63 protein-coding genes and 2 riboswitches (2 of these 65 cut by a window edge) are annotated in these 55,338 nt (G+C 52.7%); of the genes, 48 read left to right on the top strand and 15 right to left on the bottom strand.

Going from position 1 to position 55,338, the window contains the following annotated elements; translation table 11 throughout:
• A protein-coding gene (locus EDM54_RS15605; protein ID WP_122958431.1) for a YlbF/YmcA family competence regulator crosses the window boundary here: on the top strand, nt 1-132 show its 3' end. Its footprint begins 324 nt before the window's first position; only the last 132 of its 456 coding nucleotides appear in the window; its start codon lies beyond the left edge, outside the window; its stop codon occupies nt 130-132.
• Here the strand turns inward: EDM54_RS15605 and EDM54_RS15600 are convergent.
• Nucleotides 127-474 (bottom strand): hypothetical protein, encoded by a 348-nt coding sequence (locus tag EDM54_RS15600; protein ID WP_003387317.1) that lies wholly within the window; start codon nt 472-474, stop codon nt 127-129. The two genes, EDM54_RS15605 and EDM54_RS15600, sit on opposite strands and share 6 nt — an antisense overlap.
• A 52-nt stretch (nt 475-526) precedes the next feature.
• Between EDM54_RS15600 and EDM54_RS15595 the strand changes: the two genes are divergently transcribed.
• Complete coding sequence (locus EDM54_RS15595) at nt 527-883, top strand: YlbG family protein (protein ID WP_003387315.1); 357 nt, start codon at nt 527-529, stop codon at nt 881-883.
• Nucleotides 884-1,025: 142 nt separating this feature from the next.
• On the top strand, nt 1,026-1,790 hold the full coding sequence (locus EDM54_RS15590) for a 5-oxoprolinase subunit PxpA (protein WP_024984885.1): 765 nt from the start codon (nt 1,026-1,028) through the stop codon (nt 1,788-1,790).
• An 82-nt stretch (nt 1,791-1,872) separates the two neighbouring features.
• Here the strand turns inward: EDM54_RS15590 and EDM54_RS15585 are convergent, their stop codons facing one another.
• Genes EDM54_RS15585 through modA form a run of 3 tightly spaced genes read right to left on the bottom strand, consistent with a single transcriptional unit; the run spans nt 1,873 to nt 4,069 of the window.
• Nucleotides 1,873-2,502, bottom strand: a complete 630-nt coding sequence (locus tag EDM54_RS15585; protein WP_024984886.1) for an ATP-binding cassette domain-containing protein — start codon at nt 2,500-2,502, stop codon at nt 1,873-1,875.
• 17 nt (nt 2,503-2,519) lie between these two features.
• Nucleotides 2,520-3,203 carry a molybdate ABC transporter permease subunit gene (gene modB, locus EDM54_RS15580; protein ID WP_003387312.1) on the bottom strand — a complete coding sequence of 228 codons (684 nt, stop codon included), beginning with the start codon at nt 3,201-3,203 and terminating at the stop codon, nt 2,520-2,522.
• Nucleotides 3,204-3,241: 38 nt separating this feature from the next.
• Entirely contained in the window at nt 3,242-4,069 is an 828-nt protein-coding gene (gene modA / locus EDM54_RS15575) for a molybdate ABC transporter substrate-binding protein (RefSeq protein ID WP_122958430.1), read from the bottom strand.
• A 170-nt stretch (nt 4,070-4,239) separates the two neighbouring features.
• Between modA and EDM54_RS15570 the strand changes: the two genes are divergently transcribed.
• The 5 genes from EDM54_RS15570 to EDM54_RS15550 all read left to right on the top strand — a co-directional run bounded on the left by EDM54_RS15570 (nt 4,240) and on the right by EDM54_RS15550 (nt 8,237).
• Nucleotides 4,240-5,208 (top strand): substrate-binding domain-containing protein, encoded by a 969-nt coding sequence (locus EDM54_RS15570; RefSeq protein ID WP_003387310.1) that lies wholly within the window; start codon nt 4,240-4,242, stop codon nt 5,206-5,208.
• Between the two features lie 135 nt (nt 5,209-5,343).
• Nucleotides 5,344-7,209, top strand: a complete 1,866-nt coding sequence (locus tag EDM54_RS15565) for a stalk domain-containing protein (RefSeq protein WP_003387309.1) — start codon at nt 5,344-5,346, stop codon at nt 7,207-7,209.
• Between the two features lie 3 nt (nt 7,210-7,212).
• Complete coding sequence (locus EDM54_RS15560) at nt 7,213-7,737, top strand: shikimate kinase (RefSeq protein WP_122958429.1); 525 nt, start codon at nt 7,213-7,215, stop codon at nt 7,735-7,737.
• A gap of 61 nt (nt 7,738-7,798) precedes the next feature.
• Nucleotides 7,799-7,960 (top strand): YqzE family protein, encoded by a 162-nt coding sequence (locus EDM54_RS15555; protein ID WP_003387307.1) that lies wholly within the window; start codon nt 7,799-7,801, stop codon nt 7,958-7,960.
• Between the two features lie 22 nt (nt 7,961-7,982).
• Nucleotides 7,983-8,237: a YkuS family protein gene (locus tag EDM54_RS15550; RefSeq protein ID WP_003387306.1), complete on the top strand. Its 255-nt coding sequence runs from the start codon at nt 7,983-7,985 to the stop codon at nt 8,235-8,237.
• 103 nt (nt 8,238-8,340) lie between these two features.
• Here EDM54_RS15550 and EDM54_RS15545 read toward each other — a convergent pair whose 3' ends face one another.
• The 3 genes from EDM54_RS15545 to EDM54_RS15535 form a co-directional block, all read right to left on the bottom strand.
• On the bottom strand, nt 8,341-9,201 hold the full coding sequence (locus EDM54_RS15545) for a hypothetical protein (RefSeq protein WP_003387305.1): 861 nt from the start codon (nt 9,199-9,201) through the stop codon (nt 8,341-8,343).
• 112 nt (nt 9,202-9,313) lie between these two features.
• On the bottom strand, nt 9,314-10,489 hold the full coding sequence (locus EDM54_RS15540; RefSeq protein WP_003387303.1) for a YqhG family protein: 1,176 nt from the start codon (nt 10,487-10,489) through the stop codon (nt 9,314-9,316).
• Between the two features lie 39 nt (nt 10,490-10,528).
• Nucleotides 10,529-12,232, bottom strand: coding sequence for a DEAD/DEAH box helicase (locus EDM54_RS15535; protein ID WP_024984888.1), 1,704 nt, complete (start codon nt 12,230-12,232; stop codon nt 10,529-10,531).
• A 222-nt stretch (nt 12,233-12,454) separates the two neighbouring features.
• Nucleotides 12,455-12,548, top strand: a riboswitch (glycine riboswitch).
• Nucleotides 12,549-12,664, top strand: a riboswitch (glycine riboswitch). It abuts the riboswitch before it with no gap.
• Nucleotides 12,665-12,738: 74 nt separating this feature from the next.
• On the opposite strand from EDM54_RS15535, the gene gcvT reads away from it, so the two are divergent.
• The 4 genes from gcvT to lipM all read left to right on the top strand — a co-directional run bounded on the left by gcvT (nt 12,739) and on the right by lipM (nt 17,636).
• A complete protein-coding gene (gcvT, locus tag EDM54_RS15530) occupies nt 12,739-13,842 on the top strand; it encodes a glycine cleavage system aminomethyltransferase GcvT (RefSeq protein WP_024984889.1) in 1,104 nt (367 codons plus the stop codon).
• A gap of 42 nt (nt 13,843-13,884) precedes the next feature.
• Nucleotides 13,885-15,234: an aminomethyl-transferring glycine dehydrogenase subunit GcvPA gene (gene gcvPA, locus EDM54_RS15525; RefSeq protein WP_003387300.1), complete on the top strand. Its 1,350-nt coding sequence runs from the start codon at nt 13,885-13,887 to the stop codon at nt 15,232-15,234.
• Nucleotides 15,227-16,693 carry an aminomethyl-transferring glycine dehydrogenase subunit GcvPB gene (gene gcvPB / locus EDM54_RS15520; RefSeq protein ID WP_003387299.1) on the top strand — a complete coding sequence of 489 codons (1,467 nt, stop codon included), beginning with the start codon at nt 15,227-15,229 and terminating at the stop codon, nt 16,691-16,693. The genes gcvPA and gcvPB overlap by 8 nt, the downstream gene beginning before the upstream one ends.
• Nucleotides 16,694-16,805: 112 nt before the next feature.
• Entirely contained in the window at nt 16,806-17,636 is an 831-nt protein-coding gene (lipM, locus tag EDM54_RS15515; protein ID WP_003387298.1) for an octanoyltransferase LipM, read from the top strand.
• A gap of 78 nt (nt 17,637-17,714) precedes the next feature.
• On the opposite strand, the gene dat is transcribed toward lipM, so the two are convergent.
• A complete protein-coding gene (dat, locus tag EDM54_RS15510; RefSeq protein ID WP_003387297.1) occupies nt 17,715-18,566 on the bottom strand; it encodes a D-amino-acid transaminase in 852 nt (283 codons plus the stop codon).
• Nucleotides 18,567-18,881: 315 nt separating this feature from the next.
• On the opposite strand from dat, the gene EDM54_RS15505 reads away from it, so the two are divergent.
• Both EDM54_RS15505 and EDM54_RS15500 read left to right on the top strand, forming a co-directional pair.
• Nucleotides 18,882-20,156 carry a PA domain-containing protein gene (locus EDM54_RS15505; protein ID WP_003387296.1) on the top strand — a complete coding sequence of 425 codons (1,275 nt, stop codon included), beginning with the start codon at nt 18,882-18,884 and terminating at the stop codon, nt 20,154-20,156.
• Between the two features lie 231 nt (nt 20,157-20,387).
• Nucleotides 20,388-22,121 (top strand): PAS domain-containing sensor histidine kinase, encoded by a 1,734-nt coding sequence (locus EDM54_RS15500; protein ID WP_170208338.1) that lies wholly within the window; start codon nt 20,388-20,390, stop codon nt 22,119-22,121.
• A gap of 9 nt (nt 22,122-22,130) precedes the next feature.
• Here EDM54_RS15500 and EDM54_RS15495 read toward each other — a convergent pair whose 3' ends face one another.
• Nucleotides 22,131-23,144 (bottom strand): YkvI family membrane protein, encoded by a 1,014-nt coding sequence (locus tag EDM54_RS15495; RefSeq protein ID WP_003387294.1) that lies wholly within the window; start codon nt 23,142-23,144, stop codon nt 22,131-22,133.
• Nucleotides 23,145-23,299: 155 nt separating this feature from the next.
• Between EDM54_RS15495 and EDM54_RS15490 the strand changes: the two genes are divergently transcribed.
• From EDM54_RS15490 to EDM54_RS15480, 3 genes are all read left to right on the top strand, one after another.
• The gene (locus tag EDM54_RS15490) at nt 23,300-23,857 is read left to right on the top strand and encodes an NADPH-dependent FMN reductase (protein WP_003387293.1); all 558 of its coding nucleotides are present in this window, start codon (nt 23,300-23,302) and stop codon (nt 23,855-23,857) included.
• 95 nt (nt 23,858-23,952) lie between these two features.
• On the top strand, nt 23,953-24,390 hold the full coding sequence (gene mntR / locus EDM54_RS15485) for a transcriptional regulator MntR (RefSeq protein ID WP_003387291.1): 438 nt from the start codon (nt 23,953-23,955) through the stop codon (nt 24,388-24,390).
• Between the two features lie 185 nt (nt 24,391-24,575).
• A complete protein-coding gene (locus EDM54_RS15480) occupies nt 24,576-25,520 on the top strand; it encodes a patatin-like phospholipase family protein (protein WP_003387290.1) in 945 nt (314 codons plus the stop codon).
• Between the two features lie 14 nt (nt 25,521-25,534).
• Here the strand turns inward: EDM54_RS15480 and EDM54_RS15475 are convergent, their stop codons facing one another.
• Both EDM54_RS15475 and EDM54_RS15470 read right to left on the bottom strand, forming a co-directional pair.
• Nucleotides 25,535-25,879, bottom strand: a complete 345-nt coding sequence (locus EDM54_RS15475) for a hypothetical protein (RefSeq protein WP_122958427.1) — start codon at nt 25,877-25,879, stop codon at nt 25,535-25,537.
• 29 nt (nt 25,880-25,908) lie between these two features.
• Nucleotides 25,909-26,856 (bottom strand): DUF1385 domain-containing protein, encoded by a 948-nt coding sequence (locus EDM54_RS15470; RefSeq protein WP_122958426.1) that lies wholly within the window; start codon nt 26,854-26,856, stop codon nt 25,909-25,911.
• 122 nt (nt 26,857-26,978) lie between these two features.
• Between EDM54_RS15470 and EDM54_RS15465 the strand changes: the two genes are divergently transcribed.
• The 4 genes from EDM54_RS15465 to efp all read left to right on the top strand — a co-directional run bounded on the left by EDM54_RS15465 (nt 26,979) and on the right by efp (nt 29,765).
• A complete protein-coding gene (locus EDM54_RS15465; RefSeq protein WP_024984896.1) occupies nt 26,979-27,479 on the top strand; it encodes a YqhR family membrane protein in 501 nt (166 codons plus the stop codon).
• Nucleotides 27,480-27,576: 97 nt separating this feature from the next.
• Nucleotides 27,577-28,017: a type II 3-dehydroquinate dehydratase gene (aroQ, locus tag EDM54_RS15460; RefSeq protein WP_003387286.1), complete on the top strand. Its 441-nt coding sequence runs from the start codon at nt 27,577-27,579 to the stop codon at nt 28,015-28,017.
• Between the two features lie 78 nt (nt 28,018-28,095).
• Nucleotides 28,096-29,166: a M24 family metallopeptidase gene (locus tag EDM54_RS15455; protein ID WP_024984897.1), complete on the top strand. Its 1,071-nt coding sequence runs from the start codon at nt 28,096-28,098 to the stop codon at nt 29,164-29,166.
• A 41-nt stretch (nt 29,167-29,207) separates the two neighbouring features.
• Nucleotides 29,208-29,765 carry an elongation factor P gene (efp, locus tag EDM54_RS15450; protein ID WP_003387284.1) on the top strand — a complete coding sequence of 186 codons (558 nt, stop codon included), beginning with the start codon at nt 29,208-29,210 and terminating at the stop codon, nt 29,763-29,765.
• A 106-nt stretch (nt 29,766-29,871) separates the two neighbouring features.
• On the opposite strand, the gene EDM54_RS15445 is transcribed toward efp, so the two are convergent.
• Genes EDM54_RS15445 through comA form a run of 3 tightly spaced genes read right to left on the bottom strand, consistent with a single transcriptional unit; the run spans nt 29,872 to nt 31,904 of the window.
• Nucleotides 29,872-30,333 carry a DUF441 domain-containing protein gene (locus tag EDM54_RS15445; protein WP_003387283.1) on the bottom strand — a complete coding sequence of 154 codons (462 nt, stop codon included), beginning with the start codon at nt 30,331-30,333 and terminating at the stop codon, nt 29,872-29,874.
• A 42-nt stretch (nt 30,334-30,375) separates the two neighbouring features.
• Nucleotides 30,376-31,092 carry a 2-phosphosulfolactate phosphatase gene (locus EDM54_RS15440; protein WP_024984898.1) on the bottom strand — a complete coding sequence of 239 codons (717 nt, stop codon included), beginning with the start codon at nt 31,090-31,092 and terminating at the stop codon, nt 30,376-30,378.
• A complete protein-coding gene (comA, locus tag EDM54_RS15435) occupies nt 31,083-31,904 on the bottom strand; it encodes a phosphosulfolactate synthase (protein ID WP_122958425.1) in 822 nt (273 codons plus the stop codon). Before comA ends, EDM54_RS15440 begins: the two co-directional genes overlap by 10 nt.
• A gap of 152 nt (nt 31,905-32,056) precedes the next feature.
• Between comA and EDM54_RS15430 the strand changes: the two genes are divergently transcribed.
• The 21 genes from EDM54_RS15430 (at nt 32,057) to EDM54_RS15330 (ending at nt 46,845) form a co-directional block, all read left to right on the top strand.
• Entirely contained in the window at nt 32,057-32,320 is a 264-nt protein-coding gene (locus tag EDM54_RS15430; protein ID WP_003387278.1) for a YqhV family protein, read from the top strand.
• A 78-nt stretch (nt 32,321-32,398) separates the two neighbouring features.
• Nucleotides 32,399-32,893, top strand: a complete 495-nt coding sequence (locus tag EDM54_RS15425) for a CD1247 N-terminal domain-containing protein (RefSeq protein WP_031931800.1) — start codon at nt 32,399-32,401, stop codon at nt 32,891-32,893.
• A gap of 244 nt (nt 32,894-33,137) precedes the next feature.
• Nucleotides 33,138-34,100: a stage III sporulation protein AA gene (spoIIIAA, locus tag EDM54_RS15420; RefSeq protein ID WP_003387276.1), complete on the top strand. Its 963-nt coding sequence runs from the start codon at nt 33,138-33,140 to the stop codon at nt 34,098-34,100.
• A complete protein-coding gene (gene spoIIIAB / locus EDM54_RS15415) occupies nt 34,088-34,606 on the top strand; it encodes a stage III sporulation protein SpoIIIAB (RefSeq protein ID WP_003387275.1) in 519 nt (172 codons plus the stop codon). Before spoIIIAA ends, spoIIIAB begins: the two co-directional genes overlap by 13 nt.
• Nucleotides 34,607-34,622: 16 nt before the next feature.
• A complete protein-coding gene (gene spoIIIAC / locus EDM54_RS15410; protein ID WP_003387274.1) occupies nt 34,623-34,826 on the top strand; it encodes a stage III sporulation protein AC in 204 nt (67 codons plus the stop codon).
• 13 nt (nt 34,827-34,839) lie between these two features.
• On the top strand, nt 34,840-35,229 hold the full coding sequence (spoIIIAD, locus tag EDM54_RS15405) for a stage III sporulation protein AD (RefSeq protein WP_003387273.1): 390 nt from the start codon (nt 34,840-34,842) through the stop codon (nt 35,227-35,229).
• Nucleotides 35,230-35,246: 17 nt separating this feature from the next.
• Nucleotides 35,247-36,431, top strand: a complete 1,185-nt coding sequence (spoIIIAE, locus tag EDM54_RS15400; RefSeq protein WP_003387272.1) for a stage III sporulation protein AE — start codon at nt 35,247-35,249, stop codon at nt 36,429-36,431.
• A gap of 9 nt (nt 36,432-36,440) precedes the next feature.
• A complete protein-coding gene (gene spoIIIAF / locus EDM54_RS15395; protein ID WP_039070854.1) occupies nt 36,441-37,109 on the top strand; it encodes a stage III sporulation protein AF in 669 nt (222 codons plus the stop codon).
• Nucleotides 37,110-37,140: 31 nt separating this feature from the next.
• Nucleotides 37,141-37,779 carry a stage III sporulation protein AG gene (spoIIIAG, locus tag EDM54_RS15390; RefSeq protein ID WP_003387269.1) on the top strand — a complete coding sequence of 213 codons (639 nt, stop codon included), beginning with the start codon at nt 37,141-37,143 and terminating at the stop codon, nt 37,777-37,779.
• Between the two features lie 13 nt (nt 37,780-37,792).
• Nucleotides 37,793-38,458, top strand: coding sequence for a SpoIIIAH-like family protein (locus EDM54_RS15385; RefSeq protein ID WP_003387268.1), 666 nt, complete (start codon nt 37,793-37,795; stop codon nt 38,456-38,458).
• A 177-nt stretch (nt 38,459-38,635) separates the two neighbouring features.
• Nucleotides 38,636-39,145 carry an acetyl-CoA carboxylase biotin carboxyl carrier protein gene (accB, locus tag EDM54_RS15380; protein ID WP_170208337.1) on the top strand — a complete coding sequence of 170 codons (510 nt, stop codon included), beginning with the start codon at nt 38,636-38,638 and terminating at the stop codon, nt 39,143-39,145.
• Nucleotides 39,146-39,161: 16 nt separating this feature from the next.
• On the top strand, nt 39,162-40,517 hold the full coding sequence (gene accC / locus EDM54_RS15375) for an acetyl-CoA carboxylase biotin carboxylase subunit (RefSeq protein WP_024984902.1): 1,356 nt from the start codon (nt 39,162-39,164) through the stop codon (nt 40,515-40,517).
• 60 nt (nt 40,518-40,577) lie between these two features.
• Nucleotides 40,578-40,988: an Asp23/Gls24 family envelope stress response protein gene (locus EDM54_RS15370; protein WP_003387265.1), complete on the top strand. Its 411-nt coding sequence runs from the start codon at nt 40,578-40,580 to the stop codon at nt 40,986-40,988.
• Nucleotides 40,989-41,089: 101 nt separating this feature from the next.
• The gene (gene amaP, locus EDM54_RS15365; protein WP_003387264.1) at nt 41,090-41,650 is read left to right on the top strand and encodes an alkaline shock response membrane anchor protein AmaP; all 561 of its coding nucleotides are present in this window, start codon (nt 41,090-41,092) and stop codon (nt 41,648-41,650) included.
• Nucleotides 41,651-41,662: 12 nt separating this feature from the next.
• Nucleotides 41,663-41,875, top strand: a complete 213-nt coding sequence (locus EDM54_RS15360) for a DUF2273 domain-containing protein (RefSeq protein WP_003387263.1) — start codon at nt 41,663-41,665, stop codon at nt 41,873-41,875.
• Nucleotides 41,876-41,914: 39 nt separating this feature from the next.
• On the top strand, nt 41,915-42,319 hold the full coding sequence (gene nusB, locus EDM54_RS15355; protein ID WP_003387262.1) for a transcription antitermination factor NusB: 405 nt from the start codon (nt 41,915-41,917) through the stop codon (nt 42,317-42,319).
• 16 nt (nt 42,320-42,335) lie between these two features.
• Nucleotides 42,336-43,295, top strand: a complete 960-nt coding sequence (locus EDM54_RS15350; protein WP_122958423.1) for a tRNA (adenosine(37)-N6)-threonylcarbamoyltransferase complex transferase subunit TsaD — start codon at nt 42,336-42,338, stop codon at nt 43,293-43,295.
• Nucleotides 43,296-43,387: 92 nt separating this feature from the next.
• Nucleotides 43,388-44,239 (top strand): bifunctional methylenetetrahydrofolate dehydrogenase/methenyltetrahydrofolate cyclohydrolase FolD, encoded by an 852-nt coding sequence (folD, locus tag EDM54_RS15345; protein WP_003387260.1) that lies wholly within the window; start codon nt 43,388-43,390, stop codon nt 44,237-44,239.
• Between the two features lie 107 nt (nt 44,240-44,346).
• Complete coding sequence (xseA, locus tag EDM54_RS15340; protein WP_003387259.1) at nt 44,347-45,726, top strand: exodeoxyribonuclease VII large subunit; 1,380 nt, start codon at nt 44,347-44,349, stop codon at nt 45,724-45,726.
• Nucleotides 45,695-45,949 carry an exodeoxyribonuclease VII small subunit gene (locus EDM54_RS15335; protein ID WP_003387257.1) on the top strand — a complete coding sequence of 85 codons (255 nt, stop codon included), beginning with the start codon at nt 45,695-45,697 and terminating at the stop codon, nt 45,947-45,949. Before xseA ends, EDM54_RS15335 begins: the two co-directional genes overlap by 32 nt.
• Nucleotides 45,949-46,845, top strand: coding sequence for a polyprenyl synthetase family protein (locus tag EDM54_RS15330; RefSeq protein ID WP_003387255.1), 897 nt, complete (start codon nt 45,949-45,951; stop codon nt 46,843-46,845). Before EDM54_RS15335 ends, EDM54_RS15330 begins: the two co-directional genes overlap by 1 nt.
• Before the next feature lie 62 nt (nt 46,846-46,907).
• Here EDM54_RS15330 and EDM54_RS15325 read toward each other — a convergent pair whose 3' ends face one another.
• Nucleotides 46,908-48,614 carry a M3 family oligoendopeptidase gene (locus EDM54_RS15325; RefSeq protein WP_122958422.1) on the bottom strand — a complete coding sequence of 569 codons (1,707 nt, stop codon included), beginning with the start codon at nt 48,612-48,614 and terminating at the stop codon, nt 46,908-46,910.
• 206 nt (nt 48,615-48,820) lie between these two features.
• Here EDM54_RS15325 and dxs point away from each other — a divergent pair, with 206 nt between their 5' ends.
• The 6 genes from dxs to spoIVB all read left to right on the top strand — a co-directional run.
• Nucleotides 48,821-50,707, top strand: coding sequence for a 1-deoxy-D-xylulose-5-phosphate synthase (gene dxs / locus EDM54_RS15320; protein ID WP_122958421.1), 1,887 nt, complete (start codon nt 48,821-48,823; stop codon nt 50,705-50,707).
• A complete protein-coding gene (locus tag EDM54_RS15315; protein ID WP_003387252.1) occupies nt 50,704-51,516 on the top strand; it encodes a TlyA family RNA methyltransferase in 813 nt (270 codons plus the stop codon). The genes dxs and EDM54_RS15315 overlap by 4 nt, the downstream gene beginning before the upstream one ends.
• Before the next feature lie 110 nt (nt 51,517-51,626).
• Nucleotides 51,627-52,484 (top strand): NAD(+)/NADH kinase, encoded by an 858-nt coding sequence (locus EDM54_RS15310; protein ID WP_024984906.1) that lies wholly within the window; start codon nt 51,627-51,629, stop codon nt 52,482-52,484.
• A 4-nt stretch (nt 52,485-52,488) separates the two neighbouring features.
• Nucleotides 52,489-52,938: a transcriptional regulator AhrC/ArgR gene (gene ahrC / locus EDM54_RS15305; RefSeq protein ID WP_003387250.1), complete on the top strand. Its 450-nt coding sequence runs from the start codon at nt 52,489-52,491 to the stop codon at nt 52,936-52,938.
• Between the two features lie 16 nt (nt 52,939-52,954).
• Nucleotides 52,955-54,679: a DNA repair protein RecN gene (gene recN, locus EDM54_RS15300; RefSeq protein ID WP_003387245.1), complete on the top strand. Its 1,725-nt coding sequence runs from the start codon at nt 52,955-52,957 to the stop codon at nt 54,677-54,679.
• A 244-nt stretch (nt 54,680-54,923) separates the two neighbouring features.
• A protein-coding gene (gene spoIVB / locus EDM54_RS15295) for a SpoIVB peptidase (RefSeq protein WP_003387243.1) crosses the window boundary here: on the top strand, nt 54,924-55,338 show its 5' end (the start). It continues 917 nt past the right edge of the window; only the first 415 of its 1,332 coding nucleotides appear in the window; the start codon lies at nt 54,924-54,926; the stop codon falls past the right edge of the window.

Below are 55,338 nucleotides of genomic sequence, written 5' to 3'. Positions count from 1 at the left end.
GTCAGCCGAACCATCGCGGATTCCGTGTCGAGCTCGATTAAAGTGCCCAGCAATAATCCGTTTCTGGAAGCGAAGAGCAGCGGTTGCGGCGGCGGCGGAAGCTGCGGCTGCAGCATCAAGAAACATTCATGACCATTTAGAGCGCAAGAGGTAGCAATCGTCACACAAATTTCCGCAGCAAAATTTCTTGTCCTCGGGAATGAGAAAACGAAATCGGAAGACCCGCTCCATACCCGCCGTCCGGACATACGTACATTCTGGGTGTATGATTGTCCCGGATGCAATTCGCTCCCCCGCCTCCGTCAAATAATCGCCAAGCTGCGGAGGAGGGAGCGGACTGGTTACATACAAAAAGCGGTTGCCGGCGTATTCGCGAAAGTAGGCATGAAGGACGACACCCTCATCTCGAAGCAAGCAAACAAGTTGAGCATAAAGCTGATCGATAAGCATGTGATGATCTACCTCCGTTTTCATGGAGCCGATACATCCTATTCTACCTTGCAAGGAAAGGAGCACGACGACCGTTATGAGAGAAAGACGTCTGGGAGTTGCGGTATGGGTAAAAAACCCGCGTGCTGCCAAGAATTTACGCAAATTTGGAACCATTCATTACATCTCCAAGCGGTTAAATTACGTCTCGATGTATGTGGATGCCGACCAAATCGACGACATCATCCGCACGATGGAACGGCTTCATTTTGTGACGAAGATCGAGCGTTCCCATCGTCACGAGATTCCGATTGAATACAACAATGCCAAGCCAGACAAGGCGAAGGAATACGATTATAAGCAAGAGAAGCATCAGTTGATGGCCCTGGCCGATACCCTTCTGGGGGAAGACAGTTTGCAGCCGGCAGGAGCCTCGACAGAATCAGTGCACTAAGCTGCCACATTTCGGCAGCTTTTTTGCTTTTGCTGGACCCCCGTACGTGATATGCTAAACAATAGATACAACCCTGTAATGATGCGAATGTTTGCGCTTTCATTGGCATCAAATAGAGAGAAAAGGGAAGGGCGGGTGCGTGATGATACGTTTGGATATTAACTGCGACCTGGCAGAAGGATACGGTCGGGGACGCCAAGCTGAAGATTTGGGGATCATGAAGTGGATAACGTCCGTGAACATTGCATGCGGACTTCATGCCGGAGATCCTCATATTATTGCCAGGACCGTAGAGGCGGCGATTCGGAACGGAGTCAAGATCGGTGCCCATCCAGGCTATCCGGATGTTCAGGGCTTTGGCCGCCGTTCGATGAATCTGTCTGTACGAGAAGTATACGAGCTGGTTCTGTATCAAGTGTCTGCGCTCGACGGAGTCAGCCGCGCGCTTGGCGGGGAGCTTCACCACGTAAAACTTCACGGGGCGCTCTACAACGAAGCGGCGGAAAGCCCGGAGCTGGCCGAGGCGGTGGCTCGTGCTGTTTCTGATATTAATGAAGAACTGATTTTGTACGCCCTGTCGGGAAGTGCTCTGGTCGAAGCTGGTCTGGAATACGGCCTCCAGGTGGCAGAAGAAGTATTTGCTGATCGAGCGTATTTGCCAAATGGACGACTGGCGCCGCGTGAATTGGAAGGCAGTGTGCTGATCAGCAAAGAAGAGCAGATGGAGCAGACCAGGCAACTGGTTCTGAATCAAAAGGTGCAGACGGTCGATGGAACGAGCATCGCATTGGCCGCGGATACGCTGTGTGTGCACTGCGAGAGTCCGGACGTGCTCCAATTTTTGATCGAACTGCATCGTTGGGCCAAACAAAACGATGTGAAGCTGGAAGCGATCACCCCACGCTAACATAAAGAAGCTCAGAATTGGAAAAAGCAAAGCCATGCCTGCTCTGTGCCGTCTTAGGACGGCTGGGGCTGGCAAGGCTTTTTTAATCGAGGCTCCAGTGGCCGTCTCTATTGGTCAGGATGAGATCACCCAGCCGTTCCGCTTCGTCCCGGTCGTGGGTCACCAAAAGAAAGGGGATGCGCCACTTTTCGTGAATGCGCAGCAATTCTGCCTGACACTGGCGTCTCGTATCCGCGTCCAGGGCTGATAGCGGCTCATCCAACAACAAAATATCGGGCTTGGTCGCGAGCGCTCTGACCAAGGCCACTCTTTGCTTCTGTCCGCCCGACAATTGATGGGGATATTTTTGCAGGAGATGGTCAATCCCTACCGACTGCAGCAGCTCCTCTACTTGCCCCTGAGCATCCCGCTGCATGCCGTAGCGGATATTTTTTTCCACCGTCATATGCGGAAAGAGGGCGTAATCCTGAAACAGGTAGCCGACATTCCGCTTCTGTACAGGCAGCTTGATGTTGTCTTTGTGATCGAAAAAAAGACGGTCAGCCAGCCGGATCGTTCCATACTCGGGGTGAGCAAGCCCGGCTATGCAATTCAGGATCGTTGTTTTTCCCGAGCCCGACGGTCCGAACAAGACGATAATCTCATCCTTTACCGCAAACCGGGCGGACAACTGAAATTCCGGCAGACTTTTTTGAAAGTCGACTTGCAGCATGTTCCATCCCTCTCTCCTCACTTCGTGTTGGCAAAACGGCGCATGCTTCGGCGGCTCCACCAATTCAGCCAGACGGTTGTCCCCATACCAAGCGCGACGATGACGATCACCCAGAACATGGCCTTGTCCATCTGTCCGGCTTCAACCGCAAAGTAAATCGCTACCGGGATCGTGTCTGTTTTTCCCGGGATGTAGCCGGCCAGCATCAGCGTCGCTCCGAATTCACCCAAGCCTCTGGCAAAAGAAAGGACAAGCCCCGCCAGCAGACCGGGCCAGGCGAGGGGGAAGGAGATGGTCCAAAAGACGCGCCATTCCGAGGAGCCCATCGTCCGTGCTGCATCCTCAAACCGGCGATCAATTCCTGTAAAGGCAGCCTGGGCACTCTGATACATCAACGGAAACGAAACTACAATAGATGCGATCACAGCTCCGGTGAGGGTAAACACAATCTGTATCCCGAACATGTCGTAGAGCAGCTGGCCGAGAAAGCCGTTTTTTCCAAAAGCGAGCAAGAGTCCAAAACCGACAACGGTCGGCGGGAGGACGATCGGCAGCAAAATGAGCGATTCCAGAAAATGTTTTCCCCAGAACTCCTTTTGCGTCAGAAGCCGTGCCATCAACAAACCAACAACAAACACAACAGAAGTGGAGATGGCGGCCACTTTTAGGGAGAGAAGCAAGGGTGTCAGATTGGAATCCACGTACCGTCCATCTCCTTTAGCTGAATCCGCATGATCTATTATTGAAACCCGTATTTCTGCAAAATCTCTTTTCCTTTTTCACTGCTCAGGTAAGCGATGAATGCTTTGGCAAGATCAGCATGCTCCGTAGAGGAAGTGATTGCACCCGGGTAGACAATCGGCTTGTGCCATTCCTCATTTGCTTTGGCCGCAACCTTGACTTTTTCCGAGATGGCGGCGTCGCTGGCATACACGATACCGGCTTCGGCGTTCCCCGACTCGACGAAGGTCAGCACCTGGCGGACGTCGCTTCCGAATACGAGCCGGTCTGCAAGAGGCTCCCAGAGCTTCAGATGCTCCAGCGATTCCTTTGCATAGCGTCCGGCTGGTACGCTATCCGGCTGTCCGACTGCCAGATGTTTGATCTCGTCCTTGGTCAGGTCCTCGAAGGAGCCCACAGAAAGCGTACTTTCTTTTCCAACCACGAGAACCAACGCATTTTTGGCGAAATCGGTGCGGCTGTCTTTCTGTATCAATTGTTTCTCTTCCAGCTTGTCCATGTCCTTCTTGCTGGCGGAAAGAAAGACATCGGTCGGGGCTCCTTGTTCGATCTGGGTAGCCAGCTTGCCAGAGCTGCCCAGCACGTATGTAAGGGTTACACCGGGATGCTCCTGCTCAAACAGCGGCTTGATCTCGTTTAAGGCGTCCGTCAAGCTAGCGGCTGCAGAGACCATCAACTCGATTTGGAGCGGTTTTTCTGCCGACTGGGAAGCGGTATCCGGCTGTTGACTTTGCGGCTGAGCGGTCTGTGTCGAACAGCCGACCGCCATAAGCAAGAGAATAGCAAATAGCAGAGTCGAGAGATATTTCCTAAATTGCGGGTACATAAAAGAACCTCCAATTCATATTTGGTTATAATTAAATATAACTAGTTATAACTAGATTATATGGAATTGAACTGGATAATCAATTGCGAATTTCAAAAAGTTAAAGGAAAATAGAAAGAACGACGATAGGAATAAGAGGGAGTTCGAGCGATGAAATACGGGAGGCAAGCATGACTCACGATAATTCATATACGACAGAAGAAATAGCCAAGCTGCTGCGGATATCCAAATTGACCGTCTATGATTTGATCAAAAAAGGAGAGCTTCCGGCCTACCGGGTAGGCAGACAAATGCGCGTGGACGCGTCTGATCTGGAAGCCTACAAGCAACGGGCCAAAGGGGAATACCGGAGTGTACATCCATACCCGCACCAGTCGGCAAGCACTCCGGCAGGCACGACCTCCCACGTTCCGACTCAGCACGGGCAGGCGACACGTTCTGTCATTATCAGCGGGCAGGACGTCAGTCTGGACATGCTGGCCAATCATTTGGAAAGGAATGGAGACAGCATTAGGCCGCTCCGCTCCTACGTGGGAAGCATCAACAGCTTGTGGGCCATGTACAGAGGAGAGGCGGACATCGTCAGCACCCACCTGTTCGATGGAGACACGGGAGAATACAACATCCCGTATGTACGGAGAATGCTGATCGGTCACAGGTACCTCGTTATCAATTTGCTTTCGCGCTGGGCCGGTTTTTACGTCCAGCCAGGCAACCCGAAAAAGCTGTCTGTCTGGGAGGATTTCCGCCGAGCCGGGGTTCGCATGGTCAATCGGGAGAAGGGCTCGGGGATTCGGACCTTGATCGAAGAACAATTCCGTCTCCACGGCATCGCCGGTCATGAGGTAGCAGGGTATGAACGGGAGGAAGGGAATCATCTTGCTGTAGCCGGGGCTGTCGCAAGGGGAGAAGCGGACATTGGCGTTGGCATTGAAAAAGCCGGGCAGCTCGTCGGGGTCGATTTTTTGCCTGTCATTCAGGAACGATATGATCTGGTCATGCTAAAGACAGATGAAAACAAAGCGCTGATTCGACAGGTGCGTGAAACCCTGCTCTCCGAAGAATTTCAAAATGAATTGGCTGCGATTGGAGGCTATGATCTGGCTTCCACCGGAAAGATTATGTACGAGACTTGGTGAGAAGCGGGCGCGCTAGCTGGAATCGATTGTCTACGATTTCTGCACAGTTCTGCAAATTTCTACTCAGTTGAATTGTTATTTGATACAATAGCAGGATAAAAATAGACGCTTGTCGCTCAAAAGTTGGGGGCTGGCATGAAACCTTTGCATAAAACAAGCTTGTTGATTTGTTTAGCCATATTGATCCCGTTTGCCTCGGCAGCAGTGGTTCTCAATTGGCAGACGATTGCCACCTGGATCTCCGCTCTGGAAAAACCGGAGGTAAGGCCGGAGACCGGTGTAGACCCGTTTTCCTATGATCCTCCGATTCCGTCACTCGTGAAGGATTTGAAGCCTCATTACCGGATACGAGCCGAGCTTCATACATCGGAAGCGAAAATCAAGGGGACCGTTACTCTTGATTTTGACAACCCGGGAACGAAGGATCTCCGATTATTCATCTACGATTATAAGTGGAGCCCGATGTCGATAACCTCGATTCGATACAAGGACAAGTCCTTGCCATTTAACAGGCGCCAGGCGGTTGTCCAATTCGCAAATCCGCTGGGGCAGGAGAAGAGAGGCACGCTCACCATCCAGTTTGAAAACTCTGTTCCGCGCCGCGGTACAAGATTTGGGGTAAAGGACGACATTTGGACGCTGACCACCTGGTATCCGATGCTGGGTGCTCAGAATCAAAGCGGGCAGTGGTACGAGCCTCCGCAGCGTATCGACTTCGGAGATCCGTTTGTCTATCATTACGGCGATTACGACATTTCATTCATATCTCCGCAAGGCTACAAGTGGGTAAGCACGGTCGGGATCGGCGAATCCAAGCCGCTGGAAGGAAACAGGCAGGAAGTGCATTACAACGGGAAAAAGCTGCTTAACTTTGCCTTGGTAGGCAGCCCGCTGTACCAGATCGAGACAGTCACGTTTGCGCCGAATCTCACCGTCGATATTGCCTCGATCGACAAACGCAACATCGCTCGGATCAAGAATATCGCGGAAACGGTCATTCCGACCTATACGGAATGGTACGGTCCGCTGCCGTACCAGCGCGTCTCGATCGCCGAGACGAGTACGGGAACGACCTACGCCATGGAATACGCCAACATGGCAATCTTTAAAAGGGACCTGCAAAGAAACAGCTTGATCGAGCACTGGCTGCCCCATGAGATTGCCCATCTCTGGTGGTACAACAGTGTAGCAACATTGGAGGCCCGCTACGGCTGGCTTGACGAAGGACTCGTCGAACGCAGTGTTGTCCACTATCAGCAGGCGCGGTACGGCGATTCGCAAGCGGAATCCTTGCTTGCTGATTACAGAAAAGACGTCGAGAGGCTCTCTCAGCGCTTTCCATACGGCAAGCTGGGGAAAGAGCTTCATCAATTTACGACTCAGGACGAATTTCATTGGACCTGGTATTCCAGAGGAGCGCTCCTGTATGAAAACCTTCGTCAGCAAGTGGGGGATGACGCGTACAAACGCTTCTTGCAGCGGGTACAGCGCTCCTATCACGGCAGCGTGATCGGTCCTGAGCATCTGGATCAGGCTTTGGGACAGGTTCTGCAAGGGGAAGCCCGCTATTTCGTTCCCAATATTGAAAAGCACAACAACGAGCCGTTTGCGCCCGTAACCTTGGTTCCTTATGTGACCACGGTCGTAAATGGCGTGAGCTTCTACCCGCAGGTCCCTTCGCGCATAACGGACCAAACTGCGTACTTGCCGCTCCGCGATGTTGCCGAAGAGCTCGGTTACAAAGTCAACTGGTCGGAGGAAAAGGCAGCGATTGAAGTAAAGGGGTACGGACGAACCATCTGGATCAAGGAAAAAAGTACATACGCCGAGCTGGACGGAAGAAAAGTGGAGTTCGGGAAACGGATGATCGAAATCGAAGGACGAACATTGGCGCCGCTTGCCTTTTTTGATCAGGTACTGGGCAGCGAAGCCGAATTGGACGAAAAGTCCAGGACGGTAAAATTGCGGTTTCCATCCGGAAAAACAGGTGGAGGGAGGTAGGCCATGCGAAACAATCTGATTCTTGTCGGTTTTATGGGGACGGGCAAGACGACTGTAGGAGCCGCTCTGTCGGAGGAGCTGGGCATGATTCATCGGGATCTGGACGAGGCGATTGTAGAGCGCGCGGGTTGTACGATTCCGCAGCTCTTTGAACAAAAGGGAGAGGCATTTTTTCGCGACATGGAGGCGGCTGTGCTCGCCGATCTCCTGAAGCAGCATGGTTTGGTGCTGACGACCGGAGGAGGGGCCGTTCTGCGGGCGGAAAATGTGCAGCGAATGCTCGAGGGAGGGCTGGTCGTCGCCCTGTCCGCGACAGAAGAAGAGCTGGTGCGGAGACTGGAGCGGGATCAAAACCGACCGCTTTTGGCCGGGGGAGTAGCACAGCGGGTAAAAGCATTGCTTGAGCAGCGCAAGGACTCATACACATTCGCACCGGTTCAGATCGATACGACTGGAAAAGAGGTAGCTGAGATTGTAGCTGAAATCCGCCTGGCGATGGTTGAAAAGGGTCTCATCGGGAAAGACTAGGGAAAGGAAGCGCTCTTCTGTTAGTACGGGGCGATCCGCGCGTACGAAGGAGGCACGTGCGATGTCGTTTCAAGAATACCTGAAATTTTTGACCCGCCTGTTTGTCCAGTACGTGGAAACGCCGAAAACGGAGCGGAAGATGAAAAAGGCTCCGCGCGAGTCTTGGTCTGCCCGCTGGTTTGGGGCGATTCCGATGTCCATCAAGCTTCTGTGGCGCAAGTAACCATCCAAACGGAGGTAGCAAAATGGCGAGAGTTGCTGTGGAAGGTTCCCTTACCCAAATTTCCAAGATGCTTCGTGACAATGGGTATCAGGTCGTCGAACTGGGTAACTGGCAAAATACAGTGGATGCCGTCGTCATTACAGGTCAGGATGTCAATGTGCTGAATGACCAGAGCAAGACGATTACTGGCGCCCCTGTGATCAATGCGTCGGGCATGACCCCGCAGGAAGTATTTCATGCGGTACACGTCAGATTGTCTCCTACCGAACATCACTGATGATCGGGGCGGGTCTGCGATTTTTCCAAACAGGCCTCCTCGGGAAAAATGTTGAAAGCTCTCTGCGAATGATTCGACAGAGAGCTTTTTCGTTTGCAGACATTTACTTTTGAATATGAAATTTTCCCACCTTGCTCGCATAGGCGTATGGGAGAAAACGCAATCCCTCGTCCCAGACGCCGATGTACGGTTTTTGCCCATTCCACACATGCAAAGACCCGACAGAGAAAGGGGAGAGCACCTCGGAGTGGTACAAGCTGACTGCCAACGTAATGTCCTTCGCGTTCTTTTGCCACAAATCTTCCCATGTTACGGTCTTGCCGGGAGTGGGAGCATAGACAAGGGGAGTAAACCAGCTGATATTGTCAAACGGATTCACTGCTTCAGCGTGAATGACACGGGTAGCCACGAGTTTCTGTCCAGGAGCAGCCAAATCCTGCTCCTGCAAGCTTTGAATGACGGATTCCTCAGTACGAGTCGTGCTTAGATACCGCTCACCCGTCTTGGCATCGACAACTTGCTTTTCTTTTGGCAGCGAGACCAGCCAGTGCGAGGCAAAGCCGTCGTACACCGGCTCGGCGGCAACTTCACGCGGGGCAAATGTATCGTCGAATAAAATGTACTCGCCTAGCCCGTACTCGAGCAGGACGAACGTTGGATTGCCTTCCGTCGAAGGAACTTCTCCCACGACCATGTACCCCACCTGCTTGCTGCCTTGCGTCAAGCTGACCAGCCACTGATGTTGATTGGCACCGAGCGTTTGGACGTCGATGCGGGCATTCCTCCAGTCGGCAAACTGGGGATCTTGTCCGACTATGCTATTTTTCCATTCTCCGATTTGTGTTTGAAAACGTTGATCCCATTGCCCTTCTTCCGCCAAGACGGTTGTCTGTCCGGGCAAGCAAAGGGCCAGTGCGACAAGCAATGCGCACAGAGAGCGGGAAACGGAGGTTTTTCCAGTCACAGTCAAGCACCACCTTTGTGGAAAGGCTTTCTATGGTACCTATTGTAACCAGAATGGGCGAAAAGATTTGTTGGTTATTGTCTCTTGCCGTTCGTATTTTCTCGCTGTCCTTTTACATTTTTCGCCCGTTGCCGTGCGGAGGGGCTGAGGGCGGAGCGGATTGCAGATAAAAAAGGCCGCCATTGATGAACTGAACCGATATTCTCGGCTCGTATTGCCAGCGCATCTCTTCCATGCGACGCCGCTTTTCCTCCTCGGGTGTACTGGCCACCCATTCGGTCTGGTCGATCTTCTCGCGGGGCGTCTCTTGAAAGCTGTTGGCCCGCAAAAAGTCGAGAATTCTTCCGCCTGCCGAGCGATGCTCCTCCAATGACGGGCTGACCGCTTGAATCGCAGTCGTTTGGCGTTCGGTTTCCTGTTCCAGGAGAAGGTTCAGGGAGCCATTTGGCTCGGCTGCAGCACTCTCAACATTGTCTGCTGCGCTGCTTGCTGAACCTGTTGATTTCCCGGAGTGCCCGTCTTGCAGCTCGTCCCCGCCCTTATCAGCTTCGTTGGCAGCCTCATTCCCATCATCAGCCGTTCGGCGTTGCCTCTCCTCCAGCTCCCGGTAATACGCCTCCAGGATTTGCAGCTCTTCTTCCAGTCGCTGTTTCGCTGCTGCCGCCCATGTCTGGTCTTCCTGAGCCAGAATGCGGCGGATCTCTGCTTCCATCATCGCAAACGCCTGGCTGATCGTAATGCGGCGGTCAAGCGTATAGTGATAATCCGGGATGGAGGGGGCAAGTTGACGCTGCAGCAGGAACGGATAAAAGTCCCGTACGATGTGCGGCTGGTGTAAATTCACCCCGAAATGCAGGATGAGATCACGCTTTTTGTCGCAAATAAATGAGACCTTCCAATTCACCCCAAGCCAGGGGACCAGCGGCACCGATTGGCGGGAAGAGGCTTGAGCGCGGGTTTGCGGCAGCGTTTCGTACATGCAGACAAAGCTGCCGTGTTTGCGCGTCGACTGAAAAATCTGCTGCAGACGAGCTGCGCCCAAATGCAAATGCTCCGCCCGCCTGTCGTCCGGCATGCGGTCTGGATCGAAGCAAAAAGTCAGCACCAGCGGCTGGTAGGGCAGGTTCATCTTTTCGACCCAGCTCCAGTAGAAAGGGCGGTTTCCGATATCCTTGTCTACCTCGACCGGCAGTTTGACAGTCAGAAAATCTGGATGTGTCTCCATGATGTGTGAAGAAAAGGCGGACAAGTACTGCTCCACATACTTGCGGACTCGCTGCTGGTTCATCGTTCTATCCCTCCCGAGACTGCAGGTTGCAAGATGAGCTTACTGTTCGGCTGTTTCCGGCAGCGGCTCCTTGGTTTTCCTGGCCAACCGCATGGCACGGATGGCTTGGCCCATGTTGTCCAGCTTGAGAGCCATCTCTTTCTCCGACGAAGAGTCCATGATGATGCTGATCAGATTTTCCTCCAGGGATTGCTTGAGGTTCAGCCGTTCGACGATGTCATCGAGCTCGCCGATCACCATTTCAAACAGGTCGATTTTTTCATAGAGGAGCTGGAGGATATGCTCTTCGATGGTGCCTACTGTAGACAAATTGTAGATGTGTACGTCCCGCTGCTGGCCCAAGCGATGGACCCGGCCGATCCGCTGCTCGACCCGCATCGGATTCCAGGGCATGTCATAATTGATGACCTGATTGCAGAACTGCAGGTTGATCCCCTCGCCGCCGGCTTCCGTGGCGATCAATACCTGTGCGCGATTTTGAAACAGCTCGGTCATCCAGTCCTTTTTGCTCCGTTTGAATCCTCCGCGAAACGGAACAGAGGTGATGCCGTGATCGTGCAAGTATTTTTGCAAGTAGTTTTGCGTGGCCCGGTACTCGGTAAAGATGATGACCTTGTCGTTGATTTGCTGAATGAGCTCGACTGCCTTGGCAGCTTTGGAATGTGACTCGATTTTCTTGATCATCTCGACGAGCTCCATGATTTCCGCGCGGACAGGGGAGTCTTCTGCTGCCCGTTGATGCATGTTGTAGAGCGTGAGAAAGGCGGCTTCCCGGCTGGAGCAAACCTCGCGCTGCAGCGTGATCAACGCAAGCGAGTTATAGCCGCCCGATCCGGTGTGATACTGTTCTTTGACGAAGCGCGTCACGCCCTGATACAACGCGGCTTCCTCGGGGGAAAGCTCGATCGGAATGGACTGGACGCGTCTGCTGGTGAAATGCACGCCTCCGTCGCTGCGTCTGTTCCGGATCATCACTTTGTCCAGTTCGGTCTTGAGCTGCTCATTGTTTTTTGCCTGCCGCTTGCCTTCCACATAGGTTGTGGAGAAGCTGGACGTGTGTCCGAGATGGCCGGGCTTTAAGAGGTTGATCAGATTGTAGAGCTCATCCATCTCGTTCTGGATCGGAGTAGCGGTCAGCAGCAGGCAGTATTTTTTGCGAATCTCCTTGACGAACTGGTAGTTGCGCGTTTTTTTGTTTTTCAGCTTATGGGCTTCGTCAATGATCAGCATGTCGTAATCGATGTCCAGGACGTGACGGCGGTGGGGATCGCGTTTGGCTGTATCGATCGAGGCTACCACGACGTCGTATTGCCGCCACATATACTCCTTCTTTTGGGCGACAGCGGGTATGCCGAATTTTTGATTCAATTCTTTCGTCCACTGGATTACGAGCGATGCCGGCACGAGGATAAGTATTTTTTTCGCCAGCCCGCGGATCATGTACTCTTTCATGATCAGCCCGGCTTCGATTGTTTTGCCCAGGCCCACCTCGTCAGCGAGAATGGCCCTGCCGCGCATTTCGTTCAAAACGCGCTCCGCCGTCTGCAGCTGATGGGGAAACGGTTGGAGCGTAGGCAGGTATTGCAAGCACTGAAGCTGGTCAAACTCGCGGATAGCCATCGCCTCTTCGGCTTCCAAAGTAAGCTGGAACAGCTCCCATTTGTCCCAGGGGCCGTCCTGCTTCATTCGTTCATTTAGCAAATCCATCCAATCGGCATCGAAGGAAACGGGAACGTTCGGCATATGACTACCTCCGCTTTGGGGTTTTGTCATGAAAATGCTATATCGTAAATCAAAGGTGAACGTTATTCTTTTTGATCAAAAAATTTGTTAGTGATTTTCCAAGTTAATTCGCAATTTGCATATTTTCAAGAATGCGCTCACGTGGTAGGATAAAGAAGGAGTTCATTCAACTAGTATGGAATGTATTTGGAACATTTATGTATCACCCAGTATCCACCGCGAATGAAAGTAGCAGGGAGAGACTGCTTGTAAGGCAGCGCCGAAGGAGCAAGCCGGGTATGGTGAATCTCTCAGGCAAAAGTACCTCTACTGGACGCATCTCTGGAGAGAGCTTCTTCGGGAGCCACCAAAGGGGAAACTTGCAAGCGATGCCAAAGGAACGGCTCGCATCAAGCGAGGCAACTCTCAGGTACCAAGGACAGAGGAGGAGAAATGGGCGCCTTATTTGGCGTATTCATTTCTCTTGTTCTGTCCTTTTTTGCATGAAAAAACAGGAGGTGCCCGAAATGACGACACTGAAACGCACGCCGCTGTTCCCTGTCTATGAAAAATACGGGGCCAAAACGATTGATTTCGGCGGATGGGATTTGCCCGTGCAATTTTCCAGTATCACGCAGGAGCATGAAGCAGTGCGGACGAAAGCAGGCTTGTTTGACGTCTCTCATATGGGAGAGGTTGAGGTAAAAGGGGAGGGAGCCTATCTCTACCTGCAACGCCTTACAACCAACGATCTTTCCAAGCTGGAAGCAGGGCAAGCGCAATACAGCGTGTTCTGCTATCCGGACGGGGGCACGGTGGACGACCTTCTTGTCTACAAATACGCCGACGATCACTACCTCTTGGTGATTAACGCGGGAAATATCGACAAGGACTACGCATGGATGCAGGAGCATCTGAGCGAGGGTGTACAGATCGAGAATATCTCACCGCAAACAGCACAGCTGGCGATCCAGGGGCCGCTTGCCGAATCGATCCTGCAAAAGCTGACCGACACGAACCTGACGGAAATCGGTGTTTTCCGTTTCAAGCGGAATGTCGTGATCGACGGCATTGCGACTCTCGTTTCGCGCACCGGCTATACCGGAGAAGACGGATTTGAGATCTACCTGGACAGCGACAAAGCGATTCAGCTATGGGACCGCCTCCTCGAGGTCGGCAAGCCGGAAGGGCTGGTACCATGCGGCCTCGGCGCCAGGGACACGCTTCGTTTTGAAGCGAAGCTGCCGCTCTACGGTCAAGAGCTCGGCAAAGACATCTCGCCGATCGAAGCGGGTATCGGCTTTGCAGTAAAGGTAGACAAAGAAGTGCCGTTCATCGGACAGGAAGCCCTCAAGGCGCAAAAGGAAAACGGCGCTCCCCGCAAGCTCGTTGGGATTGAAATGATCGACCGCGGCATCCCGCGTACGCATTACCCTGTTTTTGTCGGGGAAGAGCAGATCGGCGAGGTTACGACGGGCACTCAGTCTCCGACGTTGAAAAAGAATGTGGGACTCGCGCTGATCAAATCCGAGTATGCAGCTGTAGGCACCGAACTGGAAGTAGAAATTCGCGGCAAGCGGCTGAAGGCTGTCGTGGCAGCCACACCGTTCTACAAACGTCCCAAAAAGTAAACCAACCAATCCAAGATCCGATAAACAAGGAGGACAACGTTCGTGAAATACCGTTACCTGCCTCAAACCGATCAGGATAAACGCGAGATGTTGGACACCCTGGGCATTTCCCGGGTGGAAGAGCTGTTCGCGGATATTCCGGAAGAAGTTCGTTTCAAAGGTTCCCTGCAAATTCCCGAGGCTCTGTCCGAACCGGAGCTGGTCAAATATTTTTCCGGTCTTGCTAATAAAAACGCCAACTTCAGTACGCATGCAAACTTCCTGGGAGCGGGTGTGTACCAGCATCATATCCCGAGTGTCGTCAACCACATGCTGCTGCGGGGCGAATTTTTTACCGCATACACCCCGTATCAGCCGGAAATCAGCCAAGGGGAGCTGCAGGCTATTTTTGAGTTTCAGACGATGGTATGCGAAATGACGGGCATGGAAGTGGCCAACTCCTCGATGTACGACGGCGCTACTTCTTTGGCAGAGGCAGCAATGATGGCGGCAGGCCACACGAACAAGAGCAAGGTCGTGGTTTCCCGTTCCGTCCATCCGGAAGCGCGGAGCGTGCTGAAAACATACGCGTACGGCCAAGGCGTAGAGGTCGTGGAAGCAGACCTGAAGGACAATGGAACCGACACGGCAGCACTGGACGCGCTTGTTGACGACCAGACGGCAGCTGTCATCGTTCAATACCCGAACTTTTTCGGTCAAGTAGAAGACCTGTCCTCCATTGAGCCGATTGCACATGGAAAAGGAGCGCTTCTGATCGTTTCCTCCAATCCGCTCTCGCTCGGCGTGCTGGAAGCGCCGGGACGTTTGGGCGCAGACATCGTTGTTGGCGATATGCAGCCATTCGGAATTTTCGCTTCATTCGGTGGACCGCACTGCGGGTATTTGGCCACCACCTCCAAGCTGATGCGCAAAATGCCCGGCCGGATCGTCGGACAGACGAAAGACGAAAACGGCAAGCGCGGATTCGTTTTGACCCTGCAAGCGCGCGAGCAGCACATTCGCCGCGAAAAAGCGACATCCAACATCTGTTCCAACCAGGCTCTCCTGGCTCTCGCGGCCTCTATCGCGATGAGCGCGTACGGAAAGCAGGGCGTACAGGAAATCGCCATGCTCAACCTGCAAAAAGCTCATTACGCCAAGCAAGCATTGGCAGCAAAAGGACTTGAGATCGTAGGCAGCGCACCTACCTTCAATGAATTTGTAGTGAAATTGAATAAACCGGTAGCGGAAGTAAACAAGAAGCTGCTGAAAAAAGGGATTATCGGCGGCTACGACCTTGGAATCGATTATCCCGAGCTTTCCGGCCATATGCTGCTTGCCGTAACGGAACTCCGAACAAAAGCAGAAATCGACGATCTCGCGCAGGAATTGGAGGCGATCACCCGTGCATAACGACAAAGAAAAAGCGTTGATCTTTGAATTGAGCAAGCCTGGTCGCGTAGGGTACAATCTCCCGGCGCTTGATGTGCCAGAGGTAGAGGTAACCGATTTGCTGCCGAAGCACTTGATTCGCGAAACCCCAGCAGAACTGCCGGAAGTGTCCGAACTGCAGCTAGTTCGTCACTACACGGAGCTGTCCCGCAGAAATCACGGGATTGACAACGGCTTTTATCCGCTCGGCTCCTGCACCATGAAATACAATCCGAAAATCAATGAAGACGTTGCCCGTTACGCGGGCTTTGCCCAAACCCATCCGTACCAGCCGGAAGAATCTGTGCAAGGCGCGCTGGAACTGATGTATAACCTGCAAAACGAACTGGCGGAGATCACGGGCATGGATGCCGTCACTTTGCAGCCGGCAGCAGGGGCAGCAGGCGAATGGACGGGACTATTGATGATCCGCGCTTACCATGAAAGCCGCGGCGAAAAAGGGCGGACCAAGGTAATCGTACCGAACTCCGCACACGGAACGAATCCGGCTTCCGCTGCTGTAGCGGGCTTGGAGACAGTTACGATTCCGTCCGACGACCGCGGGCTGGTAGACATCGAAGCTTTGCGCCAGGCAGTAGGACCGGACACGGCGGCATTGATGCTGACCAATCCGAACACGCTTGGATTGTTTGAAGAGGACATCGTCGAGATGGCAAAGATCGTACACGAAGCTGGCGGCCTTCTCTACTACGACGGCGCCAACGCCAACGCCATCCTGGGCATCGCTCGTCCCGGCGACATGGGCTTTGACGTCGTTCACCTCAATTTGCACAAGACCTTTACCGGCCCTCATGGCGGCGGCGGTCCCGGTGCCGGCCCTGTCGGTGTGAAAAAGATTCTGGAACCGTTCATGCCAGCTCCAATCGTAGGCAAAAGGGCAGACGGCACCTTCTTCTGGGACAACGACCGTCCGCAATCGATCGGCCGCGTAAAAGGGTACCATGGCAACTTCGGCATTCTCGTTCGCGCGTATGCCTATATTCGCTCCATGGGACCAGAAGGTCTGTTGCAGGTTTCGCAAAATGCGGTGCTGAACGCAAACTACATGATGCGCAAGCTTGCAGAAGCCTACGAGCTTCCCTATGACCGTGTTTGCAAGCATGAGTTTGTCCTGTCCGGCGTTCGCCAGAAGAAGCTGGGCGTGCGCACGCTGGATATTGCAAAACGCTTGCTTGATTTCGGGTTCCATCCGCCGACTGTCTACTTCCCGCTGATCGTAGACGAGTGCCTGATGATCGAACCGACAGAGACTGAATCCAAAGAAACACTCGATGAGTTTATTGACGTAATGCTGCAGATCGCTCGCGAGTGCGAAGAAACACCGGAACTCGTGCAGGAAGCCCCTCATACGACAATCGTGAAACGTCTGGATGAAGCCACTGCTGCACGCAAGCCGGTACTCCGCTACCAGCCGGAATAAGAACGCAGACGAGGCTGCCGAATGTTTCGGCGGCCTTTTTGCATGCCGCATTGTTGCCGTTTCATCATCGGGAGAAGTACAATGGAGAGGGGGAGAGGAGGACATGCGCAGCATGGAAAAATGGCGATTTATCGTGACCGAGGGGATGTCCCCGGCAATGAATATGGCAGTAGATGAAGCAATCCTGCAGCTTCACAGCGAGGGCAAGGTTCCTCCAACCGTCCGGTTTTACACATGGAACCCGGCAACCTTGTCGATTGGGTATTTTCAAAAAGCGGCAAAGGAAATCAATTTGGAGCTTGTTCAAGAAAAGGGCATCGGTTTTGTGAGGCGTGCTACGGGAGGAAGGGCTGTCCTGCACGACCAGGAGCTGACTTACAGTGTTGTCGTGTCGGAAAGCCACCCCGAGATGCCTTCCAGTGTCACCGAGGCGTACAAGGTGATCAGTCTGGGACTGCTACACGGTTTTCAAAACCTCGGCCTGGATGCGGAAATGGTTTCACTGGCAAGCGAAGAAGAAAAAGAAAAGTACAGCTCGCCGGGATCGTCCGCCTGCTTTGATTCCCCCTCCTGGTACGAATTGGTGGTGGAAGGGAAAAAGGTGGCAGGCAGTGCGCAGACCAGGCAAAAGGGCGTCATCCTTCAGCACGGCTCCATTTTGCTGGATATGGATGTCGAGCTGCTGTTCTCCTTGCTTCACTTCTCCTCAGACAGGCTAAAGGAACGCATGATGGAGAGCTTCCGGAAAAAAGCGGTGACGATCAACGAGGTGAGCAATAGACCGGTATCGCTTCAGGAAGCGATGGAGGCATTTCGCGACGGCTTTGCCACAGGCTTGAAGGTAGAGCTCGTAAAAGGCGAATTGACTCCAGAGGAGAGGGCGCTCGCCGAAGAGCTGGCCGCTTCGCGCTACTCGACCGACGAATGGAACCTCCGCCGATAGTTCAATATGCGAAAGGTAAGTGGATAAACAAAGAAGGCTCTCTAGGAGCGAAACTCCTGTGAGAGCCATTTTTTCGGATTAGACCAATGCGTTTGCGTAAATATGTTCTTCAAACAGCTGTTGCAGCTTTTCCACGACGGGTCCGATCTTTCCGCCGCCTACAGCCTGGCCGTCGACAGAGATAATGGGCATAACCTCGACAGTTGTCCCTGTCGCAAAGACTTCATCCGCCTGCTTCAGGAAGTCGACAGTAAACGGCTCCTCATGAACGATAATGCCGTTTGCTTTCGCGAGGGCGATGACGTCCAGCCGGGTAATGCCGTTCAGAATCAGGTGGTTGGCGGGATGCGTGTACAGCTCGTTGTCTTTTACGACAAACACGTTGGCTGCGCTGCACTCAGTGACGATGCCGCTGCGGTGCAGGATCGACTCCTGGGCGCCGGCGTCTTTGGCGTACTGCTTGACCATGACAGCGCCAAGCAGGTTCAACGTTTTGATGTCGCAGCGGAGCCAGCGAATATCCTCGACCAGCTGAGCGCTCAGTCCCTTTTTCATATCGGCCAGCGGGCGTTCCTTGCGGCGGACAAAGCCCATGATCACAGGGCGAATGCCTTTTGGTATATCGTGTACACGTGGAGACACACCGCGGGTCACCTGCAGGTACAGGGTGGCATCGTCTGCGGATGTAATGTTGTTTTTCGCAAGCAGCTCATGCGCAATCGCCGACAGTTCTTCTGCCGTCCACGGCAGGTCGAGCATGATCTCGCGAGCGCTGCGGAACAGCCTGGTCAAATGCCCTTCCCATTGATACATGTTCCCTTTGTAAATGCGAACCACTTCGTAAACACCGTCACCAAAATTGTAGCCGCGGTCTTCCGGGTGAACAGTCAGCTCGTCTGTGCCGACCCATTTGCCATCCACGTAAAGCATGGTGAATCCTCCTTCTTCAGTTACGCAAATATTATGTCTTTTTTCGTTTGAACCTGCCAGTTGCAAACGTACAGCCCCCGCCGCCTTTTCCTGAAATCAGCGTCGAGTGATGTATGAGACAACCTTAACAAATACTGGGTCGAGGGTCAATTTCAAAATGAATGGAGGGGAAACTTGTCACACTTCGGTTGCTTGCTGTCGTCAGATGGCGCCACGTATCTTTATTTGACGGACTATTCTGACTAGACGTTTTCCTGAATTGCCGCCCATAATAAAAAGAGGCCATTTGGAAAGGGGAATGGGATGAGAGCCGAAATGAAATGGTTGATCACTGTCTTCATCGCATGGGGATCGTTGATGTTCTTCCCAGGTCCGGCGGGTGCGGAAGCCGGAGGGCAAGCGGACACGGATCGCCTCCTCGAACACGTGGAAAAACTGTCGACAGCCCCGCGAATTCCAGCAACAGAATCGGAGTTTCGCGCCGTAGTTTACATAGAAGAGTGGCTCCGCATTTTCGGTTATCAGACAAAGCTGCTGCCTTTCTCCTATTACGTTTATACGGAACCCAAACAGATCTCCTTGCAGGTCCCCGAGATCCGCGGGAAGACATGGGCCCCCAGAAGCGTTTTGTTCGGGCCGGCAGGAGAGGCGACGGGAGCAGTTCTCGACGTCGGTACAGGGACACAACAGGATTTCGCGAGAGCCGATATCGAGGGCAAGATCGTCTTCGTACGTCCGGGGGGAATGTCAGAGGCGGAAAAAGTGCGTCACGCAGCGGCGGCGGGGGCCAAAGGGATCATTTTGACGCAGGGAGCAAATGCACCAAGGCCATCTCTCGGGGGACCGCTTGATATGCATGTACCCGTACTGGCCGTCTCACCAGCCGAGGGAGAGCAGCTCGGACAGCTGCTGCAAAAAGGGGAGAAACTGACAGCCACCTTGAAGGTGTCGGGCGCTTCGATCATCAAGAAAACGTCCTACAATCTCACTGCGGAGTTGAAACCCAATAACGGGAACACCGGACAGATTGTGCTGGTGGCTGCCCATCACGACGCTTCCTTCGCCGCGCGGGAGGAAAATGATGCTTCAGGAATCGCTGTGCTGCTGGAAACGGCACGCCTGCTGACTGCGCAACAGCGAGATACCGAAGTGCGTTTTGTCAGCCTTGGCGCCGCCTCTGACGGAGGGCGGGGGCTCGACGATTATGTGCGGTCTCTGACGGATGCAGAGAGAACCAAAATAGCGGCATTTTTGTATCTCGGCAATGTGAGGCAACAAGACGGTGAACTGGCGGTGTACACCTCAAATGGCAAGCGCAATCTGGCAGCAGATCTGCTGGACGCAAAAGGAGCCGGCTTTTCCTCTGCCGCTCCGCAAGAGGTGCTGAGCCGGTTGGGTCGAATCGCTCAAGCTAACATCCCAAATGCGGTGCAGATCGTACGTGTTGCAGCTTCACAGAGCGGGAAAAACGTTCCTGAAAAAAAGAGCGATGGCGAGAAACTGACAGACGCGGTCCGTACCGTGGTCGATGCGATTACAACGATGACAGATCCGGGGTCGGGTCCTTATCCATTGCCAGACTCCCGTTGAAAAAAGCATATGGGAAACAAGCAGCAGCCTTCTGCCCCCTGCAGAAGGTTTTTTTGTCTAAGAATGTCATGATCTGTCGATTAGTAAAGAATGGTAAGAAGCGCTGCAAGGGAGTATAATTTTTACGAATACTTTGACAAAAGAATAAATCGTGCAGAATGGAATGCCTTACAACCTCATCATCTCGACCTACAAGCTATCATTTACGAGATCTAAGTCATGGAGGTATGGATGAAACGAACTGGTATCCAACTCGATGTCGTGTATGGGTTCGCATCTCTTGCTTGGCTGGCGCTAACTGCTGCATGGCTTGTCCATCATACGGAAGGCATTCAATATTGGGGATTGGCTGTGCTTTGGACAGGTTTTGTTGTAGGCACATATTTTTTCATCAGATCGTGCGTTCGTTCCATCCGTCAATCAGAACAGGACGTCCAGATGAAATCAAAGGATCGGACTGCAGAGGGCGGAGACAAAGAAGGAGTCAGCATGCATTGGGACGACCTGGCCTCAAAGGATTTGCTTGAATCCTTTATGAGGCAAACGCCAGACGCTATCTCCATGCTGGACGTTCACGGAAATGTTTTTCGCGTAAATGAGGCTTCGGAAATGATTTTTGGATACACGGAAGAAGAATTGATCGGAGCACCGATGCCATTTGTCCCGGAATATTTGAAAGAAGAAGTCGATTACTATCACCGGCAGGTGCTCGCTGGAAAGAGAATCATCGGACTTGAGACAGTCCGCTACCACAAGGACGGACGGCTTCTTCACATATCGCTGTCGATGAGTCCGATTTATTCGGATAACGGGCAGGTGATCGGCATTGCAGGGAGCGCCCGAGACATTACCGAGCAAAAGAAAGTAGAGCAGCGTTTGAGGCAAAAGGAAGCGAAGTATCGTCTGATCACGGAAAATATGACGGATATGATTTGCATTTATCAGCCGGACGGTACAGTCGCGTACGCTTCGCCTTCACATGAAGCTGTCCTGGGATACCCGAACGAGAGGTACAAGGAGTTGTACAGACGGTTTGAGCTTGTACATCCTGACGACTTGGAAATGGTCAGGAAAGCCTTTCGAAATATACAGACACAGAACGAGATGATTACCCTTGAATATCGTTTCAAACACAAGCTGGGGCACTGGGTTCATCTGGAGACGAGAACGAAGCCGATTGTCGACGAGTCTGGCCGGCTGTTGGGCGCATTGATGGTAACGCGGGATATATCGGAAAACAAGCGGGCTGAAGAGCTGCTTCGCCAGTCGGACAAGCTTTCGGTCATCGGCAAACTGGCGGCTGGCATCGCTCACGAGATACGCAATCCGTTGACCGCTTTACGAGGCTTTATCCAGTTGATGCAGTCTACTGCGGAGGACAAGCGCTACGGGGAAATCATGCTTGCGGAGATGGACCGGATCAATGGCATCGTCAGCGAGCTTTTGATGCTGGCCAAGCCGCAGGCTGTCAAATATCAGGCGCGAGACATCAGAGACATTATCAGAAACGTGCTCTCTCTGTTGGATAGTCAGGCGATTCTCAACGACATCCAGATTCACACACATTTTGACAAGGAACTTCCCTTGATCTCCTGCGAAGATAATCAGCTAAAGCAGGTATTGATCAACCTCTGCAAAAACGCGATTGAATCGATGCCAGAGGGAGGCGACCTGCATGTGGAAGCGAAATCGCTGTCAGATGGGACGGTCAAGGTACGAATCCGCGATACGGGTTATGGCATCGAGTCTGCACGGATACCAAAGTTGGGGGAACCCTTTTTCACCACGAAGGAGAACGGAACGGGACTTGGCTTGATGGTATCATACAAGATTATCGAGGAGCATGGCGGCAGCATCAAGATACACAGCGAGCCGATGCAAGGTACGATGGTGGAGGTTATCTTGCCGGCCTTATCATCTGTCCCCATTTTTCCATTAAAAGATGAAGCCCTGGATGCAGTCTGATCCAGGGCTTTACGTTTTGCTCATTTTCCAGCATAGCCAAACGACCAGGAAAAGTCCGGAGTAGGTGAGGGCGCTTGCAATCACATATCCGACGCTTGGCCAGGCGACTCCAAGGAAAGCGAAGATGGAAACGGCGATCATCATGACAACGAACAAGGCGGTCAGGCTGATGTCGTAACGCAAGGCTACAGGTGAGGCGAGGGCGTAAACGGTGATTGCCAGCACGATTCCGGAGTAGCCGAGAACTGCAAGGGCATGGATCCATTGTCCGCCTGGCCAGATAGATGCAAGCACGGTCTGGAGCGGCAGCGAAGAGGAGTGGATATCATGCCAGTAGCCAAGCAAGATCCCCTGCATCAGCAATGTGGTGAAGAAAAAGAGAAGACTGCCGAGGACAACGCCGTGTGAAATGAAGTGTGCACGGGATGCCCGTGAAGCCAATGGAAGGCAAATGACCAAGATCGAAATGAAGTGAAGCGAAAAATAATAGAGGGAATGAACCAACCACTGGAGGTTTAATTGATAGCCAAGGGATGGAACATCGATATGCCTCTGCTCGATGTAGGCGGATGCGATCATGAGAAGTCCGATCCCAAGAAAAATAGTTACGCCGCGAATGAATACCGGCCAGCCTTTTCCCAACAGAAACACGGCCACAAGGACAGGGACGAGTGCAAAAGCCCAGGCGGTGTTGCCGTTGTTTAAAAGTAGTGCCATTTCTCCAAGCGAAGTACCTGCCCAGGCCAGCAGGAGCAAATGCAGCAGCACAGACAAGCCAGGTGCTGCCTTTTCGCCGAACCAGTAACAGAGCAAATCATGAAGCGAACGAAAACCGAGATGATGACTGAGAGTCAGGATTCGGTAGCTGAGCCACCCCAAGCCCCCACTGACCAATAAGATTCCCAGTATGCCCCATGAGCCGAAATATGCAAAAAAACGCAGGCCGTCAGCCCCTCCCAAGTATGTCCCGCCAAGTGCAGCAGCTGCAAATAGAACGGCGATTCGCCAGGAACCTCTGTCCATGAGCATCATCCTTTTCCCAACCTTGGTACAAGTGTATGTGGAAAGGGGGCTTGTTCAGAACATCAAGCAATTTAATAAACATAACTATTTACTAAGTGTGATAAATGGGATATACTAACAGTAATCAGCTATAATAGGGTATGAGGTGAAAAATAATGAAAATTCTCGGCATTTCTGGAAGCATGAATCCCGATTCTACCACAAAAAAAGCAGTGGCGATCGTACTTGCCGCAGCACAAAAAGCTGGGGCTGATACGGAGCTGATCCATCTGGCGGAATGGCCGATGCCCATTTATGATGTGAGAGATGATTTCTCCACCTATCCGGAAACTGTCCATCGCTTCGTTCGCAAGGTAACGGAAGCGGACGGGTTGATTATCGCTTCTCCCGAGTATCACGGCACCATCAGTGGAGCGTTAAAGAATGCGCTCGATTTCTTGGAAGGACGTTATCTGCGGGATAAACCGGTCGCTGTCCTGGGTGTAGCCGGGGGCAGCATGGGGGCGACTAACACGGTAAACACGCTGCATTTGATTATGAGAAATTTGCACGCCTGGGCACTGCCGGCAAGTCCTAGTGTTCCGAATGCATACAGCGCTTTTGATGCCGATGGAAAACTGAAAGATCCGCGTCTTCAGGAGCGATTGGAGACCTTGGGCGGTCAACTCGTGCAGACCGTAAATCTAAAGAGTGCGGAAAAACAGCTAAAATAGAGTTTTTCCTTGCAACTCATCCTCAATCCACGGTATGATAAATCTACGTGCTTTTTTTGCCATGCCGAAATACCGTTTGGAAACGAGGGATACATATGCCAACTCCCAGCATGGAAGACTATTTGGAACGTATTTACAGCTTAATCGAGGAAAAAGGATATGCTCGTGTCTCCGATATCGCGGAAGCGTTGGAGGTGCATCCCTCTTCTGTCACGAAAATGGTTCAAAAGCTTGATAAAGACAAGTACCTCGTCTATGAGAAATATCGCGGTCTGATTCTTACGCCAAAGGGTAAGAAAATCGGAAAACGGCTTGTCGATCGCCACAGTCTCCTGGAGGAGTTCATGCGTTTGATCGGCGTAGACGAAGAACATATTTATAAAGATGTGGAAGGAATCGAACACCATCTGAGCTGGGAGTCAATCTCGTGCTTTGAGTATCTGGTCCGCTACTTTCAGGAGGATCCGAAGCGTGTCGAGGATCTTCGCCGGATCCAGCAGGAAGAGGAACAAAAAGAAGAAGAGTTGTCCTAGAAACGCAGGCCTTCGGGCTTGCGTTTTTTCTGTGAACGAACAGTCGAAATCCGGTGATGACTTACGGATGTGTTCAAGGTATCGCCAAATAGCGCATGCATAACCAGCTTTCGAATCGCATTCGACAAGCACTTCGTCTATATATTGGTAAAAGGGGGGCAGTGAAGGTCCGAGGAGGAATCAGGATGAAGGCGGATGCAGTGTTTGAAGGAGGCGGAGTAAAGGGCATAGCCTTTATTGGCGCCTTGCAGGTGATGGAAGAGCACGGCTTTGTCTGGGAAAGGTTGGCGGGGACTTCGGCCGGGTCCATCGTGGCGGCATTGCTCAGTGCCGGCTACACAAGCAGGGAATTGCGTCCCATTTTTGAAAAGCTGGACTACTTGTTTTTTCTTGAACGGAGAGGATTGGGACGTCTGCCGATAGTCGGACCCTTATACGAATTGCTATTCCGTGAAGGGATATACCGGACTGACAGGCTGGAGAGATTTATCGATGATTTGCTTCGCCAAAAGGGGATTCGGACCTTTGGAGACTTGCCAAAGGATAAACTCCGCATCATCGCTTCTGACATTACGGGCGGAAAGATGCTGATATTGCCGGAGGACTTGAGCCATTTCGATATTGTCCCCGAACGATTTTCCATCGCACGCGCTGTTCGCATGTCGTCATCGATCCCCTTCTTTTTTCAGCCGACGCGTTTGACCAAAGACGGTGAAGTCCATTTGATCGTGGATGGAGCGCTTTTGAGCAATTATCCGGTCTGGCTGTTCGATGTGCCGGGGGTTCCCCTCTGGCCGACCATCGGCTTCCGGCTCCATGACAGCAAGGTGGATCGGGAGGCCTACCGGATCAGGGGATTGTTTTCATTCTCCAAGCAGTTGATCGCTACTATGCTGGATGCCCATGACCGGCTTTACGTCGATCGGGCCCAAGCTCTCCGCACCGTGTTCATCAATACATTGGGAGTGCGGACGACGCAGTTCCAGCTCTCAAAAGAACTTCGGAATCGACTGTACGAGTCCGGACTGCAATCCGCAACCCGCTTTTTGGAACAGTGGAGCTTTGAACAATACGTAGAGGTATTCCAAAAAGGTACACCCCCGACAGACAAAACAGGCTACCTTGTATAGGCAGCCTGTTTTCTTTATTGCGAAATATGATTATGAGGATCTTGGTCGCCTTGATTTTCCTTCGATTTGCCTTTGTTTCCGTCAATCACCCGGAACGGATGGTTTCGCCTTGCCTGTTGTGCATTCTTTTTCAGGGGAGCTCTCGAAACCGGCGCTTTCGGTTTTGCCTGTTTTTGCTGCTTGGGAGCTCCGGGAAGGAATTTGCCGCTCCTCAAATAGTTTCTGACCACCACGAACAAAAGGACAGACAAACCGATGATGACCAAGGTTTGCAGAGGCTTCTCAATGATCCGATTCAACAGACCGTATACAGCAAACAACAAGATGATCAAGATGATTGGGGGAATCCGGGGAAACATAGCGCCTCACCTCATCGTTATCTAAATGCTTAACCGGCAGAAACCAACCCTGGATTGGTCATCTCATGGTCGCGTTCGCGCATTTTGTTAAATGCGGCAATCGCCACCTCCACCTGGCTGTCATCAGGTTCCCGTGTTGTGATTTTTTGCAGCCACAACCCCGGATAACCGAGAAACCGCAGTACGGGCGTGTCACGCAATTTGTTGGTAAATTGCAGGACCTCATAGGATACACCGAGTACAACGGGCAGGAGCACGATCCGCTGAACCACTCGCTCCCATAAGCTGTCATACGAGAAGAATGAATAGATCACGACACCGATGATCACGGTGAAGATCAAAAAGCTGCTTCCGCAACGGTAGTGCAGGGTGGAAAATTTTTGCACATTCTCTACGGTTAAGTCTACCCCTGATTCATAGGCGTTAATCACCTTATGCTCAGCTCCGTGGTATTGGAACAGCCGTTTAATGAGCGGAGCCTGCGCGATCGCGGTGATATAGCCCAGGAGCAGAATCAGCTTGATTACGCCTTCCAAGATGTTTTGGGCGTATTGATTGGTGATCCACTTCCCGAACAGAAAATCGGCGAGGAACACGGGTACCAGGGTGAATACAAATTTCCCGAATAGAAACGACAAAATACCTACGACGGCCACACCCAAAATCATCTGCAGTCTGGACGGACCAGTCGAAACCTCTTCATCTGATTCCATGCTGTATCGGTCGGAGGCGAAATTCAGGTGCTTTGCTCCGTTGGCGCTTGCTTCAATCAGGCCGACGATTCCCCGCAGGAAAGGAATTTTCTTCAGTGCCTTGACCCACGGGATCTCGTTCCGCGGAGCTTCGAAGTATTCAATCTCTTGGTTTTTTCTGCGTATCGCTGTGACGGTTACCTGCTTACCGCCAAACATGACGCCTTCTATGACGGCTTGACCGCCGTAGCTAGGTACGTTTTGTTGCGCCAATCCTATCACCATCCTTATTACATATTCTAACGGAAACGGAGCGCGGAGGCTACTGGCAGTTCCAATCCCCGTCAAAATGTCAACCGTAAGTGAAAATAATAGGTTCGGCACATACTAGATACGGGGTGATGACGATGGGTTTGACAAAGACAAGAGGGCACCTGCGGGGCAGGTTTACAGAGGAAAGAAGAACTGCCCGTGCCGATGTGCCTGGCAAAGCGAAGACGCTGCCTTTTGCAAAGCTGGTTGAAATTGCTTTTTGGGGAACGGTATTTTGGGGAATCGTCAGGCTGGCTGCACACTTTCTCAATTTTACGCCTTACGGTTTGGGAGCCTATGCCCGTCCCTTTCTCTGGGAGGCAGATGAGGACTCCTGGTCTGCCACTGGCCTGGGAGTGATCCTGCTGTTTTTTGAAAGTGTGATCGCAGTGTTTTTATACTCTCTGCTGTTCCAAAGGAGCAAAATGTGGTGGAGCGGCTTGCTCTACGGCCTGATGCTGTTAGTAGTGGCAGGTTTCTTCTTTCGCATGGGCAATTGGGACGTGGCGACGCTTGCCACGGAAGCGGCCTGGTTTCTCTCCTTCGGGATGTTCGTGGGCATGACCATCACGCTGGAGAGCCATGACGAGGCTTGAGGCTATTCAAGCTCTTCTCCCTTATGGTAAAATTATTCTCTAGTAAAAATGTTTTTACAAAAAGGGAAGCGGAAGTGTCATAAGGGAGGAATGAACCGTGCTATCCGTCCTGTTGCTCAATGGCCCCAACCTCAACCTGCTGGGGCAAAGGGAGCCCGATGTGTATGGAAGAGAGACACTTCAAGACGTTGTCGCTCGGCTCGAAAAGGTCATGGAAGAGTGGAACGGTCGCCTCGAGCATTGCCAGTCCAATCATGAAGGCGTTCTCATCGATGCCATTCACCGGGCAAAAGGCGTGCATGACGGCATCATCATCAATCCGGGTGCATTTACGCATTACAGCTATGCGATTCGGGATGCGATCTCAGCCGTGGAATTGCCGACGATTGAAGTCCATATTTCCAATGTACACGCGCGCGAATCATTCCGGCACCATTCAGTCATTGCTCCTGTTGTTATCGGTCAAATCGTCGGTCTTGGCATCGACGGTTATGAGTGGGCGCTGAGATCGCTGGCAAACAAAATCGGCAAGAAATGAACGGAACCGGGCAAGTGAGCCGGTCTGTTCGGGAAGCGACAGATCGGTTGAACGGCAGACAAAGAAAGGGAGAGGAAAATGAACAATCGCTTGAGCAAATTGCGCGATGCCTTGGCACAGATCGGGGCTGACGCACTGATTACGGAAGAAACGGTGAACCGTCGTTATCTGAGCGGTTTTACCGGCTCGACGGGATGGGTTATCGTCACCGAAAAAGAAGCGTTTTTGGTAACGGATTTCCGCTATGTCGATCAAGCCCAGGAGGAGTGCCCGCACTTTACCGTGGTCAACAATGAGCGCAAGCCTCTGGAAGCGATCGCGCAAGTCCTGAAAAAGGCCGGCGTCAAACGGCTTGCTTTTGAAAGCAGCCTGTCTTTCGGAACCTATTCCAATTGGAGCAAGAGCTTTGAAGGTGTCGAGCTGGTTCCGACCAGCGGCTTTATGGAAAAGCTGCGGATGTACAAGGAAGAGTCCGAAGTGCAGGTGATCAGACAGGCGGTGAAAATCGCCGAAGATGCCTTTGAGCACATTCTCGGATATATCAGGCCTGGCGTGACGGAAATCGAAGTGGCGCTGGAGCTGGAGTTTTTCATGAGAAGACAGGGGGCGTCTGCTTCCGCGTTTGACATTATCGTCGCTTCAGGCCACCGCGGTGCGCTGCCGCATGGAAGAGCGAGCGAAAAGGTGATTGCAGCCGGTGAAATGGTGACGCTCGATTTTGGCGCGGCCTATCAGGGCTACAACTCCGATATTACCCGGACGGTCTCTGTCGGGGAGCCCCATCCTCGCATGAAAGAAATTTACGAGATTGTCCTCAAGGCTCAGATCGCTGGTGTCGAAGCGTTAAGACCGGGAATTTCGGGTAAAGAAGCCGATGCGGTTACCCGCGATATCATCACGGCTGCCGGCTATGGAGATGCGTACGGACACAGTGCGGGACATGGCCTTGGCATGGACGTTCACGAACTGCCAAACTTGTCGACCGCAAGTCCGTTTATCCTTGAGCCGGGAATGCTGGTCACGATGGAACCAGGCATTTACATCAGCGGCTTGGGCGGCGTTCGGATCGAGGACGACGTATTGATTACGGCGGATGGTCATGATGTCTTGACCCAATCCACGAAAGAGTTGCTCATTTTGCCCGTCTAATTTATACTATTTGTGTTATTTGTTGATTTGGGAGGACTAACATGATCTCTGTTAATGATTTTCGTACCGGCCTGACCATCGAAGTGGATGGCAATATCTACCAAGTGCTCGAATTCCAACACGTGAAACCAGGAAAAGGTGCAGCCTTTGTTCGTTCCAAACTGCGCAACCTGCGTAACGGCAACGTGGCAGAGATGACGTTCCGCGGCGGTGAAAAAGTAAGTCCTGCCCGCATCGAAACCTCTACCATGCAATATCTGTATGCCAGCGGCGATGAGCATACCTTTATGAACACAGAAACGTATGAGCAGCTCACCTTTACAAGCAAGCAGATCGAGCGCGAGCTTAACTTCCTGAAAGAAAACATGAACGTGCAAATCATGCAGTACAACGGCGAAACCCTCGGGGTGCAATTGCCGAATACAGTTGAACTGACTGTTACTGAATGTGAGCCGGGCGTAAAAGGAGATACTGCCTCCAACGTTACGAAAAAAGCAACCCTGGAAACGGGTTTTGTGGTAAACGTGCCGCTTTTCGTAGAACAAGGAGACAAGTTGATCATCGATACGCGTACCGAAGCATACGTATCTCGCGCATAAAGACGAGAGAACGAATAGCGAGCGACGGAAAAGAGCCGTACCTGCCATGGGTACGGCTCTTTTCGTTTCTCTTGGGAACCTTGCGTCAAGACGAAGCGTCCGCCGCTCAGCGTCCGCCAAACCACTCCCACAGCTTCAAGACAAAGGCGGTAATGCCGGCGGCCATTAGCGGGCCGACGGGAATTCCGCGCAAAAAGACAATTCCAATGATCGACCCAATGACCAAACCAACGATGATGGACGGCTCAGTTCGAAGCAAATCGAGTCCCTTTCCGTTCATCCAGGTGGCGATTGCCCCTCCGGCGAGTGCCATCATTCCGATCACCGTCGTGAAGAGCGGAGTAATGTCACGCCACGATATTTTTTCGCTGGCGAACGGAACAAGTACGGAGATCGTCAAAAACAAAAGACCCAGCTCAAGCCCCCGCCGCTCAACTACAGGAAACAGGCGTTCGAGTGCGGTCAGCTTCAAAACAAGCAGAATGCTCGCTGCAGTCGCAATAATTGGCGATCGCCCGATCAAGCCTATGACGATCAAGATGACAAGCATGATTTCCCCTGATACCATCGGCATCAAAACCCCTGTCCACGTCCCTAGTCTTCTTTCACTTTATGAGACAAGGTGGGGAAGTATTCGCTTCTCTCGTACAATCGGGACCAGGCGATAGTGGTCAATCTGTGCACAAAAGGCAAGATCATCGGCAAAATGATGCTGGACCAGTCTTCTGCCCGTCGTCGTGTGGGGCAAAAGCTGCGGCAATCGGTCCGACAGATGCAAATAGCTGGCCCGGAGCGCTTCTCCCAAATCGCAGAGTTGAACCTGCGGCTGCAGCAGCTTTGCTCTGTGAATCATGAGGCCAGCAGCCAGACCGTCTTCGAGAGCAAATTCGGATCGTGTTCCGGCGCAGTACAGGGTGATGTCCAGACGTTTTGACAGTGCGTACTGGATACAAGCGGTTGCGTTGAGAAAACAGCCGATCAACAGGGAGGAGGCACGTTCCGCTTTTTGGATCGCACGTGTTCCATTCGTGGTAGTGAGGATAAGAACGCTCCCTTTTTGCGAGTGGCCAGCCAGTTCGGTAGGAGAGTTGTTGTAGTCGAAGTCAGGGATTTTCCGACAATGTCTTTCACCGGCAAGAAAGCAGTTTTCTGTCCGCAGCGCGTTGGCCTGCCCGATGGTCTCTACGGGAACGACAACCGAAAAGCCGGTTCCCAGCGCGGTCACGATCGAACTAGACGCACGCAGTACATCGATGACGATGACGACGCGGTTGCCGATCTGATCGTAGCGAATTTCTTCAACGGTGGGAACGACATCTATTCGCACGTAGCGGCCCTCCTTTCGGCCATCATCGCGGCAGTGTCACCCCTCAGCCCCCTTCGCAGCGTCTCGACGGCTAATACGTCGGCACCAGCAATATTCCCCAGATTTACGCTGGCGCCCAGCGTCTGAATCAAGGCGACCTGCTGTTCCTTTTGGGGAGCTTCCCAGATTAGCCGGTCTGCCAGGGAGCCGGCGGACTTATGAATATCCAGCAAAAAGCTGGTCTCCACTTTTCCTTTCCCATCAAATACGCCTACCGTCCCACTCTCGCGGGCTTCTACGATCACGTAGCTGGCGCCTGCTAGAAGATCAGCCTCCAGTGTACGCAGCAGCTCGTCTTGCTCGGCACGGAAATCTGCCGATTTTTTGCCAAATTCCGAGTAGACGATCAGTCCGGCATCTGCCGCCGTACTGATCGCCCTTTTTCTGAGGTCGGCGGGGAGGGGGAAGGTTCCGTCGGAGATTTCGACCGCATTAAACCCGATTGCTTTCACTTGTTCGATATATGCCTCCAGAGTGGATTGGCAAAGGGCAATTTCAAAAAGGGTTCCGCCTGGCATGATGTGCAGATTCCACGTTTTGGCCTCTTCCACTTTTTGTTGCAGAAATTTGCCGGGGTAGAGGACGGATGTACCAAAGCCCAGCTTGTAAATGTCGATGTAAGGGGCAGCCAGCTCCATCAGGTCGTAAAATGCTGCGCGACCCATTCCTTTATCGATGACCATGGTTAATCCGGTCGCGCGTGGTTTGGGTTGTCTTCGCCGGGACGGGTCCGACCATCCATCGGGCCAGAAGGGAAGATCGCGGTTAAACATGGCTGTTTTCCTCATTTCTTCTAGGCGTTTGCTTTTAGTCTATGTGCGGGTGAGGTTGGGAGTGAGCCGCAAGCCTATAGGCGATTGCCCAGCTTTCAGTGATGAATCTGCCCGGGACGAGCATAGAGTGATAGGGAGGAGGGCGAGGAGTGATGTGGGAAAAAGCGATCATAGGGATGGCTACACTAAGAGTGATGTCTGGTACCATTGAAGTGCTGGCGGCCCTGTTTATTTTAAAAGTAAACGAGGTGGAGAAGGCGCTGCTGATCAATTCGGGACTTGCCATTGTAGGTCCGCTTGTACTGCTGTCGACTACGACAATCGGACTGATCGGCATGTCGGACCGGATCAGCTTCGCAAAAATCATGTGGATATTTGCGGGCATCGTCTGTATATTCATCGGGGTCAGAAAATGACGGATACGATTTGGCATTAGTAACCCTCCCGACTTTCGGGAACAATAGCGAAAGTAAACGGATAAAGGAGGGTTCCTCGTGCTTGAATCATTGGCTAATCGAATTTCGTATCTGCGCGGCTTGGCAGATGGGTTGGACCTGACACAGAACAGCAATGAGGGAAAGGTACTGTCGGAAGTAATTGAGGTACTGGACGAAATGTACGGTCAGTTCAGGGAATTGCACGCCAGGATCGAGGAAACCGAAGATTACGTAGAGGCAATTGACGATGATCTCGACGATGTGGAGTTGTACCTTTTCGGCGATGAGGATGATCTGTACGAGATGGTGGATGACTGTGACGAAGACGACGACAGCGTCCTCTATGATAAATTTGCGGATCAGGACGACGAGGATGCCTCCACTTACGAGCTGGATTCTGACGACAATGTGATAGCCTCTTATGAAATCGAGTGTCCCTCGTGCCATGAGATCATGTTCTTTCAAGAGGGGGAGGATGATGAAGGGTACCATCATTACATCATCGAACCCTATCCGCAGGACAGGCAATATGAACCGATCAATGCCACCTGAAAAACATCGAGCGAACAAATGGTGAACTGGCTTTCATCCGGACCGACCGGTATGGAAGCCGGTTTTTTTGTTTGAGAAATGATTGCGTTGATACGCGTAGTACTCGTGCGGTTCCCGCGACTTTCGCTAGCAAGCGTTTCTCTGGCGTTTTCTTGGCATAAAACTCGTCCAGACCCGCATAGGATGGAGGTAAGTCGACGTGGACAAAGGCTGAAGTGTCAAAGACACGAAGGAGGGATAAGTCGTGAACGAGATCATGGCGATTTTGCCGGCGACCATCCGCAGCATTCTGACTGCATTGCCCTCCGCCGTCAGAGAGCATCTGGAGGAAATCCGCCTACGGCAAAATCAGCCGCTGGAAATAAGATTTGGGCAGCAGTCGAGCTACGTGACAGCCGCAGGACAGCTGACAGCCAATGCCAGACAAGGGTGGACCTTCACTGAAGAACAGTCGGTCAAGCTGTTGAACCTGGTCAGCCAGCACTCTCTGTACACTCTGGAAGAAGAGCTGAAACGCGGCTACATCACTGTTACAGGGGGACACCGGATCGGCATTGCCGGCAAGGTCGTCCTGGAACGGGGAGAAGTAAAAGGGATTCGCGACGTTACCAGCTTTAACATCCGGATCGCTCGCGAGAAAAAAGGGACGGCACAGAAGGTCCTGCCCTATCTGTTCGAAAACGGACGAATCCTGAATGCCCTGATCATCTCGCCTCCACAGTGCGGAAAAACAACGCTCCTGCGAGATATTGCCCGCTCCATCAGCTATGGGAACGAATGGTCCTCCAGCCGCAAAGTGGGCATTGTGGACGAGCGTTCCGAGCTTGCCGGCTGCTTGAACGGTGTTCCGCAGCGGGATGTCGGCCCGAGAACGGACGTGCTGGATGCTTGCCCAAAAGCAGCAGGAATGATGATGCTGATCCGTTCGATGTCACCCGATGTCCTGATCGTGGATGAGGTGGGGCGGCCGGAAGACGGCGAAGCCGTATGGGAAGCCGTCCATGCCGGTGTTTCCGTAATCTGTTCTGCGCACGGCGCAGAGATCGAAGAGGTGGCGAGGCGTCCGGCACTGGGAAAATTGATTCAAAGCGGCGTCTTCTCCCGCTATTTTGTTCTGAGCCGCTCGAAGGGCGTAGGGACGATTCAAGGCGTCTACGACCGGAGTCTCGAACCGGTCGATAAGGGGGAGGTCGCATGGTTAAGCTGATCGGAGCCGTGCTGATCCTGTTCTCGGCTTCCATGGTAGGGTGGCAAATTGGTCGGTTTTATGCGTATCGTCCCGTGCAGCTCAGAGCCCTTCTCGTAGGGCTGCAGATGCTGGAGACGGAGATCGTGTACGGCCTGACCCCGTTGCAGCCTGCCCTGCTCAAAGTGGGAAACCGGCTGCCGACAGAGATTGGACAGCTGTTCCAGACCGCTGCGGGCAGCCTTCGCGAGGAGCGGGCACAGAACGCCGACGAAGCGCTCAGACTGGCCATCGATAGACACTGGCAGCAAACGTCGCTTCGCAAGCAAGAGCGGGATGTGTTGACCAGTCTGGGACAGGTGCTCGGATCATCTGATCGGGAAGACCAGCAAAAGCATTTGCGTCTCGCCGTTACACACCTTCGCGGGTTGGAGGAAGAGGCGCGAGCGGAACAAAACAGGTACGAGAAAATGTACAAAAGCCTCGGCTTCCTGTGCGGGTTGTTGGTCGTCATCCTGATGTTCTAAAGGCGAGGTGTTCACTGTGGATTTTGATTTGACACCTGTTTTTCAGATCGGGGCGGTGGGATTTATTACAGCCATTCTGCACACGGTTCTGAAGCAGGCTGGCAAGGAGGACATCGCACACTGGGCGACGCTGGTGGGGTTTATCATCGTGCTGTACATGGTAGCTCACTATGTCGGCGACCTGTTTTCCGAGGTAAAACGCGTCTTCCTGTTTAATTGAGGAGGGAAGGCGAATGGAGATCGTACAAATCGTCGGACTGGGATTGGTGGCTACGATTCTCGCGCTGGTCATCAAGGAACAAAAACCGATGTTCGCCTACCTGCTGGCCATCGCGAGCGGCGTTGTCATCTTTTACTTTCTGATCGGTAAAATAGCGGAGGTCATCAGGATTCTGGAGCGTCTGGCGGTACAAGCTGACCTCAATCTCGTATTTTTGGAAACCATCTTGAAAATCATCGGAATTGCCTATATCGCTGAATTCGGGGCACAAATGACCAGAGACGCCGGTCAGGGAGCCATCGCTTCCAAAATCGAGCTGGCTGGGAAAGTGTTGATTCTGATCATGGCCGTTCCGATCATTCAGATCATTATCGAAACGGTCATAGACCTGTTGCCGGCGTAGTTGGGGGAGGGGTGCAAGTGACTCGTGCGGGCTGGTCGCTCTTCTTGTTTCTGCTGTTTGTCTTCCTGCCGTCAACCTCTCTCTCGGCTGCCGTGACGACACCAGCACCTTCTGTCGATTACCTGATCAAGCAGCAGGTAGACGATTTGCAGGTTGACCGGGTCGAAAGGTTTTGGACAGAGCTGCAGCGCGATTACAAAGGGTATCTTCCTGATCTGCAGGCTCCCGGTTTTCTACAGTTGTTGATGCAGCAGGGGGACTTTAGTCTCTCCGGGTTTCTCAAGGGCTTCGGCAAATTTGTTTTCCATGAAATTTTGATGAATGGCAAACTGCTCAGCTCGATCATCATTATTACGGTTTTTGCCATGATTCTGGAGACGATGCAAAACGCCTTTGAACGCAACACCGTGACGACGGTAGCCTATTCGATTGCCTATCTCGTGCTGATGGTGCTCGCCATTAACAGCTTCCATGTGGCCATCACGTACGCCAAAGAAGCGATCAGCGACATGTCCGACTTTATGCTGGCCATGATTCCTCTGGTCATCGCTCTGCTCGCTTCTGTAGGAAATTTGGCGTCAGCGACGATGTTTCACCCGCTCATCATCTTTCTCATCAATACCAGCGGGATACTCATTTCCTACGTCATATTTCCGCTCCTGTTTCTGTCCGCCATGCTGTCGATCGCAAGCCTCTTTTCGGAAAGATACCAGGTCACGCAGCTTGCTTCCCTCTTGCGCAATATTGCAATGGGAGCGCTCGGGTCCTTTCTTACCATATTTCTGGCGATCATCTCCATCCAGGGGGCTACGTCGGCAGTAGCTGACGGGGTAACCCTGAGGACGGCCAAATACATTACCGGCAATTTCATCCCGATTGTCGGCAGGATGTTCTCAGATGCGGCAGACACAGTGCTCAATGCTTCTCTTCTGGTCAAGAACGCAGTTGGATTGGCAGGGGTCCTGATTCTGCTCCTCCTGTGCGCATTCCCGGCCCTCAAGATCCTGATTTTGGCCATGATCTACAATCTTTCCTCCGCCGTCCTGCAGCCTTTGGGCAATAGTCCGATCATCGCGGCACTCGGAGCGATCGGGAAAAATCTAATCTTTGTCTTTGCGGCTTTGGCCACGGTAGGGCTGATGTTCTTTTTGGCCATCACCATTATCATTGCGGCGGGCAATATCTCCATGATGGTTCGGTAGGTGAAGCAGATGACATGGCTTACGCTCTGGCTGAAAAAGATCATCTTACTTGTTCTCCTGGCTGCGTTCCTCGACCTCATTTTGCCCAATACCAGCATGCAGCGCTACGTCAAAATGGTGATGGGACTGATTATTTTGATGACGATCATCTCCCCTGTGTTCGCCCTGTTTCAGCTCTCTCAGGATGATCTGGCGCTTAAGCTGGACCGCTACCAGGAGCAGATGAACCGGCCCTCCGACACCGAGTGGAAGCGCATCGCCGAGAGGCTGGCCGGAAAGCAGGAAAAGCAAATAGACGCCTACGTGCAAAGTCAGGTGGAGGCATCCATTCGAACGAAGCTCAAGGAGGATCACGGAGTGGAGGTAACGGCAGTCAAGGTTCTGTTGGACAACAAGAATGCAGACCAGGCAAAATTGCAGCGCATCGAGGTAGCGATCGCCCCAGAAGGGAGCAGCGGGGAAACAGCAAGCGCGATCAAGCCGGTCGAACCGATCGAACCGATACGCATCGAGGTAAACAGTCAAAGCCAGGGGCAAGAAGAAAGGGAGCTGCCGGCTGCTGCACAGCAGAAGGATGCCCTGTCCAAACGGATTGCCAGTGATCTGGCAGCGCAATGGGGCTTAAGCGAGGATATGGTAGTCGTTACCAGGGATCAGGACAAGATTGAGAAGCGGTGACATGCAGTCGTTCAAGGTGAGGTGAGCAGGGGTGTTTGGGAAGCTGAAGCAATGGTTGGCCGCAGATTCAGATAAAAAGAAGCTGAAGCCGATCCACTATTTTATCGTCATATTGGGAATCGGGATGGCCATCATGATTTTGACCGATTTCCTGAATGTTGAACGCGATCAGCCGATGGGTTTCGGGATTGGAGGCAATGAACCGACCGGACCGCCTGGAACCGAACAGTCGGCGCCGGTGCTCGGAGGAGCCAATCCGCCCGACATCATCGCAGAATACGAAAACATGTATCAAACGCAGCTGAAGGAAATATTGGCCAGCGTAGTTGGTGTGGGAGAGGTTGAAGTCATGGTCAATCTGGATTCGACGCCGGAGCTGGTCGTCGGGAAAAACACCAATACCCGTTCCTCTACCAATCAGGAAACGGACAAGGAGCGAGCCACGCGGAATCAAAATGACCAATCCCGCGATGAACAAGTGGTCGTGGTCCAGGGAGGCAAACAGGATCAGCCCGTTATCCTCAAAACGCTAAAGCCAAAGGTAAGAGGGGTTTTGGTGGTGGCAAAAGGCGCCGACAACATACAAGTCAAAGCGTGGATCACCGAAGCGGTTCAAAAAGTATTGGATGTGCCTGCCTACAAAATTTCGATATTGCCTAAAAAAGGTTAGGAGGTAATGACAAATGATGCTTCGCAAGCAAACGGTATGGTTGTTGACAATGCTGGCCGTGATGGTGGTCCTCTCGGGCTACTATTTGGTCAAAGGGCCGGACAGTCAAGTGTCGACGCTGGGGCAGCAACAGTTGCAGCAGCTGCAGCCTGAGCAGGACTCGCTTTCTGGTGTCGTGGTTGAGAGCAAACAGACAGAGACGCCAGCCACTGACGCAGCTCCTGTCGAGGGCAAGCCAAAAACGGAACCTGCGGCAGCAGATACGGCAAATGCCAACAAGGAGCAGCAGACAGATACCAAGGAAACGGCGACGCTGGCTGATACCCCGAGCGAAATTTTCACCGGGTACAAAATGAAGCGGGAAGCCCAACTCCAGCAGCAAAAAGACGAGCAGATGAGCATCATGGGCAGCCCGGATGCGACCCCGCAGGCAGTAGCAGAGGCGAAAGCGAAGTACGAAGAGCTCTCTACGATGGAGAGCGCCACAATGGCCGTAGAAGAAATGCTGAAAACAAGCGGCTACAAAGACGCTGTCGTGTTCACGCAAAATGACAAGGTGACAGTAATCGTGCAAAAAGACAAACTGGGCGCAGATGAAGTGGTGGACATCATCTCCAATGTAAAACAGCATCTGAACGTCCCGGCAACCAATATCACCGTACAATTCAAAGCTTCCTGACGAGGTACTAAGGATCATTGAAAACGGGCATGCTGGTAAGGGTTTCTCCTCGTTTTTCGCTGGAAATGAGGGGAAATCCTTTCTTGACGTTGGGGTGGTGACAAGCTACCATGATTGTTAGACCTCGATACATACCATACTCCCTGGTTATCTTTCGAAATGAAGGAGTGCTTACCTGTGTTCAAAATTCATGAAATCCGTGAAATTATCAAGTTGATTGATCAGTCGTCCATTAACGAATTCGAGCTTGAAATCGATGGAGCAAAGGTAACAATGAAAAAATCGGCCGGGGAAACCGTCTACGTTTCGCAACCGGTCGTACAGGCTCCAGTGGCTCCGGTCGCCCAAGCAACGGCTCCCGTAGCAGCTGCACCGGCAGTGGCAGAAGCTCCTGCGGCGCCGGTTGAGGCTCCGAAGCCGGCAGCAGCAGCCGTAGATGAGTCGAACCTGCACAAAATCGTGTCCCCGATGGTGGGAACATTCTACCGTTCCCCTGAGCCGGGCAAGCCTGCCTACGTCCAAGCAGGCGACAAGGTGACCCCGAACAAGGTTGTTTGCATCGTGGAAGCGATGAAGCTGTTCAACGAGATCGAGGCAGAAGTATCCGGGGAGATCGTGAAAGTGCTGGTTGAGGATGGTCAGCTGGTGGAATACGGCCAGCCGCTGTTTTTGGTGAAGCCAGAATAGGTTGGAGGAGAGCGTAATGTTTCAAAAAGTATTGATTGCCAACCGGGGCGAAATTGCTGTCCGTGTCATTCGCGCCTGCCGCGAGTTGGGCATTCGTACGGTAGCTGTGTACTCCGAAGCAGATCGCGAAGCGCTGCACGTAAAATTGGCTGACGAAGCTTACTGCATTGGACCCACAGCATCGAAAGAAAGCTACCTCAACATTGCGAGCATCATGAGTGTAGCCACCAAGGTTGGGGCAGACGCCATCCATCCCGGCTACGGGTTTTTGGCAGAGAACGCCGACTTTGCCGAGATTTGTGCCGCTTGCAACATCACATTTATCGGGCCTGACCCGGAGGCCATCGTCAAGATGGGCGATAAATCCACCGCCAAGGATACGATGAAATCAGCCGGTGTACCGACTGTTCCGGGAACAGATGGCCTTGTCGAGGATATCGCCGATGCGATCAAGACGGCCAATGAAATCGGCTATCCGGTGATGGTAAAGGCAACCGCCGGCGGCGGAGGCCGCGGGATGCGCGTTGCTGTAGACGATGAGGATCTGGAAAAGGCGATCCGTCAAGCGCAAAACGAGGCGAAAACTGCCTTTGGCAACCCGGGCGTTTATCTCGAAAAATTCGTCGAAGGACCGCGCCACGTCGAAATTCAGATCATGGCAGATAAGCACGGCAATGTCGTGTATTTGGGTGAGCGCGACTGTTCCATTCAGCGACGCCATCAAAAATTGATTGAGGAAGCGCCATCTCCCGCCCTGAGCGAGGAACTGCGGAGAGAGATGGGGGAAGCGGCCGTAGCTGCAGCCAAAGCGGTAAATTACCACGGCGCAGGAACGGTTGAATTCCTTCTGGACAAACACGGGAAGTTCTACTTTATGGAGATGAACACCCGCATTCAGGTTGAACATCCGGTGACAGAGCTTGTAACCGGGTTTGATTTGATTAAAGAACAGCTCACGGTAGCTGCAGGCCAGCCGCTGTCGTTTACACAGGACGACATCAAGCTGAATGGCTGGGCCATCGAATGCCGGATCAATGCGGAAAATCCGGTCAAGAATTTCATGCCATCCCCTGGGAAAATCACGACGTATCTCGCTCCGGGCGGATTCGGTGTGCGCGTCGACAGCGCCGCTTATACCGGCTATGTCATCCCGCCTTATTACGACTCGATGATCGCGAAGCTGATCGTCTGGGGCAAAGACCGCACGGAAGCGATCGAACGCATGAAGCGGGCGCTCGGCGAGTTTGTCGTGGAGGGTGTGCACACGACGATTCCGTTCCATCTCAAGGTGCTTGACCACGAAGTGTTCGCCAGCGGTCAGTTTGACACGAAATTCCTGGAGATTCATGAACTGAATCTGGACGAAGCTTGATTTGTAAAAGTGGAAGCTGCTTGTTATAATGGGTTACAAAACCATAGGGAGGTGCGAAGCGTGGAAGAGTTTACACCGGATCTAGAAAGAACAGAGCTTGGTAAGGTGCAGATCGCTCCCGAAGTCCTGGAAGTAATCGCCGGTATGGCTGCCTCTGAGGTAGAGGGTGTAGCACAAATGAGCGGTGGTTTCGTAGGTGAGATTGTCGAACGGCTCGGCCGTAAAAATATAGCTCGCGGCGTACGCGTAGAGGTAGGCTCGCGCGAAGCGGCAGTTGATGTATCGATTATCGTAAAATATGGACACCGTATCCCGGATGTCGCTCGAAATATTCAAGATAGTGTGCGCAACGCCATCGAAAGCATGACGGGTCTGTCGGTCGTGGAAGTAAACGTACATATTGTGGACGTAGAGCTGAAGCCCGAAGAAAAAGCGCCGGCTGCCGTGGAAGATTTCCAGCGCGTCCGCTAGTTCATCAGCAAGTTTGGATGCCCCCTATGCCTCAGGGGGCATTTTTCCTCATCTAAGAGTAACGGCCTCCTTGTTACCTTTGCACCAAAGGAGAGATGCTTGTGAATTTGTTTGACCGCTTTATCCTGACTTTGTACAGTTTTGCGCTGATCGTCCTCTCTGTCGGCGTGATCGGAGCCTCGAGCGGACTGATCCCAGCTGAATACATACGCCCCTATTTAGAGCAGCTGCTTGGCGGTTTCCAGCCTGCCTATCTGATCACGGCGGTGATTTTTTTAATTGTCAGCTTGCGGTTCTTTTTCAGTTCTTTCCGCCGCTCCAAGAAACCGAAAACGGAGAAGGGCATTCGCCAGCGCAGCGACTTGGGTGAAGTAAACATAACCCTGCAAACCATTCAGACAATCGCCGAGAGGGCGGCCAGAAGAGTGAAGGGGGTCCGCGATTTAAAGACTGTCGTACGGGCGCTGGAAAGCGGAAACACGATCACAGTCCGCGTCTCTGTCGACGGAGAGACGCCCTTGCCGGAGCTGACCCAGAAGCTGCAGACCGATATCAAGGAGCAGGTGGAGGGTATTGCCGGCGTCATCATCTCCGAGGTGGCGGTCGTTGTGACGGAAGTAGCCCAGCATGAGAATTACGCGGCTCGCAAACGAGTGGAATAGTAGGTGAAAGTCATGATATGGGAGTTGTTGTGGGAACACAAGGGGAAACTACTGGGGGTAGCCGCCGGACTTTTTTTCGGCATCATCTACCTTCTCGTCGGTTTTTGGGATACACTGGTGTTTGTCGTCTTTGTCTCCACCGGTTATTACATTGGACGCAAACTGGATCACAAAGAGGATTTGCGCGAAATTCTTGATCGTATCCTCCCTGGGAAGTTTCGCTAAGCAGGGCAGGGACCTCAATTTTATGAGTAGGTGAACGTGATGAAACGTAGGACAGCACGAGAAAAAGCAGTTCAATGCTTGTTTCAGATCGACATGGCAGATGTAAGTATGGAAGCTGCCCTCGAACTGGTTATGGAAGATAGCGAAGAAGACGCCTCTTACCTTCATTTTCTGGTAAAGGGCGTACTTGATCGTCTGCAAGAGATCGATGCCGAGATCCAAAAATATCTTCGCGGCTGGCGTCTGGAGCGAATCGCCAATGTAGACCGGGCCATCCTTCGTCTTGCATTTTTTGAAATCATGTTTGAAGAGGACATTCCGGATAAAGTGGCGTTGAATGAGGCGATCGAGATTGCCAAACTGTTCAGCGACGAACAATCTTATCGGTATATTAACGGCGTTTTGTCCAGTTATTTGAAAGCTCGCCAAACTGCGAACGCGTAGAGATGGGTGAAGCAGCATGACAAAGGTATTGTTGGGAATTGATACGAGCAACTACCGGACATCGTTGTGCTTGGCAGCGGAAGACGGCCGGATTGTGGCAGAAGCGAAACGACTTCTTCGAGTAAAAGAAGGCAAGCGTGGTCTGCAGCAATCAGAAGCCGTCTTTCAGCATGTGATGAACCTCCCCGAGCTGAGCAATGAGATGAGATGGACCGAATACGATATCGTTGCCGTCTGTGCAAGCGAAAAGCCGCGTCCGGTGGATGGCTCGTACATGCCGGTGTTTAAAGTGGGGGAAGGCTTGGCGAAGTCACTGTCAGCCTACATGAAGGTACCCGCCTTTTTGACGACTCATCAGGAGGGGCATATCGCAGCGGGCGAGTATACCGCAGCAGAGCGGCCGCGTGAAAACCGGTTTCTCGCGGTTCATTTGTCTGGGGGAACGAGCGAACTGCTCTTGTGCGAAAGAAAGGAAGACGGATACCAGATCGAGAAAGTGGGCGGAACGACGGATCTGCACGCAGGTCAACTGGTTGATCGGATCGGCGTGGCGCTGGGGATGTCTTTCCCGGCCGGACCACAGTTGGAAAAGCTCGCCTTGCAGGCGTCCGGAGATTTTCGCGTCTCCTCCTCAGTGCAGGGGAAATCATTCAGCTTCTCTGGACCGGAAGCGGCACTGTTGCGGGCGATTGAGGGCGGAAGCGTACCGGCCGCAGAGATTGCCAGGGCGACGGAGCAATGTATAGCAAGCACGCTGGAAAAAGTGCTCCGTCATGCCGTAGAGGAGGGTCTTCCTCGGGAAATTCTGATCGTTGGCGGTGTAGCGGCAAATCAGTACATAAGAGAGCGGTTGACCAAGCGTTTGGAACATCCTGCCGTCAAGGCGCGCTTGTACTTTTGCGATCCAGTCTATTCTGGAGACAATGCGTACGGAGTGGCCATGTTGGGCTGGAAAAAACTAAAACACGAACATTAAACAATTGTTAACTTTATAAAATTCGGCTTTACATCATCTCCTTGAATCGGTACACTTAACGTAGTGATCCAAACGAAGGAGGGTTCTTCGCCATGGCAGCAACTATTTTGTATGGCAAGGAAATTGCAAAAGATATTCGGGAACAATTGGCTGGCGAAGTTGCAGAACTGAAGCAAAATGGAATCGTGCCGGGATTGACCGTCGTTCTTGTGGGAGATGATCCCGCTTCGCATTCCTATGTCAGAGGGAAAGCTCGCGGTTGTGAAGAAGTGGGAATCCGCTCGGAAATCATTTATAAGGACGCATCCATCACCGAAAAGGAATTGTTGGAGATCGTCTATCAATTGAATGAAAATCCGAACGTTCACGGCATTTTGGTACAGTTGCCGCTTCCGGCTCATATCTCTGAAAAGGCAGTCATCGAGGCGATAAGTTCGGAAAAAGACGTCGACGGGTTCCACCCGGTCAATGTCGGGAACATGATGATCGGATACGATTCTTTGCTGCCTTGTACAGCCAACGGTGTAGTCGAGCTGATCAAGCGCACTGGCATGACGATCGAAGGCAAACACGCAGTCGTCATCGGCCGCAGCAACATCGTCGGAAAACCGGTATCGTATTTATTGCAGCGAGAAAATGCGACGGTGACGATGTGCCACTCGCGGACTGTTGATTTGCCGTCCTACACACGTCAGGCAGATATTTTGATCGTCGCGGCCGGCAAGGCGCACATGATCGGAAAAGAGGACGTGAAACCGGGAGCAGTGGTGATTGACGTCGGGGTAAACCGCATTGAGAGCGGCAAGCTCGTCGGAGATGTCCGCTTTGATGAAGTAAAGGAAGTAGCGAGCTACCTCACACCCGTTCCGGGCGGTGTCGGTCCGATGACGATTACAATGCTGCTGAAAAATACAATTGAAGCGGCCAGAAATCTCGCCAGGTAGTTTCTGCAGACGATTACAGGTACAGCTACCACGAAGCATGCAGAAAAAACGGTTCAGGCGAGCGATTTTTGCGTCCGTGATGAAACTTACCAAAACGGGAGGTACGCATGACGAGTCGTCAAATTTTTTCAGTCAGCGACCTGAACCGCTGCATTAAGCAGGTGTTGGAGCAGGATGTCCGCTTGCAGGACATTTGGGTGCGCGGTGAAATCTCCAACTTTGTTCATCATACAAGCGGTCACATGTACTTTACCTTAAAGGACAGCCAGTCGCGGGTCAAGGTGGTCATGTTCGCCGGCTACAATCGTTTTCTTCGCTTTCTGCCCAAGGATGGAACCAAGGTGATCGTGCGCGGTTCCATTTCTGCCTATGAACGGGACGGCGCTTATCAATTTTATGCCAAGGAAATGCAGCCGGACGGAATCGGTTCTCTTTATCTTGCCTTTGAGCAATTAAAAGCAAAGCTTGCGGGAGAAGGGTTGTTTGCCGCAGAGAGAAAACGTCCGCTGCCAGCCTTTCCGAGAAGAGTCGGGGTAGTCACGTCGCCTACCGGAGCGGCCATCCGCGACATTTGCACGACGATCAGGCGCCGCTATCCACAGGCGGAAATCGTCTTGTCCCCGGCTGTCGTCCAAGGGACAGAAGCGCCTGCTTCCATCGTTGCAGCGATTCGGATTATGAACAGTCAGCCAGACATCGATGTTCTCATCGTCGGACGTGGAGGCGGGTCGATCGAGGAGCTGTGGGCGTTTAACGAGGAGCAGGTCGCCCGTGCCATTGCAGCTTCCTCGATTCCCGTCATTTCCGCAGTCGGGCATGAAACCGATGTCACAATCGCCGATTTTGTAGCAGATGTTCGCGCTGCGACGCCTACAGCGGCAGCCGAGCTTGCTGTTCCCCATTACCTCGAATGGCTGGAGCGGGTGAAGCAGCTGGACACCCGGATGAGTCGAGCGCTGCATGGACGGCTGGCCTCGGAGCGAAAGCGTCTGGAGGGACTTGCCCAATCCTATGCGATGCGGCGACCACAGAGACGGGTGGAAGAAGCGCAGCAACGGCTCGATGAGGTTTCCCTGCGGCTGGGTCAAGCGGTCAAACACCTGATGAAAGGACGCAGGGATCGGTACAATCAGCTGTCCGATCGGGTCAGGCGGTATCGGCTTACAGATGTGGTCGAACGACAGAAAAAGGCGATTGGGCTGAGCCGTGCCCGGCTTGACGAGTTGATGAAGCAGCGTCTGGTCAAGAGCAGGATGTCTTTTGCTTCATCCGTTGCGCAGCTGGATGCATTAAGCCCGCTGAAAGTCATGCAGCGCGGATTTTCGCTCGTGTACGCTTCCGGACAACTGGTAAAATCGGTTGAGCAATTTGCTCCAGGCGAAGAACTCATGTTACGATTAAAGGATGGAAGTGCTACTGCACGCGTGGAACAGATTTACCGGGAGGAGAAGCGAGATGGCACGGAAAAAGACGGACCAAGAGGCTGACATTCAGTTTGAAGAAGCGATGAAACGGCTTGAAGAAGTGGTGAATCGGCTGGAGGAAGGAGAGATTCCTCTGGAGGAAGCGATCCAGCTTTATCAGGAAGGCGTTACGCTCTCCCGAATCTGCGGCCAAAAGCTGGATGCGATCGAAGCCAAAATCACACAACTGATCGAAGAAGACGGCCAGCTGAAGCAAAAGCCGTTTCGTGTGGAGGGTGAAATCTGATGGCCGTATCCCTCCAATCCTATCTGGAAGAAAAGACAAGCTTCATCGAGCAGCATCTGACATCGCTGTTGGAGCGGGAGGGTGTTCCGGCTACACTGTACGAATCCATGGCGTATTCGCTGATGGCAGGGGGAAAACGCCTGCGCCCGATGCTGGTTCTGGCCGTTCTGGAAGCCCTGGACAAGCCCGTGGAGCGCGGCATCCCCTATGCGGCTGCTTTGGAAATGATACATACGTATTCGCTCATTCACGATGATTTGCCTGCGATGGATGATGACGACCTGAGGAGAGGCAAACCGACGAATCATAAAGTGTTCGGCGAAGCAACAGCAATCCTGGCCGGCGACGCCTTGCTGACGCGCGCCTTCGGTTTGATTGCCGAGCGGTATCTGAACGATCCCGATGTAAAGGCGGAGACGGTTGTACGACTGGTTGCGGAGCTTGGAAAACGGGCGGGAGCAACCGGCATGGTCGGCGGACAGATGGCTGATATTGAGGGCGAAGGCAAACAGCTGAGTCTGGCGGAACTGGAGTACATCCACAAGCATAAGACAGGCGATTTGCTGATTGCTGCGCTGCGGGGCGGAGGCTATTTGGCGGAAGCGACAGAGAAGCAGATGGATGCTTTGACCCAATACGGAAGAAACATCGGACTGGCCTTCCAAATTCAGGACGATATTTTGAATGTAGAAGGGGATTCCTCTCAGCTCGGCAAAGCCGTCGGAAGCGATGCGGATCGGCAAAAGGCTACCTATCCGGCGCTGATCGGCATGGATGAATCAAAGGCGCGTTTGCTGCAGCTTGTCGCCGAAGCCAAGCAAGTGTTGAGAAGCGCTGGAATGGATCACTCGGCCCTCATGCCACTGGCTGATTACGTCATGGAACGGAAAAAGTAAAAGACGCGGAGCAGTTGCTTCCGCGTCTTTTTTTCGTCATTAGATTGACAAGGTTGTTACACCTACAAAGCCTTGTCATCCACGCCGTCCAACCATTTTTTGATATCCCCGATCACGGAAGACACACAGCCGTCCTCAAACGGCGAATCCAGCTTCGCTACTTTTACCAGCTCGGTAAACGACTTGCTGCCGCCCTCCTTGCAAAGGGTAAGGTAATCGTCCCACGCCTCTGCCGGATTATGCTGGGCCCGCTTCCAGAATTGGAAGGCGCAGATTTGCGCAAGCGTATAATCGATGTAATAGAAGGGGTCCATGAAAATATGGCCCTGCTGTTGCCAGTACCCTCCGTTTTCGAGGAAATCATTGTCTTCATAATTGAGATGAGGCAGATACTTGCGCTCGATTTCGCGCCATGTCTGTTTCCGCTGCGCGGGAGTCATATCCGGATTTTCATAGATGGCGTGCTGGAATTCGTCAACCGTTACGCCGTAAGGGATGAACTGAAGCGCATCGGCGAGATGGGAAAACTTGTACTTTTCCGTATCTTCCTGAAAAAACAGCTCCATCCACGGCCAGGTCAAAAACTCCATGCTCATGGAGTGAATTTCACAAGCCTCATAGGTAGGGAAATGGTACTCCGGAACGGCGAAGTCCCTGCTCATGTAAACCTGAAAAGCGTGTCCGGCCTCGTGTGTCAAGACATCGATGTCGCCGGAAGTGCCGTTGAAATTGGCAAAGATATAAGGGAGTCGGTATTGGCTGATGTACGTGCAATAACCGCCTGTCGCTTTGCCCTTCTTGCTCAACAGATCCATGCAATCGTTCTCAAGCATGAAAGAGTAGAACTCCCCGGTTTCCTTGGAAAGCTCATTGTACATTCGCTTGCCGTTTTCCACGATCCATTCGGGAGAGCCCTTGGGCGTAGGATTTCCGGTAGCGAACTGGAACGGCTTGTCATAGTAGCGCAAAGTCTCCACGCCAATTCTTTCACGCTGTCTTTCATACAAGCTGCTGGCGACAGGAACGATATGCTCCAGCACCTGTTTGCGGAAGACGGCCACCATTTCTGCATTGTAATCCGTCCGATTTAGACGGGCATAGGCCAGCTCTGTAAAGCTTTGATAGCCGAGCTTGCGGGCGATTCGGGTACGCACCTTCACAAGCTCGTCATAGATGCGATCAAGCTCTTCGCCATGCTCGCGGAAAAAGCTGTAGCGAGCCTCGTGCGCTCTCTTTCTCATCTGCCGGTCGGTAGATGTCTGGAACGGGATCAATTGCGGCAGTGTCCGCTCTTCGCCCTCGAACTGAATGCGGGCCGAAGCGATCAAAGCCATGTATTGGCTGCTTAGCCGGTTTTCCTCCTGCAAGTCGAGAACGACCTCGGGAGAAAAGGTGCGAATCTTGGTTTTGGCGATGCGGAAGAGCTGCGCTCCCCATTTGGCCTCCAGCTCCTTGCGGAAACGGGACTGGACAATCGCCTCATAATACTTTGTCACCAATCCTTGATACTGTGGTCCTGCTTCATCCCAATAATCCTGTTCGTCCTTGTAAAACGAATCGGTTGTGTCGATCGTGTGTCTGATGTGAGAAATTTCACGTGCAGACTCTACCTCCAGACGGATCTCCTGGATGCGGAGCATCGCCTCGTCTTGCTCCTGCCAGGTGGACGCCCGCTGGAAGGCAGCAAGCTGCTCTTCAAATCGGGCTTCGATCGCTGCCAGCGGGATGCGTTCATAGTTGATTTGTGAAAAAGGTACTGCTGTGCTCATGGACGAAACCCTCCCATAAAAGGTTTGATGGATTGATTTTATTTTACCAGAAGCTGGACGCGATTTCTCTTGAAAACAGATGAAAGTGGAGTTTTTATGAAGAAACCGTTATAATGAAGCAAGCTAAATGAACCAAGGTTGTCCGAAAGTGATTCGGATTGCAGCATACCCAATGACCCAAGAATGAGTGAAAGTGAGGAATAGTAATGCTGCTAACTAGCATCAACAATCCTCAAGATCTGAAGAAATGCTCATTGCCTGAGCTATACGCACTGGCAGACGAGATCCGACAGTTCCTTGTGGAAAACTTGTCCAAAACGGGCGGCCATCTGGCACCTAATCTTGGTGTAGTGGAATTGACGCTCGCCCTACACTATGTATTTAACAGCCCGGTAGATAAGTTGATTTGGGACGTAGGACATCAAGCCTATGTACATAAAATTTTGACGGGCCGGCGCGAAATGTTTCCGACGCTTCGCCAGTATAAAGGATTGTGCGGCTTTCCGAAAATGTGCGAAAGCCCGCATGACGTCTGGGAAACAGGGCACAGCAGTACGTCCCTGTCCGCCGCTATGGGAATGGCAACCGCACGCGATTTGAAAAAGGAAAAGAACCACGTCGTGGCGATCATCGGCGACGGTGCCTTGACTGGCGGTATGGCGCTGGAAGCGATGAACCACATCGGCCATGAAGGCAAAAATGTCATCGTTGTGCTCAACGACAATGAAATGTCCATCGCGCCAAACGTGGGTGCCCTGCACAATTATTTGGGCAAATTGCGCTCCGCGACCAATTACAAACGAGCAAAGGAAGAGCTTGAGCATTTGCTGAAATCGATTCCGGCGGTAGGCGGAAGGCTTGCCCATATGGCGGAGCGATTCAAGGACAGCATGAAGTATTTGCTCGTCTCCGGCATCTTGTTTGAGGAACTGGGCTTTACCTATATCGGTCCGATTGATGGACACAACATGGAGCTCATGCTCGACACCCTGAAAACGGCGAAACAGACGAAGGGGCCGGTGCTGATCCATGCCATCACCAAAAAAGGCAAAGGCTACGCGCCTGCAGAAGCGGATTCGGTCAAATGGCACGGTATCGGCACGTACAAAATCGAGTCTGGCGATACCCCGAAATCGGCACCTATGTATACGAAGGTGTTCGCGGACACGATGATCAGTCTGGCCGAAGAGGACGAGCGGATCGTGGCGGTAACACCGGCTATGCCCGCGGGCTCCGGTCTGATCCCGTTTGGCGAGCGCTTCCCGGATCGGCTGTTTGACGTAGGGATTGCAGAGCAGCACGCATGCACGTTTGCCGCAGGCTTGGCAACACAAGGCTTGAAGCCTGTCTTCGCGGTTTACTCGACATTCCTGCAGCGGGCCTACGACCAGTTGATTCACGACGTGGCCCGGCAAAAGCTGAACGTGATCTTTGCCGTTGACCGGGCAGGCCTGGTCGGTGCTGACGGGGAGACGCATCAGGGCGTGTATGACATCGCATTTATGAGGGCCATCCCGAATATGATCATCATGGCGCCGAAGGATGAAAACGAGCTGCGCCATATGATGAAAACGGCGGTCGCGTACGAGGACGGTCCGATATCCTTCCGCTATCCCCGCCTAAGCGTCCGAGGCGTAAAGATCGATGACGAGATGAAGCCGCTTCCGATCGGAAAGGCTGAAATCGTCCGCGAAGGAAGAGACGTCGCGATCCTGTCATTTGGTCATATTTTCGAAATCGCGGAACACGCGGTGGAACAGCTCAGCCGCGAAGGGATCCATCCGATGCTGGTAAATGCCCGCTTCTGCAAGCCGCTCGATGCGGAGCTGCTGACCAGGCTGGCACGGGAAGGCTATGACCTCATTACAGTTGAGGAAGGCTCCGAGATGGGCGGCTTTGGAAGTGCTGTCCGCGAGTTTTTGGCTGAAGCGGGGTACCATCATATCCGAGTCAAAACAATAGGCGTTCCCGACTATTTCGTCGAGCATGGCAGCGTGAAAGAACAACGGCTGGAGGTCGGATTGACGGCTGAGCAAATCGTCGCCTGTGTCCGCGCATTTTTGCCCGTATCGAAAGGCGTTGTCGAGGCATGAAAAAGGAACGGCTGGACGTTCTGCTGGTAGAACGCGGATTGTATGACACCAGAGAAAAGGCAAAAGCGGCAGTAATGGCCGGTCTCGTACAGGTGAAAGGGGAGCGGTGCGACAAGCCGGGCACCAAATTTCCCGAGGATATTGCCATCACGGTAAAGGGCGAGGTTCACCCGTATGTGAGCCGCGGCGGATTAAAGCTGGAAAAAGCATTGAACATATTCGACCTCGTCATAGACGGCAAAGTCATGATGGATATCGGTTCCTCAACAGGCGGATTTACGGATTGCGCACTGCAAAATGGCGCGAGAAAAGTGTATGCGATTGATGTTGGCTACAATCAGCTCGCCTGGTCGCTGAGGAAGGACGAGCGGGTCGTGGTGATGGAACGAACGAATTTCCGTCACATGGACCCCGACAGCTTTGAAGATGAGCGGCCGGAAGTCGCTTCCATTGATGTGTCCTTCATTTCGTTGAAACTGATATTGCCGGTCTTGTATCGTTTTTTGGAACAAGGCGGCGACGTCGTTGCCCTCGTAAAGCCACAGTTCGAGGCAGGCAAGGAAAACGTCGGGAAAAACGGCATTGTTCGTGACCCGGACATTCACGAGGCTGTGTTGATCGACATTGGACAAGCCGCGATGCAAATCGGCTTTTCGTTGCACGGTCTTTCTTACTCGCCCATTACCGGAGGAGAAGGAAACATCGAGTTTTTGCTGCACGCAAAAAAGGCAGGCGGAGGCTTCACTTCGGAGGAATGGCTGAAAAAGGTGAGTGAGACTGTGGCTATCGCTCACCGCGAATTGAAGTGAAAGTAGGACAAAAAGCCTCGATGCGGGAAGTCGAGGCTTTTTTTGTATGCATGAAAAGTTGTATACTTGTATAAGGATTTCCAACCGACGAAGTTTTGGGGTGGGCCATGTTGAAGACGTTTGGTATCGTAGCGAATAAAGGAAAACCTGAGGCCCGCATTGTGGCCAGAGAATTGGTATATTTGCTGGAGGAAAAAGGAGCCAGAGTCCTTCTGGATGAACAGATGGCTTCTTACGTAGGCAGAGGGGATATCGGGACAAGCCTGGAAGCGATCGGCTCTGAAGCTCAGCTTTTGTGTGTCCTGGGCGGAGACGGCACCTTGCTTGGCATCGCGCGCCGCTTGGCAGGACGCTCCTTGCCGATTTTGGGCATCAATCTGGGAACGCTCGGGTTTCTCTCGGAAGCCGACCCGGAGCATTTGCCCCACGCCGTCGACAATCTGCTTTCTGGACAATACTACATTGAAGAACGCTCCATGCTGGAGGCAGAGCTGGTCCGAAACAAATCCACGCTTGCCCGCTATACGGCGATGAATGACATCGGGATTGCCAAAGGGTCGTTCTGCCGCATTATTCAATGTGCGGTTTATTTGGACGATGTGTATGTGGCAACCTTCAGCGGCGATGGGGTGATCGTATCGAGTCCGACAGGCTCTACAGCGTATTCTCTATCTGCCGGCGGTCCGATTGTGGCGCCGAATGTCGATATGCTGCTGCTGACGCCTGTAGCGCCGCATTCTTTGACTGCCCGCCCGATGGTGCTATCGCCCAATCAGGTTATTCGGATTGAGGTGGATGCCATTCATCACGAAATGGGCTTGTCTATAGATGGGCAATTCGGATACAAGCTGGAGGGTGGCGATCAGATTTTCATCCGCAAGTCGCCATATGTGACCCCATTGGTCAAATGGAAAAAAGGCGGCTTTTTTGAAACAATTCGCACCAAATTACAAGGGGAATGGGAGTAATCGCATGAATAAAGGACAAAGGCATATTCGCATTCGTGAAATTATCGGAAATAACGAGGTGGAGACGCAGGATGAGTTGGTAGACCGTTTGCGCGAAGCGGGTTTTAACGTGACCCAGGCGACAGTCTCCCGAGACATCAAGGAGCTTCATCTGGTGAAGGTTCCGTTGCCGGATGGCCGCTACAAATACTCGCTCCCTGTCGAGCAGAAGTTCAATCCGATCCAGAAGCTGCGCCGCATGCTGGTTGATTCGTTTGTCAGCATGGATCACGCCGATCACTTTATCCTGCTGAAGACGCTGTCCGGGCATGCCAATGCAGTAGCGGAGCTGATCGACAATTTGCCTTGGGAAGAAATCATGGGCACCATCAGCGGCGACAATACCATTTTGATTATTTGCCGCTCCAAGGAAAACTCTGAAGAAGTGACCAAGCGGCTCATGGAAATGCTGTAAGGAGTGGGGAAACAGTATGCTGCTGGAGCTTTCCATACGCAATTTTGCGATCATCAAATCCGTAACCATTTCTTTTCAAAAAGGCTTAAACATTTTGACCGGGGAGACCGGTGCGGGAAAATCGATTATTATTGATGCGCTCGGCCTGCTGCTGGGAGGCCGGGCCTCGACTGATTTTGTCCGGTACGGGGAAACGCGGGCAGAAGTCGAGGGTCTGTTTGAGCTGCCCAGCGGCCATCCGGCCTTTTCGGTTTGCGAGAGCTTCGGTGTTCAGGTAGAGCAGGACAACACGCTTGTCGTCAGGCGCGATATTTCCAGTCAGGGAAAAAGCATCATCCGCATCAACGGACAGCTTGTCACCCTTGCCATGCTCAGGGAGCTGGGCCCCTGGCTGGTGACCGTCCACGGACAGCATGACACTCATATGCTGATGCAGGCGGACAAGCACATACACTGGCTCGATTCCTACGGCGAAAAAGAAATGGGATCGGCCAAACAGGAGTATGCACAGTTGTTTGGCCTCTATTCAAAGACGAGACAGGATCTGGAACGGATGTCCAAAAACGAACGGGAGCTCGTTCAGCGGATCGATCTGCTGCAATACCAGTTAAACGAAATCGAGGCAGCATCCCTGGCGCCCGGAGAGGACGAAAAGCTGCTTCAGCAGAGAAAGAAATGGATGAACATTGAGAAGGTATTTGCAGGCATCCAGGACGCCTACCGGGCCCTGCACGGCGACCAGCGCGGAAGCGAGTGGCTTGGACATGCCATGAGCGAGCTGGAACGAATTGTCTCCTATGATGATCAGTTGGGACCGATACTCGAGACGGTCCAAAGCGCATACTATCAGGTAGAAGATGCAGTGCACCAGCTCAGACAGCTCTCCGACCGGCTCGATTTTGAACCGGAGCAGCTTCAGGAAGTAGAGAGAAGGCTGGATTTGATCCAGACGCTGAAGAGAAAATACGGGAAAAATGTAGACGATATTCTGGAATATGCGGCAACGATTCAGGATGAATTGGACGAAATGCATCATTACGATGACCGTCTGCAGCAACTGGAAAAACGGCTGGTTGAGCTGGCTGCCGATCTCGCCGTCGAGGCACTGGAGCTGTCCATGATCCGCCGCAGCTGTGCAGACCGGCTTGCCAAGGAAATTGAGCAGCAGCTTCGCGAATTACATATGGAGCGCGCCCGCTTCGCCATCGATGTCCGGCAAATTCCCGATGAAAACGGGGTGGAAATCGAGGGAGCCAAATGGCGCGTCGATGCCAACGGAATCGATACCGTCGAGTTTTTAATTTCGCCCAATCCCGGAGAGCCGCTGCGCCCTTTGGCCAAAATCGCTTCCGGCGGTGAGCTGTCGCGGGTCATGCTGGCGATCAAGACGATTTTGGCCGGTACCGACCAGGTGCAGACCTTGATTTTCGACGAGGTCGATACAGGGGTAAGCGGAAGGGCTGCCCAAGCCATTGCTGAAAAGCTTGCACGTGTCGCGCTCCAGCGTCAGGTGTTGTGCATTACACACCTTCCGCAGGTAGCTTCTCTCGCGGATGCCCATTTCCTGATTCAAAAGGAGATGAGCGAGAACGAAACGATGACGCTCGTTCACAGCTTACGCGAGGAGGAGCGGGTCACCGAGCTGGCCCGCATGCTGAGCGGAGCCGAGGTTACAGCAAAAACAGAAGAGCACGCGCGCGAGATGATCACGCTCGGGCGACAACGAAAAGCTGCCAAGTAACCGGGCAGCTTTTTTGTTTGCTGTTGTACCGAATGCGGAGCGTTTCAGGTAAGGTTTACGCAGCAAATAGCAATTGATACACCCATTGACAGCTCCCTGTCCACCGAGGTTTTCAGTGCTGTATTCTTGCGACTGGTGTTAGATTTTCCTGACATAATCCATTGCCGCGCAGGCAATAGTATAACTACACAAGGTGGAGGTGTTATCTGTAGGTGTAGGTAGGGAACGGTAGGAGTGATTGCTGGTGATCCGTCACAACAGAAGAAAATGGATGGGAAGTCTCCTTCTCCTTATCACGGCGCTTGTCGTGAGTTCCACCCCGTTCCACGACCTGTCTTCTTTTCCCCATGAATTACGCCTGATGGAAGGCTCCTTGAAGCAACTGCGCGTCTCTATGCCCGTCATGGGTACGTTGGTCAACAGCAACCCGGAAATTCTGCATGTCAATGGAACGGAAGCCCGGGAAGTTTCTGTGGATCTGAGTCAGCCAGTTTCGGTAGAACCGAAGAGGGCGGGAGAAGCCAATTTGCAGGTAAAGTGGCGCAACATCCCGCTGAAAGCGGTCAAGGTAAATGTGCTGCCTGATTTGCGGGTGATTCCGGGCGGTCAGTCTATCGGCGTCAAATTGCAGACTGCTGGCGTTCTTGTCGTTGGTCATC

The sequence above is a fragment of the Brevibacillus borstelensis genome, assembly GCF_003710865.1.
Lineage (GTDB): Bacteria > Bacillota > Bacilli > Brevibacillales > Brevibacillaceae > Brevibacillus > Brevibacillus borstelensis.
The sequence above is the reverse complement of the archived record's forward strand: the minus strand, read 5'-3'. Positions and strand labels throughout refer to the sequence as shown.

Coding starts and splice junctions, on each gene's coding strand:
- modA (WP_122958430.1), bottom strand. CDS start 4,069: ATGTACCCGCAATTTAGGAAATATCTCTCGACTCTGCTATTTGCTATT.
- lipM (WP_003387298.1), top strand. CDS start 16,806: ATGGAAAAATGGCGATTTATCGTGACCGAGGGGATGTCCCCGGCAATG.
- nusB (WP_003387262.1), top strand. CDS start 41,915: ATGAAACGTAGGACAGCACGAGAAAAAGCAGTTCAATGCTTGTTTCAG.
- EDM54_RS15455 (WP_024984897.1), top strand. CDS start 28,096: ATGAACAATCGCTTGAGCAAATTGCGCGATGCCTTGGCACAGATCGGG.
- EDM54_RS15585 (WP_024984886.1), bottom strand. CDS start 2,502: ATGCTGCAAGTCGACTTTCAAAAAAGTCTGCCGGAATTTCAGTTGTCC.
- dat (WP_003387297.1), bottom strand. CDS start 18,566: ATGCTTTACGTGGATGGCAAATGGGTCGGCACAGACGAGCTGACTGTT.
- ahrC (WP_003387250.1), top strand. CDS start 52,489: ATGAATAAAGGACAAAGGCATATTCGCATTCGTGAAATTATCGGAAAT.
- EDM54_RS15570 (WP_003387310.1), top strand. CDS start 4,240: ATGACTCACGATAATTCATATACGACAGAAGAAATAGCCAAGCTGCTG.
- EDM54_RS15560 (WP_122958429.1), top strand. CDS start 7,213: ATGCGAAACAATCTGATTCTTGTCGGTTTTATGGGGACGGGCAAGACG.
- EDM54_RS15330 (WP_003387255.1), top strand. CDS start 45,949: ATGGCCGTATCCCTCCAATCCTATCTGGAAGAAAAGACAAGCTTCATC.
- EDM54_RS15550 (WP_003387306.1), top strand. CDS start 7,983: ATGGCGAGAGTTGCTGTGGAAGGTTCCCTTACCCAAATTTCCAAGATG.
- EDM54_RS15595 (WP_003387315.1), top strand. CDS start 527: ATGAGAGAAAGACGTCTGGGAGTTGCGGTATGGGTAAAAAACCCGCGT.
- spoIIIAF (WP_039070854.1), top strand. CDS start 36,441: ATGACATGGCTTACGCTCTGGCTGAAAAAGATCATCTTACTTGTTCTC.
- EDM54_RS15500 (WP_170208338.1), top strand. CDS start 20,388: ATGAAACGAACTGGTATCCAACTCGATGTCGTGTATGGGTTCGCATCT.
- EDM54_RS15325 (WP_122958422.1), bottom strand. CDS start 48,614: ATGAGCACAGCAGTACCTTTTTCACAAATCAACTATGAACGCATCCCG.
- spoIIIAB (WP_003387275.1), top strand. CDS start 34,088: ATGGTTAAGCTGATCGGAGCCGTGCTGATCCTGTTCTCGGCTTCCATG.
- EDM54_RS15565 (WP_003387309.1), top strand. CDS start 5,344: ATGAAACCTTTGCATAAAACAAGCTTGTTGATTTGTTTAGCCATATTG.
- efp (WP_003387284.1), top strand. CDS start 29,208: ATGATCTCTGTTAATGATTTTCGTACCGGCCTGACCATCGAAGTGGAT.
- EDM54_RS15350 (WP_122958423.1), top strand. CDS start 42,336: ATGACAAAGGTATTGTTGGGAATTGATACGAGCAACTACCGGACATCG.
- EDM54_RS15495 (WP_003387294.1), bottom strand. CDS start 23,144: ATGGACAGAGGTTCCTGGCGAATCGCCGTTCTATTTGCAGCTGCTGCA.
- EDM54_RS15465 (WP_024984896.1), top strand. CDS start 26,979: ATGGGTTTGACAAAGACAAGAGGGCACCTGCGGGGCAGGTTTACAGAG.
- EDM54_RS15470 (WP_122958426.1), bottom strand. CDS start 26,856: ATGGTGATAGGATTGGCGCAACAAAACGTACCTAGCTACGGCGGTCAA.
- EDM54_RS15475 (WP_122958427.1), bottom strand. CDS start 25,879: ATGTTTCCCCGGATTCCCCCAATCATCTTGATCATCTTGTTGTTTGCT.
- EDM54_RS15535 (WP_024984888.1), bottom strand. CDS start 12,232: ATGCCGAACGTTCCCGTTTCCTTCGATGCCGATTGGATGGATTTGCTA.
- spoIIIAD (WP_003387273.1), top strand. CDS start 34,840: ATGGAGATCGTACAAATCGTCGGACTGGGATTGGTGGCTACGATTCTC.
- EDM54_RS15315 (WP_003387252.1), top strand. CDS start 50,704: ATGAAAAAGGAACGGCTGGACGTTCTGCTGGTAGAACGCGGATTGTAT.
- gcvT (WP_024984889.1), top strand. CDS start 12,739: ATGACGACACTGAAACGCACGCCGCTGTTCCCTGTCTATGAAAAATAC.
- EDM54_RS15335 (WP_003387257.1), top strand. CDS start 45,695: ATGGCACGGAAAAAGACGGACCAAGAGGCTGACATTCAGTTTGAAGAA.
- dxs (WP_122958421.1), top strand. CDS start 48,821: ATGCTGCTAACTAGCATCAACAATCCTCAAGATCTGAAGAAATGCTCA.
- EDM54_RS15385 (WP_003387268.1), top strand. CDS start 37,793: ATGATGCTTCGCAAGCAAACGGTATGGTTGTTGACAATGCTGGCCGTG.
- accC (WP_024984902.1), top strand. CDS start 39,162: ATGTTTCAAAAAGTATTGATTGCCAACCGGGGCGAAATTGCTGTCCGT.
- EDM54_RS15590 (WP_024984885.1), top strand. CDS start 1,026: ATGATACGTTTGGATATTAACTGCGACCTGGCAGAAGGATACGGTCGG.
- comA (WP_122958425.1), bottom strand. CDS start 31,904: ATGTTTAACCGCGATCTTCCCTTCTGGCCCGATGGATGGTCGGACCCG.
- EDM54_RS15430 (WP_003387278.1), top strand. CDS start 32,057: ATGTGGGAAAAAGCGATCATAGGGATGGCTACACTAAGAGTGATGTCT.
- mntR (WP_003387291.1), top strand. CDS start 23,953: ATGCCAACTCCCAGCATGGAAGACTATTTGGAACGTATTTACAGCTTA.
- folD (WP_003387260.1), top strand. CDS start 43,388: ATGGCAGCAACTATTTTGTATGGCAAGGAAATTGCAAAAGATATTCGG.
- xseA (WP_003387259.1), top strand. CDS start 44,347: ATGACGAGTCGTCAAATTTTTTCAGTCAGCGACCTGAACCGCTGCATT.
- EDM54_RS15505 (WP_003387296.1), top strand. CDS start 18,882: ATGAAATGGTTGATCACTGTCTTCATCGCATGGGGATCGTTGATGTTC.
- EDM54_RS15445 (WP_003387283.1), bottom strand. CDS start 30,333: ATGGTATCAGGGGAAATCATGCTTGTCATCTTGATCGTCATAGGCTTG.
- EDM54_RS15480 (WP_003387290.1), top strand. CDS start 24,576: ATGAAGGCGGATGCAGTGTTTGAAGGAGGCGGAGTAAAGGGCATAGCC.
- EDM54_RS15540 (WP_003387303.1), bottom strand. CDS start 10,489: ATGAACCAGCAGCGAGTCCGCAAGTATGTGGAGCAGTACTTGTCCGCC.
- EDM54_RS15600 (WP_003387317.1), bottom strand. CDS start 474: ATGAAAACGGAGGTAGATCATCACATGCTTATCGATCAGCTTTATGCT.
- EDM54_RS15360 (WP_003387263.1), top strand. CDS start 41,663: ATGATATGGGAGTTGTTGTGGGAACACAAGGGGAAACTACTGGGGGTA.
- EDM54_RS15555 (WP_003387307.1), top strand. CDS start 7,799: ATGTCGTTTCAAGAATACCTGAAATTTTTGACCCGCCTGTTTGTCCAG.
- EDM54_RS15490 (WP_003387293.1), top strand. CDS start 23,300: ATGAAAATTCTCGGCATTTCTGGAAGCATGAATCCCGATTCTACCACA.
- recN (WP_003387245.1), top strand. CDS start 52,955: ATGCTGCTGGAGCTTTCCATACGCAATTTTGCGATCATCAAATCCGTA.